The 57671-nt window shown below is 30.3% G+C and carries 42 protein-coding genes, 4 tRNA genes and 1 rRNA gene (2 of these 47 cut by a window edge); 29 read left to right on the top strand and 18 right to left on the bottom strand.

The genetic code is table 11. The features are described 5' to 3' along the window. The 6 genes from dnaE to PVA18_RS03650 all read left to right on the top strand — a co-directional run. Positions 1-1099: the 3' portion of a DNA polymerase III subunit alpha gene (gene dnaE / locus PVA18_RS03675; RefSeq protein WP_180384229.1), read on the top strand. 2264 nt of this gene lie to the left of the window's left edge; only the last 1099 of its 3363 coding nucleotides appear in the window; the start codon falls outside the window, past its left edge; it ends in the stop codon at positions 1097-1099. Between the two features lie 428 nt (positions 1100-1527). Continuing rightward, positions 1528-2814, top strand: a complete 1287-nt coding sequence (locus tag PVA18_RS03670; RefSeq protein ID WP_045805261.1) for a 3-phosphoshikimate 1-carboxyvinyltransferase — start codon at positions 1528-1530, stop codon at positions 2812-2814. A 226-nt stretch (positions 2815-3040) separates the two neighbouring features. Continuing rightward, positions 3041-4548 (top strand): 16S ribosomal RNA (locus PVA18_RS03665). Positions 4549-4718: 170 nt separating this feature from the next. Further along, positions 4719-5105: a succinate dehydrogenase, cytochrome b556 subunit gene (gene sdhC / locus PVA18_RS03660; RefSeq protein WP_082058922.1), complete on the top strand. Its 387-nt coding sequence runs from the start codon at positions 4719-4721 to the stop codon at positions 5103-5105. Between the two features lie 12 nt (positions 5106-5117). Beyond that, positions 5118-5474 (top strand): succinate dehydrogenase, hydrophobic membrane anchor protein, encoded by a 357-nt coding sequence (sdhD, locus tag PVA18_RS03655; RefSeq protein ID WP_045805073.1) that lies wholly within the window; start codon positions 5118-5120, stop codon positions 5472-5474. Between the two features lie 216 nt (positions 5475-5690). Next, on the top strand, positions 5691-6953 hold the full coding sequence (locus PVA18_RS03650) for a hypothetical protein (protein ID WP_045805072.1): 1263 nt from the start codon (positions 5691-5693) through the stop codon (positions 6951-6953). Between the two features lie 366 nt (positions 6954-7319). Here the strand turns inward: PVA18_RS03650 and thiD are convergent, their stop codons facing one another. Continuing rightward, entirely contained in the window at positions 7320-8129 is an 810-nt protein-coding gene (gene thiD, locus PVA18_RS03645; RefSeq protein WP_045805071.1) for a bifunctional hydroxymethylpyrimidine kinase/phosphomethylpyrimidine kinase, read from the bottom strand. Next, on the bottom strand, positions 8122-8778 hold the full coding sequence (locus PVA18_RS03640; protein WP_045805070.1) for a DnaA ATPase domain-containing protein: 657 nt from the start codon (positions 8776-8778) through the stop codon (positions 8122-8124). Before PVA18_RS03640 ends, thiD begins: the two co-directional genes overlap by 8 nt. Before the next feature lie 390 nt (positions 8779-9168). Here PVA18_RS03640 and rpsD point away from each other — a divergent pair, with 390 nt between their 5' ends. The 4 genes from rpsD to iscX all read left to right on the top strand — a co-directional run bounded on the left by rpsD (position 9169) and on the right by iscX (position 12752). Further along, positions 9169-9777, top strand: coding sequence for a 30S ribosomal protein S4 (gene rpsD, locus PVA18_RS03635; RefSeq protein ID WP_045805069.1), 609 nt, complete (start codon positions 9169-9171; stop codon positions 9775-9777). A gap of 15 nt (positions 9778-9792) precedes the next feature. Continuing rightward, positions 9793-9879, top strand: a tRNA-Leu gene (locus PVA18_RS03630). Between the two features lie 981 nt (positions 9880-10860). Then, on the top strand, positions 10861-11904 hold the full coding sequence (locus tag PVA18_RS03625; protein WP_231568519.1) for an AI-2E family transporter: 1044 nt from the start codon (positions 10861-10863) through the stop codon (positions 11902-11904). A 647-nt stretch (positions 11905-12551) separates the two neighbouring features. Beyond that, positions 12552-12752 (top strand): Fe-S cluster assembly protein IscX, encoded by a 201-nt coding sequence (iscX, locus tag PVA18_RS03620; RefSeq protein ID WP_045805067.1) that lies wholly within the window; start codon positions 12552-12554, stop codon positions 12750-12752. A gap of 37 nt (positions 12753-12789) precedes the next feature. Here iscX and PVA18_RS03615 read toward each other — a convergent pair whose 3' ends face one another. From PVA18_RS03615 to PVA18_RS03605, 3 genes are read right to left on the bottom strand one after another with little or no spacing between them, the layout of a single operon-like run. Continuing rightward, positions 12790-13935: a hypothetical protein gene (locus tag PVA18_RS03615; protein WP_045805066.1), complete on the bottom strand. Its 1146-nt coding sequence runs from the start codon at positions 13933-13935 to the stop codon at positions 12790-12792. A gap of 41 nt (positions 13936-13976) precedes the next feature. Beyond that, positions 13977-14765: a GNAT family N-acetyltransferase gene (locus tag PVA18_RS03610; protein ID WP_045805065.1), complete on the bottom strand. Its 789-nt coding sequence runs from the start codon at positions 14763-14765 to the stop codon at positions 13977-13979. A gap of 1 nt (position 14766) precedes the next feature. After that, positions 14767-15273 carry a phosphatidylglycerophosphatase A family protein gene (locus PVA18_RS03605; protein ID WP_045805064.1) on the bottom strand — a complete coding sequence of 169 codons (507 nt, stop codon included), beginning with the start codon at positions 15271-15273 and terminating at the stop codon, positions 14767-14769. A gap of 520 nt (positions 15274-15793) precedes the next feature. Between PVA18_RS03605 and PVA18_RS03600 the strand changes: the two genes are divergently transcribed. From PVA18_RS03600 to thiE, 11 genes are all read left to right on the top strand, one after another. Further along, a tRNA-Lys gene (locus PVA18_RS03600) sits at positions 15794-15866 on the top strand. 189 nt (positions 15867-16055) lie between these two features. Next, positions 16056-16137 (top strand) — tRNA-Leu (locus tag PVA18_RS03595). Between the two features lie 28 nt (positions 16138-16165). After that, positions 16166-17485 (top strand): trigger factor, encoded by a 1320-nt coding sequence (tig, locus tag PVA18_RS03590; protein WP_045805063.1) that lies wholly within the window; start codon positions 16166-16168, stop codon positions 17483-17485. Positions 17486-17555: 70 nt separating this feature from the next. After that, positions 17556-18155: an ATP-dependent Clp endopeptidase proteolytic subunit ClpP gene (clpP, locus tag PVA18_RS03585; RefSeq protein ID WP_045805062.1), complete on the top strand. Its 600-nt coding sequence runs from the start codon at positions 17556-17558 to the stop codon at positions 18153-18155. A gap of 16 nt (positions 18156-18171) precedes the next feature. Then, the gene (gene clpX / locus PVA18_RS03580; RefSeq protein ID WP_045805061.1) at positions 18172-19392 is read left to right on the top strand and encodes an ATP-dependent Clp protease ATP-binding subunit ClpX; all 1221 of its coding nucleotides are present in this window, start codon (positions 18172-18174) and stop codon (positions 19390-19392) included. 9 nt (positions 19393-19401) lie between these two features. Next, complete coding sequence (gene lon / locus PVA18_RS03575) at positions 19402-21810, top strand: endopeptidase La (RefSeq protein ID WP_045805060.1); 2409 nt, start codon at positions 19402-19404, stop codon at positions 21808-21810. Positions 21811-22221: 411 nt separating this feature from the next. Further along, positions 22222-22295, top strand: a tRNA-Ile gene (locus PVA18_RS03570). A 249-nt stretch (positions 22296-22544) separates the two neighbouring features. After that, positions 22545-23456, top strand: coding sequence for a methionyl-tRNA formyltransferase (gene fmt / locus PVA18_RS03565; protein WP_045805059.1), 912 nt, complete (start codon positions 22545-22547; stop codon positions 23454-23456). A gap of 243 nt (positions 23457-23699) precedes the next feature. Next, on the top strand, positions 23700-24518 hold the full coding sequence (locus PVA18_RS03560; RefSeq protein ID WP_045805259.1) for a rhodanese-related sulfurtransferase: 819 nt from the start codon (positions 23700-23702) through the stop codon (positions 24516-24518). 475 nt (positions 24519-24993) lie between these two features. Continuing rightward, on the top strand, positions 24994-25815 hold the full coding sequence (locus PVA18_RS03555; RefSeq protein ID WP_045805058.1) for a pyruvate, water dikinase regulatory protein: 822 nt from the start codon (positions 24994-24996) through the stop codon (positions 25813-25815). Between the two features lie 381 nt (positions 25816-26196). Beyond that, the gene (gene thiE, locus PVA18_RS03550; protein ID WP_045805057.1) at positions 26197-27252 is read left to right on the top strand and encodes a thiamine phosphate synthase; all 1056 of its coding nucleotides are present in this window, start codon (positions 26197-26199) and stop codon (positions 27250-27252) included. Between the two features lie 796 nt (positions 27253-28048). Here the strand turns inward: thiE and PVA18_RS03545 are convergent. Next, complete coding sequence (locus tag PVA18_RS03545) at positions 28049-29341, bottom strand: HlyC/CorC family transporter (protein WP_045805056.1); 1293 nt, start codon at positions 29339-29341, stop codon at positions 28049-28051. A gap of 151 nt (positions 29342-29492) precedes the next feature. Here PVA18_RS03545 and PVA18_RS03540 point away from each other — a divergent pair, with 151 nt between their 5' ends. Both PVA18_RS03540 and PVA18_RS03535 read left to right on the top strand, forming a co-directional pair. Continuing rightward, a complete protein-coding gene (locus PVA18_RS03540; protein WP_045805055.1) occupies positions 29493-29777 on the top strand; it encodes a YggT family protein in 285 nt (94 codons plus the stop codon). Positions 29778-29790: 13 nt separating this feature from the next. Then, complete coding sequence (locus PVA18_RS03535; protein ID WP_257639927.1) at positions 29791-32208, top strand: FtsK/SpoIIIE family DNA translocase; 2418 nt, start codon at positions 29791-29793, stop codon at positions 32206-32208. Positions 32209-32926: 718 nt separating this feature from the next. Here PVA18_RS03535 and PVA18_RS03530 read toward each other — a convergent pair. Together PVA18_RS03530 and PVA18_RS03525 are read right to left on the bottom strand one after the other, a co-directional pair. Beyond that, on the bottom strand, positions 32927-33907 hold the full coding sequence (locus PVA18_RS03530) for a hypothetical protein (RefSeq protein ID WP_052692817.1): 981 nt from the start codon (positions 33905-33907) through the stop codon (positions 32927-32929). Positions 33908-34199: 292 nt separating this feature from the next. Continuing rightward, positions 34200-35369 carry an aspartate aminotransferase family protein gene (locus tag PVA18_RS03525; RefSeq protein ID WP_045805053.1) on the bottom strand — a complete coding sequence of 390 codons (1170 nt, stop codon included), beginning with the start codon at positions 35367-35369 and terminating at the stop codon, positions 34200-34202. Between the two features lie 146 nt (positions 35370-35515). Here PVA18_RS03525 and PVA18_RS03520 point away from each other — a divergent pair, with 146 nt between their 5' ends. Continuing rightward, positions 35516-36928 (top strand): sensor histidine kinase, encoded by a 1413-nt coding sequence (locus PVA18_RS03520; RefSeq protein ID WP_045805052.1) that lies wholly within the window; start codon positions 35516-35518, stop codon positions 36926-36928. Positions 36929-37229: 301 nt separating this feature from the next. Further along, positions 37230-39314 (top strand): DNA mismatch repair endonuclease MutL, encoded by a 2085-nt coding sequence (mutL, locus tag PVA18_RS03515; protein WP_045805051.1) that lies wholly within the window; start codon positions 37230-37232, stop codon positions 39312-39314. Positions 39315-40074: 760 nt separating this feature from the next. On the opposite strand, the gene dprA is transcribed toward mutL, so the two are convergent. The 5 genes from dprA to PVA18_RS03490 form a co-directional block, all read right to left on the bottom strand. Beyond that, entirely contained in the window at positions 40075-41199 is a 1125-nt protein-coding gene (dprA, locus tag PVA18_RS03510; RefSeq protein ID WP_045805050.1) for a DNA-processing protein DprA, read from the bottom strand. A gap of 331 nt (positions 41200-41530) precedes the next feature. Then, a complete protein-coding gene (fabF, locus tag PVA18_RS03505) occupies positions 41531-42799 on the bottom strand; it encodes a beta-ketoacyl-ACP synthase II (protein ID WP_045805049.1) in 1269 nt (422 codons plus the stop codon). 14 nt (positions 42800-42813) lie between these two features. Then, positions 42814-43089: an acyl carrier protein gene (locus PVA18_RS03500; protein ID WP_024071848.1), complete on the bottom strand. Its 276-nt coding sequence runs from the start codon at positions 43087-43089 to the stop codon at positions 42814-42816. Between the two features lie 570 nt (positions 43090-43659). Beyond that, positions 43660-45405 (bottom strand): hypothetical protein, encoded by a 1746-nt coding sequence (locus PVA18_RS03495; protein WP_045805048.1) that lies wholly within the window; start codon positions 45403-45405, stop codon positions 43660-43662. Positions 45406-46363: 958 nt separating this feature from the next. Continuing rightward, complete coding sequence (locus PVA18_RS03490) at positions 46364-47260, bottom strand: hypothetical protein (RefSeq protein WP_434431846.1); 897 nt, start codon at positions 47258-47260, stop codon at positions 46364-46366. 366 nt (positions 47261-47626) lie between these two features. Here PVA18_RS03490 and PVA18_RS03485 point away from each other — a divergent pair, with 366 nt between their 5' ends. Beyond that, positions 47627-50242, top strand: a complete 2616-nt coding sequence (locus tag PVA18_RS03485) for an ankyrin repeat domain-containing protein (protein WP_045804443.1) — start codon at positions 47627-47629, stop codon at positions 50240-50242. On the opposite strand, the gene rpmG is transcribed toward PVA18_RS03485, so the two are convergent. Beyond that, entirely contained in the window at positions 50220-50390 is a 171-nt protein-coding gene (gene rpmG / locus PVA18_RS03480; protein ID WP_082058901.1) for a 50S ribosomal protein L33, read from the bottom strand. The genes PVA18_RS03485 and rpmG overlap by 23 nt on opposite strands. 198 nt (positions 50391-50588) lie before the next feature. Here rpmG and PVA18_RS03475 point away from each other — a divergent pair, with 198 nt between their 5' ends. The 3 genes from PVA18_RS03475 to PVA18_RS03465 are packed head-to-tail and all read left to right on the top strand — an operon-like array spanning position 50589 to position 52276. Then, positions 50589-51296, top strand: a complete 708-nt coding sequence (locus tag PVA18_RS03475) for a phosphatidylglycerophosphatase (RefSeq protein ID WP_045804444.1) — start codon at positions 50589-50591, stop codon at positions 51294-51296. A gap of 4 nt (positions 51297-51300) precedes the next feature. Continuing rightward, positions 51301-51780 carry a disulfide bond formation protein B gene (locus PVA18_RS03470; RefSeq protein WP_180384228.1) on the top strand — a complete coding sequence of 160 codons (480 nt, stop codon included), beginning with the start codon at positions 51301-51303 and terminating at the stop codon, positions 51778-51780. Then, complete coding sequence (locus tag PVA18_RS03465; RefSeq protein WP_045804446.1) at positions 51764-52276, top strand: demethoxyubiquinone hydroxylase family protein; 513 nt, start codon at positions 51764-51766, stop codon at positions 52274-52276. Before PVA18_RS03470 ends, PVA18_RS03465 begins: the two co-directional genes overlap by 17 nt. Positions 52277-52702: 426 nt before the next feature. Here the strand turns inward: PVA18_RS03465 and mnmA are convergent, their stop codons facing one another. The 4 genes from mnmA to PVA18_RS03445 all read right to left on the bottom strand — a co-directional run. Then, complete coding sequence (mnmA, locus tag PVA18_RS03460; protein WP_045804447.1) at positions 52703-53806, bottom strand: tRNA 2-thiouridine(34) synthase MnmA; 1104 nt, start codon at positions 53804-53806, stop codon at positions 52703-52705. Between the two features lie 424 nt (positions 53807-54230). Next, complete coding sequence (locus PVA18_RS03455; protein ID WP_045804448.1) at positions 54231-55244, bottom strand: pilus assembly protein PilT; 1014 nt, start codon at positions 55242-55244, stop codon at positions 54231-54233. Positions 55245-55634: 390 nt separating this feature from the next. Continuing rightward, positions 55635-56993: a hypothetical protein gene (locus tag PVA18_RS03450; RefSeq protein ID WP_045804449.1), complete on the bottom strand. Its 1359-nt coding sequence runs from the start codon at positions 56991-56993 to the stop codon at positions 55635-55637. Between the two features lie 675 nt (positions 56994-57668). Next, positions 57669-57671 carry the 3' portion of a hypothetical protein gene (locus PVA18_RS03445; protein ID WP_086375103.1) on the bottom strand. Its footprint extends 2151 nt past the window's final position, so the window shows 3 of its 2154 coding nt (coding positions 2152-2154); its start codon lies beyond the right edge, outside the window — the gene reads right to left on this strand; it ends in the stop codon at positions 57669-57671.

Raw genomic sequence — 57671 nt, 5'->3', positions numbered from 1 at the left:
TAATTATACACTAGAATTTTTTACTGCTTCTATGAATTTGGATATAGCAGATAAAGATAAGTTAGAAATGTTGTGTCATCAAGCAAAGTTGCATGGTATTGAAATATTGCCTCCGGATATTAACTTTTCTAAGGTATTCTTTACTATTGAAGGGACATCATCTATTAGATATGCTCTTGGAGCTCTTAAAAATGTAGGACAGCATTCAGCAAAGGAAATAGTAGATGATGTTGCTTATAAAGACATATGGGATTTTATTGATAGAGTAAGTACCAAGTGTGTACATAAGAGAATATTGGAGAGTATTATTAAGGCAGGAGTTCTAGATAGTATTCATAGCAATAGAAAACAGCTTTTTGAATCAGTTTTTCTATTTTTGGATATTATTGAGTATAATAAATACAATTCTAATTTTAATCAGTTTAGTTTATTTAATGATAGGAATCATTATAAGTTATCAGAAACTGATGATTGGACTAAGGAAGAAAAATTACATAATGAATTTTCGTCTATAGGCTTTTATCTGAACCATCATCCTATGGAGAATTATAGATATCTTTTAAAAAAATTAAATATAGGGTTTATTAATTATGATGATATATCTTTGTATAATAATAAAATTGCAGGCATAATTTCTAATGTTAAAGTTCGTTCTACGAATAGAGATAAATTTGCAGTTGTAACTCTTTCTGATCCTCATAATATTCATGAAATAGTTTTTTATAATGGTAGTATAATAGAAGACAACAAAGATTTATTTACTAGTGGTGCATCTGTAATTATTGAAATGGATAATGCTTTTTATAGTACTTCAGTAAGATTACTTGGTAAGAATATTTATAGTTTTGAAAGCAAAATTTCTTCTATTATAAGAAGTATGGTTATATATGCTAATGCTGAGGATAGTATTATAATAAAAGAGCTATCCAGTTTATTAAAAGATAGGGGGCCCACTGTTGTATTAATTGATCTAGTACTTGTAAGTAATCATGTTACAATTCGGTTACCAAATAGCTTTTTAATTACTCCTTTAGTCTTTGTAGAAATTTTTAAGTTAAATTGGGTAAGAGATATTGAGATTAATAGTGTTTTAATTTAATGTTATCTCATGTTTTATGGTAGTTATATATTAAGGAAATTGTTATTTTTTATTCTTAAGTGTGTTTATGGTTTTGCAAAAAAGCTACATTTTTAAAAGTAGTGTATTTTAATTAACTAATAGAAGAGAAAGATATATTAGTTGATAATTGTGATGTTTAGAAATGTGTTATATTATCCAAATATATAGCTGGTGGTGCTTCTTGTTGATGATTGGATAAGTTGTAAGTATAGGTGTATTTATATGTACCTTAGATTTTTAATAATGTTTAGATACTTTTACATGTAATGAATATCTGGTCATGTTAAAATATATCTAATACTATTGTAATCCTTTTTTGATAATGTGGTTTATAGAAATAGGGATTGATAAATTTGATGATAATTATGTTCTGCTAGCCTTGTGTTACTATAGTGGGAGTAGTAGTTATGGTGATTGTATCCGAAAGAACATATCGTATATGTGGTCATGTAAATATAGTAAAGGATAGTTTACTTTCGCATGTAGCATTAATTTTAGCGTCTCAGGTAGTAGGGGTGACTAAAATTTATGATATTGCCTTTAATACTGATATAATACTAACTATCAAATCTTTGAATTTGCTTGGTGTTAAAGTTAGATATAATAAAAATAATAGGATTTGCAGTATAGAAGGGATGGGTGTAGGAGCTTTCCTTTGTCCAAAAGATGTGTTGTATTTTAATGATCCATCTATTTATATGATGATGGGGTGTTTATCTAATTGTCCTTTTACGTCTTTTTTATCTGGATATACTAATTCAAATATTGATAATGTAATGAAGCCATTATTGTTAATGGGGGCTAGATTTATTTCAAATGACAATAAATTACCAGCTGCTTTAGTAGGCTGTATAGACATGTTACCTATAAAATATGAGACTAGAGAGGATGAGGTAAAAACAGCAATAATGTTTGCTGCATTAAATACGTACGGTACTACAACTATAGTTAGTACTCCTAGTCAAGGTCAAGCTAGTATTATGCATATGCTACGATATTTTAACGTTGAAGTGGAATGTTCTACAGATAAAGGTTTGATAAATACAGTTAATATATCTGGTCAACGTGAATTATATTCCAAGAATGTATGTATTCCTAATGATTTTTTCTGTATGTTGTCTTTTATAATTGTAGCTTTAATTTTAAAGGGATCAGAAATCACTATATTGAATGTTTTATTGAACAATAGAATGAAAAATCTTCATCAAATTTTGGTAAAAATGGGTGCAAATCTTTTTTTTATCAATAAGAGAAGGAATGCAGTTGGAGAAGAGATTGTGGATCTTGCGGTTAAAGATAGTGTCTTGCAAGGAGTCGAGTGTCTATCGAATGAAAATTTTGATATCGATGAATACTTATTTATGGTGATACTGGCTGCATATTCTGATGGTATGACGGTTTTGAATGGTGTGTTTATGGATAAAAGATTGAGAGCTGTTATTGATGAACTAATAAAATGTGGAGTAAGGGTAACAGTAGAGGTAAATTGCATAATTATTTATGGATGTTCTAGCAATGTTCTCGATTGGGATTCAGTAGATGCATGCTACGATTTTAAAATGACAATATTATTTTTGGTTATAGGCATGATTTCTAATAGTTTTCTTGAGATAAAAAATGTTAGAAAAACAGGTGATTTACTCGCAATAATTGGATTATTTAATAAACATGGAGCTAAAATCAGAATTGCTTAATTTGTTATTTTAAAATTAATGTTAAAAAATATGTTGACATTAAGCATATATTAATGGATAATTCAACCCATGGCTAAGTGCCATAAATGATGAAGTTGTTTGAATAGTTTAAAGTTTATAGAATAGAAGTAAAGGCGGCGATGCATAGTAGCTATATTTATTTATCATGCATTGACGCATTTATGTTTGTTTGCATGAGTCCAAGCCATAGTATATATGGTTTGTCAAACTTGAGAGTTTGATCCTGGCTCAGAACGAACGCTGGCGGCAAGCCTAACACATGCAAGTCGAACGGATAACTGCCTATAGCTTTTTTGTTATAGGCAGTTATTAGTGGCAGACGGGTGAGTAATGCATAGGAATCTACCTAGTAGTATGGAATAGCCATTAGAAATGATGGGTAATACTGTATAATCCCTGCGGGGGAAAGATTTATCGCTATTAGATGAGCCTATGTTAGATTAGTTAGTTGGTAAGGTAATGGCTTACCAAGACTATGATCTATAGCTGGTCTGAGAGGACGATCAGCCACACTGGAACTGAGATACGGTCCAGACTCCTACGGGAGGCAGCAGTGGGGAATATTGGACAATGGGCGAAAGCCTGATCCAGCTATGCCGCGTGAGTGAAGAAGGCCTTCGGGTTGTAAAGCTCTTTCAATAGGGAAGATAATGACGGTACCTATAGAAGAAGTCCCGGCAAACTCTGTGCCAGCAGCCGCGGTAATACGGAGGGGGCAAGCGTTGTTCGGAATTATTGGGCGTAAAGGGCACGTAGGTGGACTAGTAAGTTAAAAGTGAAATACCAGAGCTTAACTTTGGAGCGGCTTTTAATACTGCTAGACTAGAGGTCGAAAGAGGATAGCGGAATTCCTAGTGTAGAGGTGAAATTCGTAGATATTAGGAGGAACACCAGTGGCGAAAGCGGCTGTCTGGTTCGATACTGACACTGAGGTGCGAAAGCGTGGGGAGCAAACAGGATTAGATACCCTGGTAGTCCACGCTGTAAACGATGAGTGCTAAATGTGAGGATTTTATCTTTGTATTGTAGCTAACGCGTTAAGCACTCCGCCTGGGGACTACGGTCGCAAGACTAAAACTCAAAGGAATTGACGGGGACCCGCACAAGCGGTGGAGCATGTGGTTTAATTCGATGCAACGCGAAAAACCTTACCACTTTTTGACATGAAGGTCGTATCCCCCCTAACAGGGGGAGTCAGTTCGGCTGGACCTTACACAGGTGCTGCATGGCTGTCGTCAGCTCGTGTCGTGAGATGTTGGGTTAAGTCCCGCAACGAGCGCAACCCTCGTCCTTAGTTACCAACAGGTAATGCTGGGCACTCTAAGGAAACTGCCAGTGATAAACTGGAGGAAGGTGGGGATGATGTCAAGTCAGCACGGCCCTTATAAGGTGGGCTACACACGTGCTACAATGGCAACTACAATAGGTCGCGAGACCGCAAGGTTTAGCTAATCCATAAAAGTTGTCTCAGTTCGGATTGTTCTCTGCAACTCGAGAGCATGAAGTCGGAATCGCTAGTAATCGTGGATCATCATGCCACGGTGAATACGTTCTCGGGTCTTGTACACACTGCCCGTCACGCCATGGGAATTGGCTTAACTCGAAGCTGGTGTGCTAACCGAAAGGAAGCAGCCATTTAAGGTTGGGTTAGTGACTAGGGTGAAGTCGTAACAAGGTAGCTGTAGGTGAACCTGCGGCTGGATTACCTCCTTTTAGGCTTTCTTATCCGATGTTATTTTTTAGTAATGTTTTGATAAGGTGCTACGCCGTCTTTATTTCTATTTTGTCTGATTGTTTTATCTGAATGATTAAAAGTTATAATTGATTTTTATAGTTAGGCATAGATTTCTTTAAAATTTGTTTTATTTTTGTAAAATTTGATAATGTCAAAAATTAGGCCTTTATCACCGCATTTACAGATATACAAGGTTGTATATAAGCTTTCTATTATGCATCGGTTTACTGGCATAATATTACTTTTAGGTTTATTAATTCTTGCTTGGGGGCTCATTGCTTCGTTCTTGTGTCCTCAGATGGTTTGTGGAGTTTATAATTTTCTTTGTAGTTCTTATATTTCATTATATTGCTTTAAGTTATTAGCTTTTATTTGGTTGAACGTGTTGTGTTACCACTATTTAAATGGTATAAGGCATATTTTATGGGATTTAGGACTAGGTTTAACTAAATCTGCAGTAAAAATTACAGGAGTAGTAGTTGTTTGTTTATGCCTATTCTCATCTTTTATACTTTATAGTTTTTTCCTAAGTTAATGGTATAAAGTTATGGTTAGTCATTCAGTGTATCATTGGTTGTTTCAAAGAATTACAGCTTGTATTTTACTTCCTTTATCCTTATGGTTTTTATTTAAGTTTCTTGGTGTTGTTTCTTTAACACTTAAGTCTTTTCCAGAGTGTCGTTTATCTATTTCAGATGTAAGTAGTACTGATCTTATTGTTTTGTTGTGCTTTTTTATATTTGCATTTTATCATGCAGTCTTGGGCATGCAGGTTATATTAGAAGATTATATACACTCTGTTGTGTTAAGGGCATTTGTATTTCTTGTTATTAAGGGGATTGTAGTTTTAACTACATTGTTTTTAGTATTTATAATTTTATATAACGTGTTTTTAAAATACTAATGCTTTTTTATTTTCTATGCCTTTGATGAATAAGAAAATTTCTAGTTAATAGTTTTTTATATAAGCTAAGGTGTTTTTCAGTTGATAAGTATGTTCTATATGTGGTGCTTGTAGTTCTGTTTTCTTTATTAAATATTTTTGATATTAATTTTTTTACTATTATATAATATGATGTATTTAAATATATAATTATTGTAGTAGTGTTGATTAAAGGATATGTTGAATAATTTTTCTCGTGCTCTTAGGAATGGTATTAGATTTATACCGTTTTCCCCTTCGAAGGTCTTTGGTGTTGTACGTCAAGCATATGGTTATTTTGGTGTTGTGCCACTTCTTAGATTGTTGCCTGATTTTGGGATTAATCAAAAAGTTATATGCAGAGCACAACTTCCAGTTTTACATAGAAATCAAACATGTAAATATGTGTCAAGTAAATGTCATAAGTTGGGTTTAGAGATTCATGGAGATTATCTAATATTTAAGGGAAAAAGATATCCAGTTGTTCCATTAACAGGTCCTGATAAAGGACCAGTTGTAAATGTGCAAGGACATAGGTTATATGCTATAAATACTGCTGGAATTAATCATTATAAGGATTTTGAATCTAAATCAGAAGAAAACAAAGTGTTGGTTGTAGCTCATGATGGTAGAAAATGTGTTGATCCTGTTGTGAAAGGTGGTAATAGAGATGTTTTCTTGAGTACAAAACAGCAGGTTTACCCTTTCTCTTTTTCTGTTAGATCTTATGAAACTGGACAGACAGACTTGTTTCTTTCTTTCCTTATGTTACCATTAAATGTAGCTGGATTAGCTGTTGGGTGTATAGGTAGGTTAAGTGCTTCAGTATTACTTGGTATGGCACGATGTGTTAATAGTTTGAGTGGATATCTTGCTAAAAAAGTAGATAAAAAAATAATACATGGAAGTTCTGGGGTTTTATCAGATACTAAAAAGCCGTATTTTCTCACATCATTAATATTTTTATTATCTATTGTTGGAAATAGTTTGACATGTTGTTCTGCTGTTCTTAAAAATGCTAGTAATTTGAGTGAAGCTGTAATAAGGTTGCCTAGCGCAATAACAAATGGTATACATAACGGTAATATGAGATGTTTACCAATGACGGCAGGGATAGCTGCTATTAATCAGTCAGCAAAATCATTATTTTCAGGCCTTAAAGATTCAGGTGTAGATTTGGTTAAAACATGTGTACTATGTAAAGCTAGATTGTGTGGAGATGAAGGAACTTTAAGACAGCATATAAGTGCGGAACATGGGCTTATTCCGGCTCAGAAAGAAAACAAAGAAGAATCATCACAGGAAGAAAAACAGAGTCAGAAGAGAAAGATTAGCCGTCAAGATTTGAGCCAAATAGCTCAACTTGGTAGTGAATTAAGTAAGGAACTTTTATGTGGTACAAAGGAAGATATCAGTCGAGAAATAAGTAAGCACAAAAAAACATCTACTAAAGCTGTATAGTAGTCACATATTATACAATAATTAAGGAAAAGTTGAATTTGTGAACATTATTTGCTGTTACTGATTTACAAGAATAAATTTACTATATATATGATCATTAGAAAATATTTATAAGTGAGATATTGTCAGATAAAACATTTATTAAAATGAATAGTATATAATATTGACACTGTAATAAAATATTCTCACTTTTTGAACTTAGAATATGTTTGTTGCGTTATAGCTGCAAGAGTAAAACTGTTTTATAATTGTCAATAAAATGTGTAAAATTGTAGTATATAAATGGTGCTACTAAATTATTTAATAAAAGTTGAAAATTATAAATCGGTAGCATGAAATGGAATTTTCGAAGTTAAAGATTTTTTATTAAGGATCAGTGTTTATGATGTTGTAGTTATGAAATACAGGGTTGTTACCTTTTCCTATTTGTGGCACTGTCTTTATAGTATTGAGGATATATTGAATGCCTAGATTTACACTCTCTTGTATTGAAATTTTTTGTGACATGAAACTTGCGATGGCTGAGGATAAGGTACAGCCTGTGCCGTGCAACTCATCATTAAATGTTCTTTTATGTTGGAAGTTCAAAATTTGATCTTTTTCTGTAAGTAAAATATTATTTATAATTTCTTGATTCATATGTCCGCCTTTAATCAAAACATATTTTGTCCCTAATGATTTTATTATTTGACTTGCTTTTATCATATCATTTTGATCTTTTATATCGATTTGAGCTAATGCTTCTGCTTCTGGTATATTTGGTGTAATTATTGTTGCTCTTGGAATTATATGTTCTATAAAATCAGAAATTGCATTATTGTCCATTAGTCTGAAATTTGATGCTGATACCATTACTGGATCTACAACAATGGGGATATCTGGTAAAGATAGTGCTACTGCCTTTATTGCTTCATAAGATGGTAACATGCCAATTTTTATGGTATCTATATTGATGTCAGATAAAACGGCTTCTATTTGTTGCTGAATAATGTGTTGTGGTATGTTATATACGCTGTAAACTTGGGTTGTGTTTTGTGCTGTTACTGATGTAATACAGCTTGCAGCATAACACCCTAGTGCAGATATAGTTTTTATATCTGCTTGAATACCAGCACCGCCTCCTGAATCAGAACCAGCTATGGTTAATACTTTACCTTTGTATTGATACTCAATCATTTTTCTCTATTATGGACTTTACAAATGGTATAGTAACACCATTATTATAATGAGGTAAGTCCCTAACTATGCATTTTACTATATTACTTAAATTTTGAAAGGAACGCTCTGTGTTATTGAGAATATAATTTATAACTTTTAACTCTATGTGTATTTGTTTATCGGTAAATAATTTTATAAGCATAATTTTTAATAATTCTTCATCTGGATTGGCTAGTTTTGCGCTCATAGTGTGTAATATACGAGATTTTAGATCTTTTATATGATAATTGAGTAGTTTTGGAGCTATGGAGCAAGTCATGAGTAATAACTTTTTGTTTTCTTTTATATAATTATAATAATGTAATATCGATAGTTCGTTATCTATGTTATCTATATCTTCAATGATAAAAGCATTACTATTTGATATTATGTTTCCTATGTCGTTTTTGGTGTTGATTAAATATTGATCAATAAACATAGCATTCTTAAGTTTTTGCCATATATGAGCAAGATGGGTTTTGCCTGATCCTGATTTTCCATATAGAATAAAGGAATTCCATTCTTGATTCATCAGCATATTGTATGTTGTTTTATTTTGCTCTAACAGTATGTAGTCGTGATAGTGATATGAATAACTATCTTCGAGATTAAATAATGTTAGCTGCATTGATTAATTACCGTGATTGTGAGTTTGTTTTAACATTATAATAGTAATATTGTTGCTACTGCCATGCTAGTAAATTTACATATTATATAAAGGAATTTGTAAAGGTAATCTAATAATCTGGATTGGTAATCTAGACTATAAAGGATTTCTTAGTATGTTATTGTATAAATATGTAGGTAATACAGTCTACTAAACTCATATGATTTGCAATACTCTGTATAAATGTATAATCATAAATTCGTAAAAATACGTTGACATATATTGATAAAATTATGATACTAAAACCTATGCGGTTTTGTATTTGCAAAGCTGGGATATTTGTATCATGTTATATTAAAGAGTGTTTTTAGTACTCGTGTGTTGTTTTAAGTTGTTTATAAATAAGGATATATGGTAATACAGAGAAAATATAGAGCAAGTCGTAGATTAGGTGTAAGTCTTTGGGGTAGGTCTAAAGATCCATTTAATACAAGAAATTATCCACCTGGTCAGCATGGTAATATGGGCTATAAGAAGCCATCTGATTTTGGTAAGCAGTTTGCAGCGCATAAGAAATTTAAGTTTTATTATGCTATAAGTAGTAAACAGATGCGTAATATTTTCTTAAAAGCTTATAAGAGGAGGGGTGATACTGGAGACAATTTTGTTGGATTGTTGGAATCTAGGTTATCGACTGTTTTATATAATTCTGGACTTGTTCCAACTGTTTTTTCTGCAAGGCAACTAATATCTCATAAGCATGTTTTAGTTAATGGTAAGGCAGTTAATATATCAAGCTATATTGTAAAAGTAGGTGATGTGGTTACATTGAAAGAAAAAGCAAAAAGTTTACCTGCAGTTATTTTTGCATTACAGGCTCAAGAGCAGAAGGTACCCGACTACTTAGAAGTTGATACTCAAGAAAAATCTATAAGATATTTAAGAGTTCCTAAGTATTGTGAGGTACCATACCCAGCAACTATGGAAGTTAATTTGGTTATAGAGTTCTATTCTAGGTAATATATAATGCAATGCGCCCACGTGGCGGAATCGGTAGACGCTGCGGACTTAAAATCCGTTGATCGTAAGATCGTGGGAGTTCAAGTCTCCCCATGGGCACCAAGGATTATGATTTTGTAATATTCTTTTGTATTTTAGGTTGGGGGTTGATTTATAATTACACGTTCTACCTGCTACTAGGTTTTGTTTTTTATAAGCCAAACAAAATTAAATTAGGTGTATTTATAGCGGTTTGTGCTGGTTTATTTGTGGGTATTCAGTATTCTGGTCAGATTAACATTGATAGAAAGATTTTTCTTGTAAGTCTTGCTAAGTTATATTTTGCTTTTTTTATAATTCAGGGAAGTTGTAAAAGAAAAATAGAACATAGGTATTTTTTGTGTGCATGATTACTATGTTAATATTGGTAATCGTATAAGTAGATTGTATTTATGTAATCTTGGGAGCACATATACACATAAGTCTATTCTTAATTCCAAGTAAGTACTTAATATCTTGTCAATTCAGTGGTTTTTGTAACAACTCTTTTAATTCTATGCTTATTACAGGAATATCCTTTTTATCCTGCTTTGTATAGCTTATTAATGTGGGAAGAGTATAATGTTTTATTAAATCTTTTGTTTTTTATAATAAACTTGGGGTTGTTGAGTTAAAATCTGTGGATTATAGGTATAGGTGAATTGACCTAAGAAATATTAGAAGAATTTATTTTTCTAAACATATATAACAAAGACTAAACTCTTATTTCTGTAATTTTTGAGATATGATATAGTTAGTAAGCTAATGCTAAGGTATACAAAAACATTTATTTTTCATGTAAATGTGTTACAAAAACGAGAATCTTTTATTTCTATAAACTTATTATTGATAAGTATGAGGTGTGGTTTATACAAATATGATAGAGTTTTCCATGAGAATCAAGGCAATGAATAAAAAAATCTTTATATAATAGTCTATGCAAAAAATGCTGAGATAGTATAATGTCTAAAAATGCATATGCATGAACTAATGAACTGTCAATTTTCTAAGTTAGTTAATAAATATATAACACATGGTATTATTATACTGGTGTGTGTATTGATAGTGTTTATTATCAAGCCTGTACTTGCTCCATGTTGTACTGCTGCAGTAATGGCTTATCTACTTAACCCATTAGTAGATAAGTTACAAAGATGTAAATTATCAAGGCGACTTTCTGTAAGTATAATTTTACTATCTTCGTTATGTATAATTGTAGCATTTTTGGTGAGTTTTATCCCTATTGCTTATTCGCAGTTGTTGTCACTTGTAAAGTTTCTTATAGAACAAATACCGTTAATTCATAAAGATAGTATAATTTCTCTTCTTCAAAAATATAATATAGTTGACTATGAAGAAATATCAAATGCAATAAAGTTGCCACGATCATCTTTTGAAAATTTATTGCATTACGAAAATATAAAACCTCTTATGGGTATTCTTGAAAGTTTGTTAAAAAACTTAGATGATATATTCTTCGGTGCGATAAATTCTAGTATAAGCATTAGTTATACAGTTTCTATAATATTAGTTACTCCTCTGTTGCTATTCTATATATTGTGTAATTGGCCATCAATTATTGAACATACAAATGCATTGGTTCCTATCAAATATCAAAGTGCTGCTAAGCTATATGCAGAAAAGATAGATCATGTGATTTCAGCTTATATTAGGGGTCAATTGAGTGTATGTTTTATTATGGCTGTGTACTATATTATGTGTTTCAGTTTGATAAAATTAAAGTATTTTTTAATCATAGGATTTATATCAGGCATCATGACTTTTATTCCATATGTAGGACCTATTTTTTGTGCAATATTGGGTTTGATTACAACAATGCTACAGTTTAATAGTTGGACGGTATGTGGAATAGTATTAGCGATGTTTGTTATTGGACAGTTGGTTGAATCAAATATCATTACTCCGCTATTAATAGGAAAACGAGTAGATATACATCCTATATGGATAATCATAGGTATGATAACATGTGGATCGCAAATTGGATTTACAGGCATATTATTGTCAATTCCTATAACAGTGATAGTTGGCGTATTCGTCAAAGCATTTATAACTCATTACATGAGTAGTAAATTTTATAATGATACTTAACTGAAAAACTGTATGCAATAAATATAGAGAAGTTGAAATATTGTAAATACTTAAAGTACTATTATTTTATAAAGATATGTGATTGATTATATAATATTAGGATTATTGATAGTAAAGTATATGAAGAGAGAAAATTTGAAACTTTCAAAATGTTAGTAAGGTTAATTTCTTGCCTTTTTCAGTTTTGGGTTTTTATACAATGGTTATTCAGTTTCATTTTTGAGTTTTTGTTTCAGTAAATAAATTGCGTATTGATTATGGTTGAAATACAAGATTGTTATCTTTGGGATTTATGATATTGTTTTGTAGCGGAGAACACATAAAATATTGCTTTGTCTTGGATGGTATTCAATTGGTATATTGAGCTAAGTTGTTTATTTTAGTAAGTAAGTTGAGTATTGTATAGTTTAAAAATAGAAGCATTGCCTTTTTGTATTTGTATATTGTCTTGTAGTATTGGGAAAATGTAGGATGTTATCTCTTTATACTGACATTTTTATTACGTGGAACTTGTGTTATGAGTGATAAAACTGTGTAATTTGTCAGATGAAATATTTTTGTGATAAGATTTAGGTTTTTTCTATTGGTAAAAGTATTGTATATATAAGTGAAGTGATGATTATAGTTTCAAGTAAAAAGGTGTTTATATGAAGTGGAATGATATTGATAGTATTGCTGTTTCTTTGGAGAACCATTATCCAGAACATGATATATTTAATACTAGATTCGTGGATTTGCGTTTAATGGTATTAGGATTGCCGGGTTTTGATGATGATAATAATGGATGTAACGAAAAAATTCTTGAATCTATACAGTTGGCTTGGAATGAAGAACGTGAAAGTAAATAAAAGATTTTTTTCATTAGTGTGCAATAGGATGAGGTAGTTATTTATTGTATATAAAAGTTAATTCTTGTTTAAAATTTGGAATTACTGTAATTTTCAGAGTAGTGTTATCTTTTAAAACCATTGTCCCATGATATGGTTCAGTAATCTGCTTGAATATCTCGTATTGTTGTTGATTTATTAAATCAAATTTCTCTTTGTCTAAAAGGTTACTATCCTCATATATTTTTTGTAAGATACTTGAGTAATTTGGATGAGTATCTAACCATGAGGAGTTTAATTGCCAAAATTTTGTAAAGATTCTATTGTAAAATATAATTGATCCATCTCGGTTGTATATTGCAACAGCATTGGGAAGGTTATTTAGTAAATTTCTCTGTAAAGTAGTATAATTTTTTAACTCCTGAGCAAAATAATTAAGTCGTGTTATATCTTCTCCATATCCAATAAATTCAGTTGAGTTGTTAATTGGAATTTCTACCATATTGTATAACTTTCTTTCATTGTTAATTATAGCATATTGTATTTTTTGACTTGTTTTATTATTCTTTTGACTAGTAGGTTGTATGTTACGGTCTATATCTATGTTGAGATTATGTTGTATGAGTTCTGAGTAAAATAGGTTCTGAGTCTTAATTTTGGAGTCTTTCCCTCTTTTCCATAATGGATATGGTAAATTGTTTAGTATATCAGTGTAGTTTAATAAATTCTCTTTTAATTTTGTGTTTTCATATTGTAGACTTGTTATTGATAATTTGTAATTTGTTATATTTTGAACCCAGAGTAATACTCCTATTATTTGTCCGTTATTGTCAGTTATACTTTGTCCATAGCAAGAACAATAAATTTCTGTGTCTTGTCCTTTTAAATCTATAGTGAAGGATTTGTTAACTTTTTTGGTTTCGGTAAATTTTTTTTGTAATTCTTTTGATTCTTCAAAAAAGTCTGCGAACTCATCAAAAGAATAAAATACGGTGTTGAGTAAGATTTGTAAATTGGGAGAGAATTTTTCTATGCGTCGCTTTTCATCCCAAAGGTAGAATCCATCTCCTAAAGTCGATAGTAGACTGTTAATAAGGTTATTGTTGTGTTTTAAGGCACAAATATTAACGTTGGCACGATAATAAGCATTAATTAATAAACTTAAAACAAATATCAACAAAAAAATGGTAATATAAGTAAACATAATAATATATCTTCTTGACTTGTTATAATTCTAGTAAATTCCTACACAAAAGATGTGTATAAAGACAAATTACCAAGCATTTTGAACCCTAATCTTCTATATAGATTTACAGAAGGCTTCATGCATTGGGCTACGGCATAAGAACAATTGTATTGATTCTTTGCTATTTTTATTCTTTCTAGTACCATTTGACTTGCTATCCCTTTATTACGATATTCTGGGAGTACACCATCACTATAAAATCCAACTACTTTATCTTGTACATACATTCCACATATACCAACTTTAACGTTATCACACTTTGTTAAAAAAAATTTTAATCTTGAATTATTAATATCATGGTGATTAGCTAAACCTCTTAAGAAAGTTGCAACTTCATTTTTGTGGCTAAAAAATACCCTTAAAGCAATATTATCTAGTTCCAATAATTTTTCTTGACTATTTACAATATCTAACGTGATATCTGGTCCTTTTATAGATGGCATAATGTAATCTTTGATATTTGCAAGAGCTTTTTTAGGAAGACTTACACTTATTAACCCTAGTTTTTCAAGCGCTAGTTTTAATTTTTTCATATGTGAATCTACTGGCCATGTTGCATCGATGTTCCTTTTTTTTAAAAATTTTAAAACTTCTATTATGGCTTGTTCATTACATTCGTTTGTTGTACTATCGTGAAAAGCAAAATTCAGTAGAGAGCTGCGGCTATCGTTGATAGTAAGTGTGATATTCTGAAAATAGTAAATTTCTAAATTAGATGTTTGCATTGTATGTATCATGTAATTTTTTAAGTTACTTGTTACTAAGGAAGAAATGTGTTTATTTTCCACTCTAAGTACCCATTTTAGCAATAATAAATATAGTACATATAGAAGACATAATACCTGCAAGCACATCGTCTAGTATTATGCCGGAGGTACCAGGTATTTGTTCAATAATATTTATTGGCCATATTTTTGTTATGTCAAACATTCTAAAAAATATGAAACTTATAGTAAATATTTTAATGTAAAATAGTGTATATAAAACATTGAATGTTTGAGGTACATATTGATAATATCTGAAAAAAATTATAGGAATAGTAAATGCTATTAATTGTCCTATGACTTCATCTATTACAATCTCTTTGGGATCGACTACGTGAGGATGATCGAGTAAGTATTTTGGAATTGCAAGGGATCCTATAACAGTTATTAACATAGTAATCAGTATACCAAATAAACTACTGAATATAACGGCAGGTAAAAATAATACTGCAGCAAAGCTAGCAACAGTTCCTGGAGCTTTAGCTATATTCCCGCACCCAAACCATGTAGCCACCATTGTATATAATTGCATACTACCTCTACATGAAAAAAAGAATAAATTAACCCTACAATAAAATACTTAAAAGCTATACATGTTAAGCAATTACCCTAACTTCCTATACAAGAATATTGATATCTATATCTACTGGTGTCTTAACCAATGATCGTTGACATGATACTTGTGACAAGGAGAATTATTACCTACCGAATTAATACATGGACTCTTAATTCTACGTTCTCTTTTTGAAAAAGTACCACAGCTAGATATAGTACACATTAGTATAATAATAAGAAGAATTTTTAATAGTCTCATGTGATGTAACCTTGCAGCATGAAAAATCCATAACTATGCTAATCTAGCATTTACTTATTGTATAGTTGATAGTGTTAATAGTCAAGATTGCCGTATTGAAAAAATATTAAATTAATTGAATTAAAAATGGATATTTTGTGTTAATACATTATTAATAAATAAAAAGAGATTGAATATTTCAATTTGACAAAGGACTAATCAAAGTTTAGTCTAGTTATCTTTAAGGCAGTGATTATAAGGTCCCGTAGCTCAGTTGGTAGAGCAATTGACTCTTAATCAGTGGGTCGTGTGTTCGAGTCACACCGGGATCACTTCTTGAAGGTTGTTAATATTTATAATATATAGTTAAGTGATCGTTATAAATAGGGCTAGTATAATAAAAGTACTTATATATTATTAGGTCTACATTTTACTTGATTATAAAATCTTGAGAATTATCTTGTAAGTGTCTATAATCTGGTGCTTGATTATTTTTGATATTGTATAGACGGTTTATTTAGGCGGATATGGCGGAATTGGTAGACGTGCTAGGTTTAGGTCCTAGTAAGGAAACTTGTGGGGGTTCGAGTCCCTCTATCCGCACTTTAGGTATCAGTAAGGGTGTTGTGATATGCTGAATAATTATGTAGTTAGAGAAGTTTTAAATGATAAGTTGAAGTGGGAATATGAGTTTGTTGTTGATAAGAAGTATTTTTTAGATCAGGTAGAGTCTAGATTGTTAGAGATTGCTATGAATGTAAAGATGCCTGGATTTAGGGTAGGAAAGGCTTTGGTTGATTTAGTAAAGACAGAATATTTAAATGAAGCTGTAAGTGATGTAGTTCGGAAGACTATTGAAAGTACATCTTCTGATTTTGTAAAAAGTAATAAATTTGGGGAAATAATATCATCAAATATTGATGTTGTTTCTTATCCTAGCTATTACTCTGACAATGGAAAAGAAGAAGATTTAATCTATAAACTGAGTTTTGAAGTTATGCCTGAAGCTCCGTTAATGAATATAGATAATATAGTTTTAAGTGATATAGAAGTTGATATTCAAGAACATGATGTCAATGAATTCATAGAAAATTTAAAAAAGCAAAGACCTAATTTTGTTATAGCAAATGATCCAGAATATATGGTTCAAATAGGGGATAAATTAATTGTTGATTATCAAAATAAAGTTAAAGGTAAAATCCTGAGAGGTGGAACTGCTAAGGATTTTGTGTTAGTAACAGGTAAGGGTATAGCTTTAAAAGAGTTTGAAGATCAACTAGTAGGCATGAAGGTTGGAGAATCTAAAACCTTTGCTCTAACATTTCCTGATAATTATGGTGTAGTACATCTTGCTGGAAAAATTACAGATATGTCAGTTACTGTTAAAAGCATATATGTTGTAAAAGATATGCAAGACAATGAAACTGTAGCAAAAGACTATGGTTTTAAGGATGTAGGTGAAATGGAAGATTTTGCTAAGAAAAGAGTCAAGCAGCAATTTGATCAAATGATTCTTACTATAGTGAAAAAAGAGTTATTTGATTATATGGATAACACCTATACCATGGATGTACCAGAATGTGTTGTCACTCAAGAAATTGCAAAAATAAAAAAGGAAATACATGATTCTGGGGAAGATATACAAATTGATGTGGAAAAAGAGGCAATTAAGCGAGTGAAGCTTGGTATGTTGCTTATAAAGATGTCTCGTCATAATAATATTACTATTAAAAATGAAGATATTTTCAACTTTATACAGACCAATTATGCTGATTATGGAGTAGATATTAATAGTGTATTAAAAATCCTTCAGTCTAATAAAAATTTTGCTAATTATATTAGTGGGAAAGTACTTGAAGATAAGGTTATTGACTATATAATAAGGCTGGTTAAAAAGGACAAGAAGGTTATGACAACTAAAGACATAAGCCTTATGTTTGAGAATATATAGTTGTAAAATTATATTAAATATATTAATTTAGACAGCGTTTATTAATGGTTATAAAGAAGAGGAGATGGCTATGACTTTAGTACCCATGGTGGTTGAACAAACTAGTCGAGGTGAGCGTGCATATGATATATATTCACGGTTATTAAAAGAAAGGATAATCTTTATAACTGGGCCGATAGAAGACCAGATGGCAAGTTTAATAGTTGCGCAACTTATATTTTTAGAATCTGAAAACCCAGAAAAGGAGATATGTATGTATATTAATTCTCCAGGTGGTGTTGTTACAGCTGGATTGTCAATATATGATACTATGCAGTATATAAAACCCAAGGTTTCTACATTATGCTTAGGGCAAGCTGCTTCTATGGGGTCTTTATTGCTAGCTGCTGGAGAACCAGGTATGCGTTATGCACTTCCTAATTCAAGAATTATGATACATCAGCCTTCAGGTGGTTTTCAAGGGCAGGCAACTGATATAGAAATACATGCTAAGGAGATCTTGGATATTAAAGGTAGGCTTAATGATATTTATGTAAAGCATACAGGAAGAGATTTGTCAGAAGTTGTTGCGAATATGGAACGTGATAATTTTATGCGAGCTGAAAAAGCTAAAGATTTTGGTATTGTTGATAAAGTTATTGAAAAACGTCTTGATATTGAAGTGGAATAATTAGGATTGGGGAGATATGGCAGATAATGAAAAAAATTCTTGTAGCTGTTCTTTCTGTGGAAAGATTCATAGTGAGGTACGCAAGTTAATTGCTGGGCCATCAGTTTTTATTTGTAATGAGTGTATTGATTTATGTAGTGGTATACTACAGGAAGAGAGTAGATCTTATAAAAAAATGGATACTCTTGATTTAAGACCGAAAGAAATAAAGAAGGTTCTCGATGAATATGTTATAGGGCAAGAGCACTCAAAAAAAGTTTTATCAGTTGCTGTATATAATCACTATAAACGTTTGTCAAATTCAAGTGTTATTAGCGAAGTTGAGATTTCTAAGTCAAATGTTTTGTTAATTGGTCCTACTGGATCTGGAAAAACATTATTAGCTCGTACTTTAGCTAGGGTTTTACAGGTTCCTTTTGCAATGGCTGATGCTACTACTTTAACAGAAGCAGGGTATGTTGGGGAAGATGTAGAAAATATATTATTAAAGTTGTTGCAAGCAGCTAATTTTAACGTTGATGCAGCACAACGTGGTATAATTTATATTGATGAAGTAGATAAAATATCTAGGAAATCTGAAAATACTTCTATTACTCGTGATGTATCTGGTGAAGGTGTACAGCAAGCTTTATTAAAGGTCATTGAAGGTACAGTTTCCTCTGTACCACCTCAAGGTGGTAGGAAGCATCCGCATCAAGAATTTATACAAATAAATACTGATAATATTTTATTTATATTTGGTGGTGCGTTTGATGGTTTAGATAAAATTATAGAATCCCGTCATAGGGGTAGTAGTATGGGATTTGAAGCAAATGTACAAAAAGTGTCAAAGAATAAAGATATTTTTTGTTATACTGAGCCAGAGGATTTAGTGAGATTTGGGTTAATTCCGGAGTTTGTTGGTAGGATCCCTGTTATTACATCTTTAGGTGAGCTGGATGAGGCAACTTTATGCCGTATTTTAGTTGAGCCAAAGAATTCCCTGGTAAAACAATATAAAAAACTTTTTGAAATGGATAATATTAACCTTCAGTTTGATGATAGTGCGTTGTCAGTAATTGCAAAAAAGGCTGCTATAAGAAAAACTGGAGCTAGAGGATTAAGAGCTATTTTAGAAGCATTGTTACTTGATTTAATGTTTGAAAGTCCTGGAAATTCTAATGTTAATCAAGTAGTAATTAGTAAGGAGATGGTTGAAGAGTTAATGGTAAGCTCGCACTTGTTTTTAAAACATTAAAGGTATTATATGAAAAATAAAACTTTACTACCAGTACTCACATTACGTGATACTATAGTATTTCCTCAATTAGTAATACCGTTATTTGTTGGAAGGGAAAGGTCTGTTAATGCTTTAGAATATGCTGCTCAACACAATGATTGCAAGATTTTATTATTGACCCAAATTGATGGTTCTGTCGATAATCCCACTGCCGATGATCTATATAAAGTAGGGACAATAGCAGAAGTTGTACAGTTGTTACGACTTCCTGATGGTGCTGTTAAAATTCTAATTAAAGGAGAAAGTAGAGCGAAGGTACTGGAGATTGTTGAAGATAATATGTTTTTTAAAGCACAGGTATCTGTTGTATGTGAGGATGTAGGCTCAGTAATTGACGATAAGCTTGAGGCATTAAAAAGATCAGTATTAAGTGAGTTTGATAGTTGGAATAAATTGAGCAAAAAAATACAAACAGAAGCTGCAGCATCAATTTATGATATGAAAGAGTTAAGTCATTTAGCTGATATTATAGCATCACATCTGAGTATAAAGATTTCAGATAAGCAGATAGTTCTTGAAACGTTCAACGTTACTAAAAGATTAGAGAAGATATATGATTTCTTGAAATTAGAAATTAGTGTGTTAAATGTTCAGAAAAAAATTCGCAATCGTGTTAAGTCACAATTTGAGACAACTCAGAGAGTTTATTATTTAAATGAGCAACTAAAGGCTATACAGAAGGAACTAGAAGAAAGTGATAGTTCTAGTGTTGATGTAGATTCTGCTAGTGAATTTGAAAAAAAAATAAGCTCTACACCACTTTCTAGTGAAGCTAAAGAACGTCTTATGGCTGATTTAAAGAGATATAAAAAGATGAATTTTATGTCTCCAGAGGCTAATATAATATCTAGCTATCTTCATTGGGTTCTTGATTTACCATGGGGTAAATATTCGAATTCAAAAATTAATATGAGTAATTCTATAAAAATATTAGATAATAATCATTATGGAATGGATAAAATAAAAGAAAGAATATTAGAATTTTTAGCTGTTTTAAAACGTCTTAAAAAACCTAAAGGTCCTATATTATGTTTAGTTGGACCTCCTGGTGTAGGTAAGACTTCGCTTGCTAGGTCAATTGCTGAGGCAACAGGTAGGAGTTTTATACATATGTCTTTAGGTGGAATACATGATGAATCAGAAATAAGAGGGCATCGTAGAACTTATGTAGGGGCTATGCCAGGTAAAATTATTAAAGAAATAAAGAAATCAAAAACATGTAATCCTTTGTTTCTTCTGGATGAAATAGATAAAATAGGTTCTGATTTTCGAGGAGATCCTACTGCTGCATTACTTGAGGTATTAGATCCTGAGCATAATAAACATTTTGTTGATCACTATATAGAGGTAGAATTTGACCTTTCAAATGTTATGTTTATTGCGACAGCAAATACTTTGAATTTAAGTAAGCCATTAATTGATCGTATGGAGATAATCAATATATCTGGATATACAGAAAATGAAAAATTAGAAATCGCTAAAGCGCATTTGATACCGAAGTTGTATAAGGATCATGGATTACAAGAGAAAGAATGGAACATTTCTGATGATGCAATATATCATCTTATAAGACTATATACTAGGGAAAGTGGAGTACGAAGCCTTAAGAGAGAGATTGCTAATCTTATGAGGAAGGCAGTAAAAGAAATATTAATTAACAAGGAAGTAAGAAGTATCTCTGTAGATATGGATAATATTGAAAAATATGCAGGTGTACGGAAATTTACTTTTGGTATGATAGAAAAAGAAAATCTGGTAGGTATGGTGACAGGATTAGCTTATACTGATTCAGGCGGGGATATACTGACAATAGAGTCGGTGTTAATGTCTGGTAAAGGTGAAGTTAAGTATACTGGTAAGCTGGGTGAAATAATGCAAGAGTCTGTCAAAGCTGCATATAGCTATGTGCGTTCTAGATGCTTAAGTTTCGGTATAAATCCTAAGAAATTTTTAGAAAATGATATACATGTTCATGTTCCTGAAGGTGCAGTACCTAAAGATGGGCCATCAGCAGGTATAGCTATGTGTACTTCAATTGTATCATTAATGACTAATATTTCAGTGAAGAATACTGTTGCTATGACTGGTGAGGTAACTTTGCGAGGAAGAGTGCTTCCTATTGGTGGTTTGCGTGAAAAACTATTAGCTGCGTTGAGAAGTGGGATAAAAACAGTTATATTACCGTCTAGAAATGAAAAGGATATTGTAGAAATTCCAGATAATATTAAGGAAGGGTTAGAATTAATTTTTGTTTCCAATGTTGATGAAGTAATTAGTGCAGCATTGACTTGCCAGATTGTTGATATTATAAAGCAAGATCATATTGTAACACAAGATATGGTGGAGATTGATGATGTAGATGCAGTACAGCATTAGCATGTATATAATGCTATAAAAGCTTTTAAAAGTTAGTTAGTTTGGTTATTATTTATAGTGTAGTAACACATAGTTTTTTATGATTTAGGCTATATTTTGAATCTGTTGGTTGGTTTAGTGGGTGGTTTCTTTGGTACATTAGTGGTTTTTTTATAAGTTAATATTAGCAATATAGAGTGGTTTTTAATAAAATAAGTTATGTCTTTGGATTACTTGTACAGGTATAAGGGCTATGGTAAAAGTTGAGTTTATGATAGAAAATATAGATGTTGATTAAGCATGATGTGATATATGTTAAGATTATTTAATAGTATTTCAATAATGTTTTAAGTATTATAGCATTAATTTTTTGTTGTAAATTGCTGTTGTATATGATACATAAAAACATCATTTATGTTTCTTAGTAACTATGGGGCTGTAGCTCAGTTGGTTGGAGCGGATCGCTCATAACGATATGGCCGTAGGTTCAAGTCCTACCAGCCCTACTTTGGTAAGTTATTTTGTTCGATTGTTTTGTACTGTTATGTTTAGAACTAAAGTTTAGTGCAATTTAGTCTGTTTTTTTGTAAGTTGTATCCTTGGTTTTATCTTGAACAAATATGATCTAAATTTTGTATCTATATTGTATTGTGGCATAGTGTTTCTTGTAAATAATTAAAGAGCTCACTGGTTAGTATTGCCTTATTTATATATTTGATATAAATAATGCTGTATATAATTGAATAGATTTTGCTATGAAAATAATATTTATGGGTTCTCCTGAGTTTTCTATATCAGCATTATCGTGTCTTATTGAAGAGAAAAATCACGAGATTATTGCTGTATATACGAGAGTTCCTAAACTTGCTGGAAGAAGAGGTAAAATACTGACTAAAACACCTATTCATGTTATTGCTGAGCAAAATAATATAGAGGTTAATACTCCAAAATCTTTAAAGCATGATTATGAGCAGGAAAAAATTTTAGCGTTAAATCCAGATGTTATTGTAGTAGTTGCATATGGGTTAATTATTCCACAGGGTGTATTATCAATACCTAAATACGGATGTATAAATATACATCCGTCATTATTGCCAAGGTGGCGTGGTGCAGCACCTATACATTATGCAATTCTATCAGGTGATGAAAAAACTGGAGTTACCATTATGCAAATGAATGAGCTATTCGATGAAGGAGATATTTTATTACAAAGAGATATTCCTATAGATGAACAAGATAATATTGAAACTTTAAGCAAAAAACTATCTAACCTAGGGAGTTCAATGTTAGTTGAAGTACTAGACAATATTGATAATTTAGTTCCTATTAAGCAGAATGACAATGATGCGACGTATACTAATAAGATAACAGATTTCCATATAGATTGTAATGAAACAGCCCAGGTTATATGTAGGCAAATTAGAGCTTTGTACCCTAAAGCATTTTTGTTTTTTAATGGCAAAAGACTCAGAATATTGAAGGCTAATTATTATTCTGGTGACGATGTTCAGGATTTGAAACCTGGAACAGTTATTGATTCTTATATGAATATTAAATGTAAAAACAGTGTTTTGGTTCCACTTGTAGTACAACTTGAAGGAAGGAATCCGTGTAATATTAATGATTTTATACACGGTCATAGTGTTTTAAATAGTTCTATTACTTAATCTATATAAATTTAATTTAAGCACATGTATTAATAGAATGTTACATATTCATACGATGTATTAGTCGTAATTTCTATATGTATTTATTCTTCCAAAGAATTTTACCTATTGATAATTTCTGTTGCTAAGATATGAGAGTACTATGTAGTGTTATAGTAATGTGTATGCCAGTTAAGCTTAATTGACAGTGCTGCCTTTATGAAATATATTAGAGATATTGAGGGGGTTCAAGAGAAGCATAATATGGGGTACGTAGTTTCAACTTTTTATCGTTTTGTACATTTATCTAATTATTATGATATTCAACCTGTATTAAGGGAGTTTTGTATACAACATGGTATAAAAGGTACTATAATTTTAGCTGAACAGGGAATTAATGCTACAATAGCAGCAGATGAGCAAAGTTCTTTAGATCAGTTCTTCTCTTTTCTGAATCTGGATGATAGATTAAAAAATATACAATATCATAAAAGTTTTGCTATACATAATCCTTTTTCTAAAATGAAAGTTAAATTAAGAAAGGAATTGGTATGTTTTGGTATTGAAGATCTTGGTAATTCTGTATGTGGGGAGTATGTGGTTTCACAAGATTGGGATGATTTAATTTCTAGACCTAATGTTTATACTATAGACACTAGAAATACCTATGAAATCAATTTTGGAAAGTTTAAGAATGCAATAAATCCTCAAACTAAATGTTTCCGTGATTTTCCGGAATGGGCTGTTTCTTGGGCATCTGATAAGGTAGAGCAAGATCCTGTTATAGCAATGTATTGTACAGGTGGTATTAGATGTGAGAAATCTACAGCTTTTATGAAAGATTTAGGTTTTAGTAGAGTGTATCATTTAAAGGGAGGAATATTGGAATATTTTAAAAATACTCAAAATAAGAATAATCTTTGGGAAGGTGATTGTTTTACTTTTGATGATAGAATTGTAGTTGATGATAAATTAATTCCTGCCAGTGTAAAATGTGTATCATGTAATGTTTATGTTGCTCCAGAAGAGATGAAGTCGGTAACTCGAGGGCATGTATTGTGTTTTAATTGTAAGGGAGTGTAAAAATATAAGGTTGCTACCTGGTATGTATTGCTATAGTTATAATGTTACTTTTAATACTGTATTCTGAATTTTGTTATTCATAAAAGGTAGTGATTAGTATATATCTATACGGTAGAATAATAAAAAATATAGAGTAATAAAGTCATAGGTTTTTAGGTAAAGAATAATAGATTGATATTTATTCTACTTAGGTACCCACTAAAATTTATTTATAATTTTCTTATAAATTAATAATAACTTATATAGTTATTGTTAATATCAATATTGGTGTTAAGTTTATGTTTTGTAATCACTGCATGTGACTTCTTCAATAGTGAGGTAATATCGATTGTTAAAATATGTGATAAAAAATATGACTCGGAGCTTTAATAAAAAAATTGCTTGTCTTATTCTTGTTGTATACGTGCACTTAAATGAAACAGATTTTTTTGGAAACTATTATTAGCATTTATATTATATCAGTAATCTATTTTATATGAGTACTCCTATTATTTTAAATCTGCATTTAATTTCTGATTCTACATGTGAAACTGTTGCTTTAGTGGCTAGGTCTGCATTAGAACATTTTAAATCTATAGAAGTTAGTGAATTTGTTTGGTCATTTATTAATGATTATGAGCAGATAGATAAAATAATGTCGTTGATTGAAAAGGATAAATATAATTTTATCATGTATACAATGTTTGATGATGAATTAAGAAAATATTTGAAGCAAAAAGCTGGTGTACATGAGATACCATGTATTCCTGTATTATCACATGTTATTAGAGAAATTTCTTGTTATTTACATGTTAAGAAAGATCCATATGTTAATACTAATATTGGATTAGATGATGAATATTTTACGCGTATAGATGCAATTAATTATACTATTGCACATGATGATGGACAGAATCTTTGGGATATAGATCAAGCTGATATAATTATTTTAGGTGTTTCTAGAACTTCAAAATCTCCAACCAGTATATACTTGGCTTATCGTGGATATAGGGTAGTGAATATACCTTTAGTGCATTCTATTGACTTATCTGTAGACCTGTCGAACATGAAGAATAAACTTATTGTAGGATTAACTATTGATATTAATAGATTAATAGAAATAAGAAGGGCCAGATTAGTTTCTATGAAGAATCAAAATAATTATCAGTATGTTGATTATGAGCATGTACTGATGGAAGTTCAAGAAACAAAAAGGATATGTGTTCAAAATGGTTGGCCTATTATAGATGTTACGCAAAAATCTGTTGAGGAAATAGCAGCAACGATTATTCAGTATTTTAATAAAATGCAGCATTAATAGTACTAGGTGTGCTGTGCATGTGAAGTGTATGTATTAAATAAAATGCTTAACTACTTTTTCTAATTTGTGAAATGTAGATTTTCTTTTTTGATAAGAACAGATTGTATGTTAGGTAATTTTATTGATGAAATTGTGATGTGAAATACATATCAATTTTAGTAAATCAATCAAGAGATAGCAAATCTTGTTATCGATGTATCTGTAGAATATAGGTGTCTTGTACATAATTTATCTCAATAAGGTTTGTCTGTCTTGTATAATAAGTGTATTTTTAATTTCGTATGTTATGTGACTGTATGTTGTGTATTTTTAAGGTTTTGGGATTTCTATGTGATTTATCATTGTATACCTGTATAGATTTGATGTTATAGCTTTTTTATGTTTGAAAATGATTTGAATGAAGTATGTATTGTAGATAAAAGGGATTTAGTACAATATTGTTGTACTACTCGGTTAGAAGATCCTGAAGATATTGTTCGAAGTGTAGATTTCTTATACTCTATAAAAAAGAAGAGCATATATGTTATTGATGTTATAGATCAAAAATACGATAAGTGCTGGGACTATTATTTTAATGGAGTAGAGGGCTTATGGTTCTTATATAACAGAATATCATCTAATACCAAAGAAGATTTCTTGTCTGGATACAAAGCATCTACATTAGTAAGCAAGTGTTTAAATCCTTATGATTTTCAAAAAGATGCTTTAGTCATAGCTAGAGCTTTTGCTAATAGATCTGTTAAGAACGTTAGTTTTTTAGATGAAGAATGTTTTCCCACTATTATGCTCAATAAAGATGATTACTTTGATAAAAATTTTCATCCTATACTTGATCCTATAGGTTTTTATCAAATAGTACCAGATTTATTTTGGTTAAAATATGTAATTGATTTAGGAGTTAAAGTGGTACAATTAAGAATTAAGGATGAGCTAATAGAAAAAGTAGAAGAAAAAATAAAAGAAGGTATTCATATTGCGAATCAAAATGATGTTAAACTATTTATAAATGATTATTGGCAGTTTGCAATAAAGTATAAGGCTTATGGAGTACATTTAGGGCAGGATGATTTAAAAGGTGCAAATTTTAATGAAATATTTAATGCAGGTTTGAGATTAGGTGTTAGTACTCATTGTTATCATGAATTAGCAATAGCTAAATGTTTTCGTCCTTCATATATTGCTTTTGGTCCTATTTTCCCAACTACATTAAAAAATATGGATTTTATGCCACAGGGCGTGAATTTGCTTAACTATTGGGTTAGAAATTTACGATCTAAAATTGTGGCTATTGGTGGAATTAATTTGCTAAATGTGGATTCAGTAATTAGAACTGGTGTTAATGGAATAGCTGTTATATCGGCAGTTTTAAATAGTAAACATCCTGATAATGTTACATATGAATTTATAGAAAAATGTAAGTCTATATGTTATTGAATATTCACATATATTTGTTATGTGTAAAATTGTGATATAGATTGTGTATTCTATAGATCTATAGAATTTTAAAGCTGTAAAGCAATATTAGGATCTTAATGTTATTAAGTAATAAAAAATTTATTGGTGAAATAAATATCTTATTGTAGTGATTCAAAAATTCTTACCTAATAATTATACGCTTGAAAATAGTGTAAACTTATTATGAAGTATATGCATAATGAATAACGTGTTTATCTTCACATGTTTTAGAAACGATGACATTATATATATTACATAGTTTAGGTATCTTTTAAGGTGTTTTGATATTTAAATTGCAGGTGACACTTAAATTTACCTTTTACTATATGAGATCAATAGATTTATTATTTAATAATAATTTGTGCTTATATGAAATCTGCTTGAGAATACTATATTTACTATAATATATGTGTTTTTTATTGTTTTTCTATCTTGTATTGTTAGTATTTTTTTAATTTTGGACGGTATATTTTTCATTATTATATTGGATAAAACAGTTGTAAATGTTAAATCTGTACTTAATAAAACTTTTTTTAGGTATTTTTACTACTTTTTATTATAACATTTGTTCTTTTATCAATTCTTGTTTATTATGATGATGGACTATCTTTTATCAGCATCATGTAAAAAATTTTTGGATGAAATTGCTGAATTTCATGCGTCTTTAATAACAGATATTCCTGTTCTAGCTGGATAGATGTTAGATCATTTATTTAGATCTTAAAAAGATGTTTTATACCTCATTTTATAGTGGAAGCATAAACGGTTGCATTTATTATTCTACCTTATGTTTTATAATGGATATATCTTGTGGAGATGTGTCAACTTGAATGCTAGAAATAGTATGACCACTTTTCTTTAGTATTTTGAATGATAATCCGTATAGTAAAAATTCCTCTCCTTCCTCAGGTATACGTTCGACCTCATATACAATTGCTCCTGCTAACGTTGATGCTTCTTCATCAGGTAGATTCCAACGTAATTGTCTATTGATGTCTCTAATGGAAGTAAATCCGTTAATATGATATATATTTTCAGAAATTTGTTTTATAGGAGCTTCTGTAGTAATATCATGTTCATCTGTTATGTCTCCAACTATTTCTTCAATAACGTCTTCTAATGTTACTATTCCTTGTAATGCCCCATACTCATCTATAACTAAGGCAAGATGTTTTCTATTTTTTAAGAAGTTATGAAGCTGCACACTCAATAAAGTTGTGTCTGGAACAAACCATGGTTTTGTCATTACTCTATAAAGGTCTTCTTGAGTAATGTTTTTACCTTTTTCTCGTATTAGTGTTATTACATCTTTGACATGTACTACTCCTATAATTTGATCTTCTTGGTTTTTCCATAATGGTATTCTACTGTGAGAACTTGCTAGTATCTTTTTTATTAGATCATTTATATTTATATCTATGTTAAAAGCTAGTAAATTTTTCCTGTGAGTCATTACTTGTGAAATTTCTGTTTCTGCCAAGTCTAATATGCTACTTAACATGTCTAAGTCTTGTTTAAGCATAGTTCCTTTACTGTCATGTAATGATATTAAGTTTCTCATAGCTTCTGCTGCTGAAATAATTTCTTTATCTTTATGCATATCTAGAATTTTTAAGATAAAGTCTATCATGTATTGTATCGATAATGTTATTGGAGATAAAATTAACACACAAAATGATAATGGACACGATATGAGTAAAGCAGTCTTTTCTGGATTGAGTATAGCATAGCTTTTTGGTAATGCTTCAGAAAATATTAATATAAAAAATGTCATAATAACAGTTGAAAGCAATATTCCTTGCGCTCCTAAAATTTCAATAAAAATTGCTGTTGCAATAGAGGAAGCTGTTATGTTTATGATAGTGTTACCTATTAACACAGTATTAATCACAAGCTTTTTCTTTTGACTTAATGTGTTAATGATTTGAGCTCTCTTATTACCTTGTAACATTAATTTGTGGATAAGCGAGCTACTAATTGAAGTTATGCTTGTTTCTGCAGCAGAAAAAAATGCAGATAAAATTAGTAGTATAAGTATACTAAGTACTGAAGTTACTAATAAACCCATTGAGGATCAAAAATTAAAGTAAACTTTACATGATAAATAATACTCTTGAGTTTTTCAAGTTGAATTTTTCTCTTTTGATTGACTATAATTTTAGTGTATTGTAAACTCAATGTTTAATATATAATTATTAATTTTAGAGAACTATTACTTTATGCATCCTTTAGTATATTTACTTGATACATTGTTGAGTATTTATAATTTCTCTTTAATACTCTGGATAATATTAAGCTGGTTGATAGTGTTCAATATTGTAAATAGGTATAATGAGATTGTTAATAGTGTCTTTTTGTTATTATCTAAGTTAATATCTCCTGCTTTGGGTTTTGTTAGAAGGATTTTTCCTTTTACTATTTCCTATAATTTTGATCTTTCACCTCTTATGTTATTAGTATTTATTAATTTTGTAAGGTATGCTTTGCGTTACTATTTTGGGTAAGATAGTTGAGGGTATGAAATCTGTACTTAATAGAGCTTTTTTATTTATTAGAATATTGTCACTATCCTTTATTGTAGCATTTGTATCTTTATCAATCCTTACTTATCATGCTGATGATTTATCTTTCAATGTGGCAACTGACTCTCCTGTAAAAAATTTGTGTGGGATTATTGGATCTCATGTGGCTGATATTTTAGTACAGATATTTGGCATATCTAGTCTTGTGATAATTCCTTTAATGATCTTTTGTATTGTTAATATGTTGTATGGTATTAATAGGAACATTTATTTGTACCTTATTAGTAGCCTTGTTATTGTGTCTGGGATAAGTGGACTGATATCTAATGTTTCTCTGAAGATCATTCATAAATGTGATTATTGTGGTGTTTTAGGTACTTATTTTCATGATTTTCCAATTATTGTGCTACTTGCTATAATACTAGTAGGTATTGTTGGGATTATTAGTTGGAAAAAAGTTGTATATCTTTATGGTATCTTTTTAAGAATGTTTAGTAAGTTGACTCATAAGCATAGCAATACTAGTGATATTACTGAAAGAGAAGAAGTTCATCAAGATGTAGCGCAAGCTCAAGAGTTTTACAATGTTAAAAATTTACTAGATGAGGAAGGGTTAACAAAAGAGTTGGTAGAAGAAGTAGTAGAAGACGGATTAGCAGACGAGTTGGATTTTTTAGATAGAGAAGGATTAGAGTATCAAATTGAAGAAAATAATGATGATAGATACGATGATAATGATAATGAATATGATGATGAAGAAGATAATGAATATGATGAAGAAGATGATGAATATGATGAAGAAGATGATGAATATGATGATGATGAGTATGGTGATAATGAAAAAGATGATGATGAATGCAGTAGTGAAAGAGAAGAAGTGGTTTATAATAAACCTCAGATAAATCTTCAAGTAATTCAAGAAAAAAAAAAGAATAAGGAGTTTATATTACCTAGTGTTAATTATTTATCTAAATCTAATCCAACAGATGGAAGAGAATTTCGTCCAGATAATAATGTTGTTAGTCTACTTGACAAGGTGTTGAAGGATTTTTCTATATATGGGAAGATAGTTAATATTAGATATGGTCCGGTAGTAACGTTGTATGAATTTGAGCCATCTGCTGGGACTAAGTCATCGAGAGTTATAGGGTTATCTGATGATATTGCCCGTTCTATGAGTGCTTTGTCTACACGTATATCAGTTATTCCTGGAAGGAATGTTATGGGTATAGAATTACCTAATCACTATAGGGAAATAGTGATGTTACGTGATTTGTTAGAAAGTCAACAATATAAGGATTCTAAACTTAAGTTACCTATAGCTTTAGGAAAAGGAATAGATGGGGAAGTAGTCATAGCTGATTTAGTGAAAATGCCGCATATTCTTATTGCTGGTACTACAGGTTCTGGAAAATCTGTGGCAATTAATACTATGATTTTATCTCTGGTTTATAGCTTAACTCCGGATCAATGCAAAATGATTATGATTGATCCTAAAGTATTAGAGTTATCAGTATATAATTCTATACCACACTTATTAACTCCAGTCGTGACTGAATCTAAAAAAGCTATTGCTGCTTTAAAGTGGGTAGTAAGTGAAATGGAGAATCGCTATCGGTTAATGTCTGATATTGGAGTGCGTAACATTGTTGGTTATAATGATAAAATTAAGGAAGCAATTAGTGAAAATAGAGTTCTTGAAAAAGTATTGCAGACAGGATTTGATAAAGAAACAGGGGAAGCAATTTTTGAGAAGATTGTAATAGAACCTCGTGTTTTTCCCTATATTGTAGTAATAGTAGATGAAATGGCAGATCTAATGCTTGTGGCTGGAAAAGAAATTGAGTCTTCGATACAAAGATTATCTCAAATGGCGAGAGCTGCTGGAATTCATATAATTATGGCAACTCAGCGTCCTTCTGTTGATGTAATAACAGGGGTAATAAAGGCAAATTTTCCAACACGGATTAGCTTTGCTGTAACATCAAAAATAGATAGTAGGACTATTCTTGGTGAACAGGGGGCAGAGCAGTTACTTGGTATGGGTGATATGCTGTATATGGTATCTGGTGGTAGGATAATACGTGTTCATGGAGCTTTTGTTAGTGATGATGAAGTACAGAGTATAGTTGAATATTTAAAATCTCAAGGTATTCCGGAGTATATAGAAGGGATTACACAGGTCCAACAAGATTATGATTACTGTATAGATGATAATATTTCTGAGCGGGATGATGAATTATATCAACAAGCAGTTTCGATAGTGATGAGAGATAGAAGAACTTCTATTAGTTATATACAAAGACAGTTGAGAATAGGATATAATAGAGCTGCAAATTTAGTAGAACGCATGGAAAGAGATGGTGTTATTGGAATTGCAAATACTGGAAAACGTGAAATATTACTTGAGTAATATAGGGAATGCTATTATCAATATTTTTTAATATGTTTGTCGAAATTGTATTCTAGTATATTTTATAGTATATCTAACTTTTAATACTGCTATTCTGTTTCTAGATTAAAATATGGTACTAGAATTGTGAGTAGTAGGATACTAAGATTCTCTTTCTGATTTTTTTTGGATTTATTAATATTGCTGTAAAACGTTAAGCTTAGTACTGTTTCTGCAGTATAGCAGCTTTTGATATAATTCTTTCTCCAGAAAACTTACTAATATACAACCGATAATATGGTACTAGAGTTTTTTCTAGTATGAATCCATTAAATTGATTCTGTTCTTTCTATAGATTCAAAGATTATCTAATTGGTTACTAAGATGGGAAGAGTCAAGTAAAAAAACTGGAATTCTTCTTCTGTATTAGTACTTTTTAGCTCGTTATGACTGTATAATTGCTACTATATAGTTTTCCGGTGCTGCTTTTGTTTTTCAAAGTTTTCAAAATAGCACAGCACCGTTTGTTATGGATTCCCAGGATGATAAGCTAATAATAGTGTATAGCCTGGTTTAGTTGCTATAATATTAGATGGCTTCTAAGTTTATAGTAGTTATTGTCCCGACGAAGAATCGTGCTGCGAACACCTTATGCTGTTGGAAAAGCAAAGATATTATATAAATTTTGGATCTTCAAATCTTTTATTAAAACAGCTTAGTTATAACTACAATGCAGCAGCTAATAATATATTTTCATTGTAGAAGTGTGAGGATCACTCTCAACATGATCTACGAAGCTACTAACACCAACAGAGTGAGCCTGACTTTTTTCAGCTTTGCTATCGATATACTTTTCTATAAAGAACGCCGCAATAAACGCAAGTACTGTTATCAGTTCTAAACAGAGTACAGCAGTATTTTGAAAACTATAAATATCCTGCATTTTTCCACCAAGTGATAGTGCTTCTAGAACATGACATATACAATGAACTATCTCAAAAGCTAAAATAACAGCACATAGGATTGTGAAACTACGAGCTCGTCTCTTTTGTTTCTCGGAGTTACCTGTTTCGCGTGATATATTTGCATCTACTAACCTTAAAATACAAGACAGGATACCTAAAAAAGGTGCAGTGACTGATAAGAATAAACTTAGTTGTTCAAGTGCTGGGTTACTACCTATAGAAAGCATTGTTAATGATACGACGGAGACTATGACCCACATCAATTGTGAAATAATAGTAAAAGAATTCTCAGAAATTTGAATATTAGCCTGTTTTTTTATTAACTTACCACGTTCTGTGGAGTCATTTATGCTTTCCTCATCTGATTCCTCATCTGATGTTTCTGGTGAATTTTGAGTGAGTTTTTTGTTATTTACTGATTCTTTTATTGCCATTACTGAACTGACAATCATGACCAATGCAGCTATTGTATAGATAATATAAAAAGCAGCGGCTACCATATGTTTAATGCGCTCAGAGACAAAAACATGAGTTGATATCAAATTGAACATCGAAGATGCTGCGTCTATTACTAGTGCAATAAAAGAGATCATTACAAATAATCGCCCATAATACATCCCTGCGCTAGTCTTACGTGATTTTAAAGGTGTGTATTTACTTGAAACCCTTGCCACTCCCCCAGGATGACATGTACTTGAAGCACGTACCAATGGCTCAAAATTACATGACCATTCCATATTTTCCATTGCTACCATTAGCTTTATACCATATTAATTTAAAAATATCTAAGATGACCACAAACGTATGTGAACACACAATACAAGCATATGTTAAAGCGTACCATATAAATTATGAAACATCAAGTTGGTTTTTATTGATAATACTTACTTTATAGTCAATTTTTTAATGTACTAATAATTTTGATACTGAGTTATTTTTAATTGTAACATAACCATTTATTTATAAGCTAGTAACGTACAGCTCACTAACTCATGTATTATAAGTTGCCAGCATTTATTAAAAATTTGAAACACCATGTAAGTTTTATTAACAGTGTTTATCTTGCAAATAACTTTCTAATATAGCAATACCTTCATCAATTTCTTGTTGAGTAATTGTTAAAGGAGGCATTATTCTTAAAGTATTACCGCTCGCAGCGCTAGTTAATAATCCGTAACTTATTAACCCACTCATTAATGCTCTACTGTCAGTGTTAACTTTTATCCCTATCATAAGTCCCCTACCTTTTATTTGTTCAATTACTGGAAACTTATTAGCTAAGTCCTCTAGTCTTTTATATAGGTAATGACTATTTTTAGTTACATTGTCTAAAAAACCATCTTTTAAAATTTCTTGAACTACAGCCAGGCCAATAGTAGTTGCTAGCGGATTCCCTCCAAAAGTAGAACCATGCATGCCAAGACCCATAAACTGAGCAGCGTTATTAGTTGCTAGAGTCGCTGATATAGGGAAACCTCCACCTAATCCTTTTGCAAGACAACATATATCAGGAGTTACTCCGACATATTCATAAGCAAAAAACTTTCCTGTTCTTCCACTTCCACATTGTATACAATCGAAAATTAATAATATATCATTTTGATCACAGATTGTACGTAAGTCTTTTAAAAGAGAATCGTCAAGTACATTTATTCCACCTTCTCCTTGTATAGGCTCTACTAATATTGCACATGTGTTTTTGTTAATTGCATTTTTTATGGATGTGATATCAGGATTTACATTATCAAACCATTCAACATATGGTTTAAGTAAAGGAGAGAATTTACTTGGATCATTTGCTGAACATGCAGCATATGTTCTTCCGTGGAAAGAGCCTTTTATTGTGATGAATCGATGACGTTGAGTATTACCTTTCCCACATTGATATGACTTTGCTATTTTTAAGCAGCACTCTACGGATTCTGCACCTGAATTCCCGAAAAATACTTTGTCAGCAAAGCTGATATCTACTAATTTTTGTGCTAACTTTATAGCTTCAGGTATTGTATATATATTTGATAAGTGCCAAAGCTTTTCACCTTGTGTTTTTAATGCATTTACCAATGTTGGATGAGCATGTCCTAAGGAACTGACCGCAATCCCTGCATAAAAATCTACGTACTTCTTTTCATTGTAATCATATAAGTAAACTCCTTTCCCATGTGAAAAAGTTGTGCTAGATGGTGCATACACTGGTAAAATTACTGAATTAGTCATTTAAATTTCCTTTAAGATTTTAAAGCTAGATAGCAATGCAAGCTACGTGCGTTATGATAGCATGATATTGTTATAGGTCAACTAAGAAAAAGTTTATAAATAGTACCATATACATATTATCATGATATGGGTGCTTGGATGTATATATGAAATATTTTCGAATTTTGTTGTTAGTGTTTTTGGTTATTACTTTGTTTTTTGCAGTTGGTTATACACATATATACCTGAGGGATGATTATCTGTATGAAATGTCAAAAGAAATCAATCTGAATATTAAAGCAATACTTGTTAATTCTGTTATCAATAAATATGTTCAATTGTTAGCAAAAGCTCCAAGTCATGTAGCGACCAATACGTACTATATGAATTTACTAATAAAATTACGTGCTGAATTTCTCAAAGCTTTAGGTGGAGTAAAAGATTTTCACGTTATTTTATATAATGTAGATGGGAATGTTATATTTTCTAATAGAAGTAGTGAAGATATTGCAGATCAAGATCTACTGTTGTGTTCTGAGGATATGAATTTATTATTGAAAGGGGAATATGTAGATCATAAGATTAGTCATGGTGCAACTATTGCTTCTATATTTCCTATATTCTCATTGTATGATAAAGATAGTAGTCCTTTGATGTTTTTGAAGATAATTAAAAATTCAGAGAATTTATCTAGTGTTATTGTAAACTTTTATACTGTATTTTTAGTAGTAGTTGTACTAATCATTATTATATTTGTTGTTGTCACTTGGTGCATATATTATAGAAATACAAAGATGCTAAGTAGGCATTATGATGCTAATTTAAAATTAAAAGAAGCGAAAGAAGTAGCAGAACAAGAAAATATAAGTAAATCACAGTTTCTTGCAAATATTAGTCATGAGTTGCGTACTCCATTGAACTCTATTATTGGATTTTCGGAGATGATGAAAGCTGAATCTATGGGTGCTATAGAGAATATTCATTATAAGGAATATATAAATGATATTCACAATGCTGGTGTCCATTTATTGAGCTTAATTAATGATATTTTAGATTTTTCTAAAGCTGAAGCTGATAAATTAGTAGTAGAATTTGTAAAATTTGATCTAGGAAAAATTGTTTCTTCCTGCTTTAATATGATGCTTCCAAGAGCTGAGCAGGCAAAAGTAAAACTTGAAAAAGTATTACCACCTAATAAGGCTGTAATGATTGCAGATCCTAAAAGAATGAAGCAAGTGATAATTAATTTGTTGTCTAATTCAATAAAATTTACTCCTGAAAATGGATGTGTAAAATTAGTAGTAGAATATGATCTTGAAGAGGAAGTAGTTATTATTGAAATTATTGATAATGGTATAGGTATAGCACAGCAAGATTTGTATAAAGTTATGTCTATTTTTGGACAAGTGGATAGTAGACATGCTCGTAAATATGAAGGTACAGGATTGGGGTTACCATTAAGTAAGAAGTTAGTTGAATTGATGAATGGAGTGTTCAAAATAAAAAGTGAGCCTAATTTAGGTACTATAGTAACATTAACGTTCCCATATACTGATGTGCTTGAAGAAAAAGGTTTTTAGTGGTTTGTAGTTCTATTGATGAAGTAGAGAATATCATATATGCTGTTTTTATTAACAGATAGTGCATTGCTTTAAAGTAGTGTTAAGTATATGGGGTGGTTTATATGTACTATTTTTAATTGTAGTAAGTTATGTAGGTTGATAAGATTAAGTCTTTACGTATTTCTAAGGAATTGTTGTATTATAATAATAATAAATTGCTGGATGATTTATATTTAGATATTTAGTGGTTGTATTACTAAAAAATACTTGTTGTTCCTGTACGTTTGTAACATATTGTTTCAGTTATTAGTGTTAGCATATGTCAATTATACTATTAGATCCTAGAACAATTAATAGAATTGCTGCAGGAGAAGTTATAGAATGTCCAGCCAGTGTAGTTAAAGAATTAGTTGAGAATTCAATAGATGCTAAAGCTACTGTTATTAGTATTACAATAGAACGTGGAGGACGTAACTTAATAATTGTTAGTGATGATGGGATTGGAATTAAAAAAGAAAATATGGAAATTGCATTTGCTCGTCATGCGACATCTAAACTTCCTGATGGTGATTTATCTAAAGTCAGATCTTTAGGGTTTAGAGGGGAAGGGTTAACTTCTATTGCGGCTGTTAGTAAAGTAAAAATGGTTTCAAAACATCAGGATTCTGATACTGCATGGTTAATGGTATTTGAAGGTGGAGAGAAAACACAAGAGTTAACGCCAGATGCACTTTCTTGTGGTACTTATATTGAAGTAAGAGATTTATTTTTTGCTACACCTAATAGATTAAAGTTTCTTAAAACAGAAAAAGCAGAAATTCAATCTATTATTGATATGATTAATAAGCTGGCTATGGTAAATCATGGTATAATGTTTTCATTATTTGTTGATAACAAGCAGATATTTAAGTATTTAAAGCAACAATCAAATATTGATAGATTATCTGAGATAAAAGCTTTGGGAGTGGAGTTTTATAAAAATTCTTTACCAGTAGTAAGTGTAGAAGAGAAGGGGATTCAATTGTCGGGGTATATTGGATCTCCTACATTAAGTCGCAGTAAGTCAAGTCTTATATATACTTTTGTTAATGGTCGCCCTATTTATGATAATTTACTGATAGGTGCAGTGAGATATGCTTATAGTGATTTTATAGAAAAGGATAAATATCCAGTTGTTGTATTGCATCTTGATATTCCATGTGATCAAGTTGATGCTAATGTTCATCCAAATAAATCTGAAGTAAGATTTCAGGATAAAAAATTAGTATATAGAACTGTAGTTAATGCAATTAAAGAAGCATTATCTGTCAACATAAATATGAAGTTAAAGTCTATTGGTAAACTTGAAAATGATCATTTTATTCAGAACAATGTTGCTAATATGAGAAACTCACAAAACATTGGTAATAATGTTTCTTCTGAATTTTTTAAGCTTCTTCAAAATAAGAAACAATTGTTTAATAATAGTATACAAAAACATAGTTCTACAAACATAGATGCGGATGGTCAATCTTTATCGGATAATAGTAGTTATTTTTGTAAAGATTCAAGAACAATAGCAGATAAGCTTGAAGAGGAGAGAATTGGTGACAATTTTGAAAACCCTAATGACAAGAAAAAACCTGGAGTAGAAACTAGTAATTTGGGTATATTAAAAGAGAATAAAGATCTTGTTAGTGTAGCTAACGATCTTCTACAAGAGTCCTCTGATATAAATAGTAATAAGTTTAGTGTTATAAGTAATTCTGTTGATTTAGAATTAATTGATACATTGAACCCGAAAAATCATCAAAAAATACCAAACAATTCATTAATTGATACTTACCCATTAGGTTATGCTTTGTGCCAAATACACAATAGGTATATTATCTCTCAAACTCAGGATTCTATTGTTATTGTTGATCAACACGCAGCTCATGAGAGATTAACTTATGAATATATGAAGCAAGTTATGGAAAAAGAGGGGATAAAACGTCAAATACTATTGATGCCTGAAATTGTTGAAATGAATAGCCATCTTGATTTGGAACTACTTGTTGAATATAAGGAAAAATTATTAAAACTTGGATTACTAATTGAACCACTTGGTAATATGTCAGTCATAGTACGGGAAGTCCCAGCAATTTTTGGAAGTTTTGATATTAAATCGCTTGTTGTGAATATAATTGATAGTGTTATGGAAATAGGTGATACTTTATTCTTAGATGATAAGATTAAGAATATATGTGGTACAATAGCATGTTATAGTTCTATTAGGAGTGGTAGAAGATTAAAGGTTGAAGAAATGAATGCTATTTTAAGAAATATGGAAAATACTTCACATTCTGGACAATGTAATCATGGTAGGCCAACTTATGTAGAATTGAGTTTAGTTGAAGTAGATAAGCTTTTTGCAAGGAGATAGACGGTTTTGTGAAAGAGTGTACGTGTGAGTTTGCACAATTTAATGTTGCCTAGTGACATCTAGTTTTTTTATTGTCATGGTTATGGATAAAATAATTGGTATAGCAGTTTATAAGGTTTATGAGGTTAGTAACTAGAATCAGCTTATCTTAGCAAGATATTTAAAATATTGTACTATGTGTGATAAATATAGAATTTTGTATTAATTATCTACTTTTACCAAGTTGGATTGTAGAGTAATTGTATAAGAAAATTAGTATAAGTATATATGAGATAAATTCAATTTTATGAAGGTATGAATTATGTTCATTCACAATAGATAGGATGTATATGTTTTTATCAGGTGATTTTCAAAGTAGTCTTGAATTTGTATATTTAGAAAAGGTTGGTATACATTTTTATGGGTATTTCTCTATGGCTATATAAAAGTAACTTGCTTATATGAGGTGCTGAGAAAAATAATTTTATTAAAGTATTGATTTTATAGATCTTAAAGCTTGCTTCTATGTTGAGACAATTTTATTGTGAGAATCTTGCTATTTTTTAGTTTGTGTGGTTAAGTAATAGCTTCTTATATGAGGTGCTGGAACAAAATAATTTTATATAAAGTATTGATATTTATAGATCTTAAAGTTTGCTATATGCTAGAATAATTTTGTTATGTAGAACTTTCTATTATTACATGATCTGTATAATATTTAACAGTGACTTACTTGTGTAAGATGCTGAAAATGTTGATTTTTTGAAATCTTGAAATTCTCTTAATGTACTAGAGCAACTTTATTGTTAGGAAATCTTTCTATTTTTTTTGATGCTTCTAGCTCAACTAATGCTGTTAGAATACTACTTATATTCAAATTGGTAAACTCAATAATTTCTTCAATTTCAGTTGGGCTATGGGTAATATACTGCAAAATCACGTCTTTTGCATTATTGATTTCATGGAAATTATTGCTACTTTTTGTTATATTATCGAATAGTGGGTACTGGGCATGGGGTTTGTAACTGTTAAATTGTAGACTTTCTATTATATCACTTGTAGATTCTACTAATTTTGCTCCATTTTTTATTAGGCTATTGCTTCCTCTGCATCTATGATCGAGTGGTGATCCAGGGACTGCGAATACTTCTCTGTTTTGTTCTAAGGCAAAATTTGCTGTAATAAGTGATCCTGATTGTATGGAAGCTTCAACAACTACTACTCCAAGTGATAATCCAGAAATTATGCGATTACGTTGTGGAAATAATTGAGCTCTTGGTAATGTAGAAAAAGGAAATTCTGTAATTATTAATCCTCCTTTGTCTATTATGGTATTATATAAATGTGTGTTTTCTTGTGGGTACACTATATTGATCCCACTTGCCATTACAGCAATTGTTGGTAGTTGATGCGAAATTATATCATGTGCGGATTTATCTATTCCTCTTGCTAGTCCGGATACTATGACGAAGCCAGAATTAGCTAATTCATATGATAGCTTATAAGCAAAGGTTTTTCCATTAATTGAAGGATTCCTACTTCCTACGATTCCTATTATTTTTTCTTTTAATAAGAGTGAATTTCCTAATACTGTTAGAACTGGGGGGTAATCTTGGATGTTGCGTAGGATTTCTGGGTAGTCTTCGTCAAATGCTGTAATTATTTTACCACCGATCTTGCTAGTATTTTCGATCTCTAATTCTGCTACTTCAGTAGAACATATATTGTCAATTTTATTATTGATTCTAGATTTTTTTATTAAATTTGGTAGGACTTCTAGTGTGTGTTGACAAGTTTTATATAGCTTAATTAGGGCATAGAATGTTGATGGCCCTATATTTTGTGTCCTTATTAATCTAAGACATGATATAAGTTCTTGATTCGATAATTCTTTCTTGGTTTGCATAGTGAGTTTTATATTTATATTTAATAATATAAATTAAAATATTAATTAATAATAATCAAATAATTAGTAATACGCGAAAGTAATATTATAATTGGTATTGTTTGTTTATACATATTTTTAGATATGTAGATTTGATGCTTATTAAATAAACTCATATAATGAGCATATGTCATGCTAGCATTTTAACTAGCTGATACAAAACAAAATAATCAAGCTTGTACATGTTAATAAGAAGCAACTTAATGCATCAATAACATGCTTAGATTAATAAGAAAAAAATATAAAAACACAAGGTCATATATTGAGATGTTATAACATACCCAAAATGATTTTATACTTTACCAAACACCAAAGATACATTTACTCCGCCAAATCCAAAAGAGTTAGACAAACAATAATTAACCTTGTGTTCCTGTGTATTAAGTGGCACGAGATTTAATTGTGGATCTTCGGAAGACTCATATAGATTTAATGTAGGTGGAACAATTCCTGTATTCATAGCAAGTATACAAAATATAGCTTCAACACTTCCTGCTGCTCCAAGTAAATGCCCTATAGAAGATTTAGTTGACGATATTGGAATTTTATATATGCTTTCTTTGAATACATTTTTTATTGCTTGAATCTCTGCACTATCTCCTATAGGAGTGGAAGTCCCATGTGCATTTATGTAATTTATAGATTCTGGGCTTAATTGTGCACTAGATAATGCTAACTCCATAGCTTTTGCTCCACCTTTCCCTTCTGGATGAGGTGCTGATATGTGATATGCATCTGAAGTCATTCCATACCCTAACAATTCTCCGTATATTTTTGCTCCACGTTTTTTTGCATGTTCATAATCTTCTAGCACAACTATCCCTGAACCTTCTCCCATGATAAACCCATCCCTTTGTTTATCCCAAGGACGTGATGCTAATTCTGGGGTATCATTGAACTTTATTGAGAGTGCTTTCATAGCTGCAAATCCTGCAATCCCTATACGACAGACTGCACTTTCCGTGCCACCTGCTATCATTACGTCTGCCTCGCCAGATTGAATAATTCTTGCTGCATTGCCTATGGCATGTGCTCCTGTTGAACATGCAGTTACTACTGCATCACTTAATCCGTAAAATCCATACTTAATAGATATGTGACCAGATACTAAATTAATTAAGCTTGCAGGAATAAAAAAAGGACTGACTCTTTTTGGGCCACGATCTTGCAAACATATAACAGTTTTCTCTATAAATGGAAGTCCACCTATTCCTGATCCTACTATTATTCCTACTCTACTATGGTCAAGGTCTTTATAATCTAGTAGGTTAGAGTCATTAACTGCTTGAATAGCAGATGCTATACCGAAATGAATAAAAGTATCCATTTTTTTTAAATCTTTCCCTGATATATAATCTTCGGCATCAAAAACGTATTCTTCGGATTCAGACTTCATTGTTACTTGGCCAGCTACTTTACAGTCAAGGTCAGATGTGTCAAATCTATTTATTTTCCTTATACCTGAGATTCCTTTAGATAAAAGATTCCATACTGTTTTCACATCACTACCCAAGGGAGTGACTAAACCTAACCCGGTAATAACAACTCTCTTTTTTGTCATAGAAGGTACTCCTATTAGTTATTACTCGATAACTTATTACGTATATATTCTTCTATTTTATCTATAGTTTCAAGTTCTTGTGCTTCTTCATCGGAAATTTCTATGGAGAAATGGTCTTCTAGGCACATTACTAAGTCTACAAAATCAAGACTATCAAGATTTAAATCTTTTGCTAAATTAGTGCTACCAGAAAGGGTAGCCTTCTGTTCATCTTTAAGCTTTAAACAATCAATCACGATTTTAGTCACAGTATCTTTCACAGATTCTAACTTTTCGTCACTACTTTCCATAATTTATCCATTAAAAATTGAAATCATACATATTATTAAATATAAGTTTGCAAAAACGAATGTCGTAAATGTTACACTAACACGCGCAATATTAAATTTACAATAATAACAATTTAAAAGCTCAATAGGGTGAAATTTTTGTAGTGATTTTATCAATTGAAACAAAAACCATACCTACTGCTATCTAATATATAACATACAAGTATAAGAATCAACTTATTTAATCTCTAATTATTGTCACATCAATTTGATATTTTTAAGTATTTACCCTAAATGTATGTGTAGTTATAAAATACTTATATGAAGAAAAAGATATTTTTAATTTCTTTTATAATATTTAAATAACCATAAAAACATACTTGTTTTGTAGGATACTAAGATATTGTTTTTATATATACAATTGTAATCAATATGAACTAAAATTCTACTTAAATAGTTAGATTTATTATGTACCTGGTTATGGATAACGTATGCCATTATTGACCAATGGTATTTTAATTAAATATAATGTTCACTTGTGACATTGTACTCCTGTGATCTCTGTTGTTGTCACATTGTTAAGTATTCTATTCAGCATTTTGGTTGGGTATTATTAAATGAATCATAATTAGTGGGGTTTGTACTATCTTGATAATATAATATATGATTTGGAGTTTGTGCAGTTAAGTTATAATCATCAGTGTTAAGTTTTCTTTTTTTATGGGGTAATGGTATTCTTGTTTGAACACCACTTATAAATGGCTCATCATTTCCTGGTTGAGTATTATTAAATGAATCATAATTAGTGGGGTTTGTACTATCTTGATAATATAATATATGATTTGGAGTTTGTGCAGTTAAGTTATAATCATCAGTGTTAAGTTTTCTTTTTTTATGGGGTAATGGTATTCTTGTTTGAACACCACTTATAAATGGCTTATCATTTCCTGGTTGAGTATTATTAAATGAATCATAATTAGTGGTGCTTGTACTATCTTGATGATATAATATATGATTTGGAGTTTGTGCAGTTAAGTTATAATCATCAGTGTTAAGTTTTCTTTTTTTATAGGGTAATGGTATTCTTGGTTGAACATCACTTACAAATGGCTCATCATTGATTTTGAAAATGTCTTTATTACCTAAGTTTTGACTATTATGTTTATTATATGTGTAGTCAGCGGTATGTGTTATTGATTGAGAGGTAGATTGATTATATGTGTGATTGATATTCTGCGTTAGTAATTTAGCATAAGAAGCAGCAGTGTTATTTTTTTCCTTGATGCTAATATTTATATTATATATGTTATTTCCTTTCAGTGGTTGAGTGCTTTTATTAAATGGATATAAAATTCTTTCATCTCTATTGTATAAAAATTGATAAATCAAATTAGTGTTGTTTGGTGGTTGGTAGGTTGAACTTCTACTTGAAAATATCTTTATGTTGTGTTCTGTGTTGCTTATATTTTGTACTTTGATATTTGTTAGTAAGAACGTGGTTAGGTAGTAGTGCCCGTTACTGTTGTGAGCAACGTATGTAGCTTTATTATTCTCTATTGTTGTATTAACTAGCACTAGATGTTCTAGCGTCTTGTAATTAGGGTGAAGATATTTGGACAGCTGTATTACGTTGTGTACCAAGATCTGTTGCTTTATCTTAATTTGTAAAAATTTAAGATTTGGAAAGTGACTTATAATAGAAATTGGGTAATTTTCTAAGAATAAGTATTCTATCTGGTCAGCAGTAAACGTGCAATCATTGAATTTGCCATATAGCTTACTATTCACTAAAAGTGCACTGGGAACTCTGCCTTTGAGAATTAATATTCTTAGGTTATATAGTTGATTCAAATACTCTGTAAAAACTTGATTATGTTTTTTCCATATGGGTTCTGCATAAAGTTCTAGAAATACTAAATTTTGTAAATGCATATGTGTATAACGATTGCTTTCATTAATACGGTGTATACTGTGATTATGGATGTTATAAGATTGAGAACACTTGGTTTCTATTATTCCTATAACCAAGAGTTCAAAGACTTCTTGGATGTGCAAACTCTCATAAAATTTGTTTTTAATACGGTTTAGTAATGAAAAGTTTATTAAGCATTCTGTATTGATAATTTGTATTTGAGGGTATTGTTTAGTAGCATCTTTATAGTTTTGATAGAGTTGTTGAGGTGTTATGTGATTGATGTTTTTAGACACAAAATTGCAGAGTGACTCATTTTTGCTTCCTTGATGTTGATAAAAACTAAGATGTGGCATTTCTGATATCTTCAGTATTTTTTTTAATATATGTTCCAGGTTGGTGTATCTAATAATTTCATATGGCATAGTAATTCTTTAAGATTTTTAATATTATTCTAATAAAATTTCATAATTTTTAATAAAAGTCAATATTTTAAAAATATAGTAATAAATATTAATTTTTTGATAAAGACGAAATGTAGTGTTTTATTTTATTAGTATAATTTAAAACTTTTAAAGTATGCTGGATGTTTTATTTATTAATTTATAATGTTGTGACAAGTATGTTATTACGTGAGTATTGTAGTTGTGTATAGTTTTGATATATATTTTCATAATTTCTTGATAGTGGTTAATGTCTTGCTATGTTTTTTATGTGGTGTTATCTATTTTTAGATTATCAGAGTTTGTTGTTTTAATATAAATAGGCATTAACTTTCATTTTTGTATAAGCTCAGTTGGGTATATGTGCTTGTTATGCATCGTTTCTTTTAAATCTGGCTATAGCAACATGCTGTTGGAAAAAATAGCTACTTTTAATTTGTATAGTGGAATTGCTAATGAATTTTATTTATTAGAATATTATTTTAAGTTAATAATCAAAATGCGTTAAACCTCTTACATTGTGATAAAATTATTAGTTTGATTCTATGATGTGGTGTTAATTTGACTATGTACTATGTAAAATGGAGTGATAGATACTTTTATACACTGATCTGGTAGTTATTATTAGACACATCTTACACTATACCAAAACTAGAACATGATATTAATGAAGAATCTGTTAACTTACCGACACAATCTACCTCTCAATCAATGATACATACCGCTGAACTAACACAGGTAATCAACATAGTACTCAAAACTCAGGGCTGTAAGTGGTCAAACCGAGAATGCTAAAAAGCTTGCTGTAGCAATTTTATAGCATTATATGAATGCATTGGATGTTTATGATAAAGATTTTATGAGTGTCAATATACTAACTACATATACATCTATTATACATGTGTATTAGTTAGCATATTGATAAATATTATCTCTTGTGCTATCTTGTGAAGGTACGTTGATGTGTATTTACGGGTGAAATGTGAGTAGTGTATAGTTGGTTGTTATTGTTTTGAGCTTGTTCATCCATGACATTGTGGATGTCTTGCATTTCTCTAGCTTCTTCATTTAAATCGTTTTGAGCTTGTTCATCCATGGCATTATGGATCTCTTGCATTTCTCTAGCTTCATTTAAATCGTTTTGAGCTTGTTCATCCATGACATTGTGGATGTCTTGCATTTCTCTAGCTTCATTTAAATCGTTTTGAGCTTGTTCATCCATGACATTGTGGATGTCTTGCATTTCTCTAGCTTCATTTAAATCGTTTTGAGCTTGTTCATCCATGGCATTATGGATGTCTTGCATTTCTCTAGCTTCATTTAAATCGTTTTGAGCTTGTTCATCCATGACATTGTGGATGTCTTGCATTTCTCTAGCTTCATTTAAATCGTTTTGAGCTTGTTCATCCATGACATTGTGGATGTCTTGCATTTCTCTAGCTTCATTTAAATCGTTTTGAGCTTGTTCATCCATGGCATTATGGATGTCTTGCATTTCTCTAGCTTCATTTAAATCGTTTTGAGCTTGTTCATCCATGACATTGTGGATGTCTTGCATTTCTCTAGCTTCATTTAAATCGTTTTGAGCTTGTTCATCCATGACATTGTGGATGTCTTGCATTTCTCTAGCTTCATTTAAATCGTTTTGAGCTTGTTCATTCATGACATTGTGGATGTCTTGCATTTCTCTAGCTTCATTTAAATCGTTTTGAGCTTGTTCATCCATGACATTGTGGATGTCTTGCATTTCTCTAGCTTCATTTAAATCGTTTTGAGCTTGTTCATCCATGGCATTGTTTGTATTATCTGTGACATTAATGTTTCTATTTTGTTGCACATAGTTGCTATTTTGATTGTTACCTATCATAATATTTTTTTGCTTGTGGAATTGTAGAGTATTAATTATTGATAATTAAAATTAATAATATCAATTTTTATATGAAAATTTTAAGTTATTTATTAATAAAAGTCAATATTTTTAACTAGTTTTATTAATTAATTGTTTCTTAAAAGTTACATCTTTTTAAGATTTTGTGACTAATAAGATGATCTTTACATTTTCTATAATGCAGAGATCACTGTTAAGTGTTAATTCACAATATTATTTGAAGTTGATGGTTTTTGCTTTAGCACAATTATTAATATATATTTCATGATATTAATTTATACAGAATATCTCTAAATAAATATAGAGATAGTTAATATGTTTAATGGTAATATACAACACTGTAAGGACAATGGTGCAGCATCAGGTGAGGTACAGCAATATTCTGAGAATATTGTTGTATTATCCAAAGAAGAACTGGAACAGTTCAATCAGTTAAAAACTCAAGGTATCTCTCCTAGCCGAATTGTTGCTCTAAACAAATTATTAGCAGATGCATTAGTAGATAATAATTTTTCAGTTTTTTTCCAAGGACTTTCGTCGCTTTTAAAATGTGGAAAAAAGGAAAGGATTAGGCGGAATTGTCAATTTATTATATATCAAAACAGTACAGGATATTATGTTATTGTAGACAGTGTTCAATCAGTTCGTGCTCTAGAAGGGCGAGTTGTAGGAGGTCGTATTTACGTCTGTGATCTTGGTAGTTTAGGTTTGATATTTCCTGGTAATTCATCTGAAAGGGATGAGTTTCTTAGATCAATCTTTAGTAGTACTTTTAATCAAGAAAAAAGTGTAATAAGTCAAGTTGCTTGCGTATCTTCTCATAGCAATAATGTAGCTTATAATGTAATAGACTTTCGTAAAGGATCATTACAGTATGCATTAGAACATGGAGATTTAGCAGCAGTTAGCATAATATCTAGTTCTTTAAGTCAATTTAAAGAATGTAATGGGGAATTAAAAAAAGTAGCTAAAGGTGCATTAATCCAAATAATAGAGCAACAAGAAACAGTTTCTAATACTTTGTTAGAATGTGCTAATTCTCTACTAGAGTTCAAAACTGATAATCTTAATTTGAAATCTGAAGAAGATCGATTGCTACAATTAGAATTAGAGAGGTTTGTTTCTTGTATACGCAGTAATCACAGTTTATTGCATAGAATATGTAAAGCATCGTATGAAAACATAGTAAAAGTAATAATTCATATAGAGTTAGGGGAGTTAGACAAGAAAGTAGATCCTAATGAGTCTCATCTATTAAAGGCCTATCATGAACGTATTCTGGGTATGGGTTATGGCCCTGATCGTGATAGCATTATGTCTGTATTGGTACAGTCGGATAGTGTAAATCTATTGAAGAGTTTATTTGATAAATATAAAGTAGATGTTAATGCTGTTAACTCGTATGGTTATACAGCACTGCATTTTGCAGCTGTATACAATGCAAAGAAGTGCGCGAGATTTTTGTTAAGTAAATCAAATGTTGTTCTAAATTCTGCGAAATCTGGATTAACACCATTGCATTTGGCTGCAGGAAGTAATTCATTTGCTGTGTTAAAATTGCTGATTAAACACAATGCAAATGCTGTAAATGTTCGAGATCATATGGGCAGGAATATAATGCATCATGCAGCTCTTGGCAATCATATAGATAATTTGCTATTATGTATAAATATTGGTATGAATGTTAACAGTCAAGCAACTGTATATAATGATACTGGTGGAATTGATGAATTGAACAATAATGCTAGAAGTTGTACACCACTACATCTTGCGATTGAAGAAGGCAAATTAGAAGTAGCGAGTTGTTTATTGTCATGTCAGGATATAAATTTATCAGTTAAGAATACCGAAGGTTATACTCCAATTACTACTGTAGATCATAATGGTAATAGCTTACTACATCAGGCTGTTATGGCAGGTAGTGTAGAGTTATTATTAAAGGCGTTACAGTTAGGTTGGCAAGAAGTTATTTTAGAAAGAAACCGTGCAGGAAAAACAGCTTTTGATCTTACTATTGAAAGAAATAACATTGCATGTGCTGCAATATTATTCCCTTACTTATGCGAGCAGGTAAAATATGAACCTAACCTCTTAAAGGACATTTTGTTACTGACAGATGAGAATGGTAATTCTTTTTTGCATCAAGCTGTGGCAGCATGTAGATCTACTTTGGTAAAAAAGATACTATCTTTTTATGATGTTAATGTAATGAGTGTCAATACAGATGGAGACACACCATTAGATATTGCTATCAGAGTTGGTAGTGTAGAGATGGTAAGTCTTCTAGTTGCAGATAATAGACAGAGTTTATTTTCTAGAAAAGGTGATAGCTATGTGATGGAATTGATGAAGAAAAATTTACTGACTGCAGAAATTTATCAAACGATTAAAAGGAGAACTTTAAAGAAAGAAAGGTATTGCCATTCTAAATTAGCTATATCATTAATATTAACTTTTGCAGTAATTACATGTGCTGTTGTACTGTGTATAATGAAGTTTCAAGATGATTTACGTAGTATATTTGGGACAATTGTTAGAGCAGGATATGGAAATACATTTATTATGGGTACTGCTGCTTTGGTGCTGTCTATAATTTGGATAGGTTGTGGTATAGCTGGTGGATTATGTATTAAATTGAAAGCACGTGAGAAGTTCCTACGTATGGAAATTAGTAATACACGCCTTTCTAACACTTTGGATGACTTAGACTCTGTTAACAGTGAAAGCAGTAGCAATAAATATATAAGAGCGTACATGAACGAAAGATCAACACCATCAGAATCATCAGATGAATATGATAGCGAAGCGCGAATATTATCATCCAGCCTGAGATCAGAAAAATATAAGGCTATAAAATCAAAAAGGTTAAGTAATGTTTCATTGTTGGATGTAAGCAAGGAAATGAAGATTACCTCAGCTTCTCTTCGGTGAACAACACATGTTTTTTTGCTACAGGATCATATTTCCGGAAAGAGAGCTTATTAATTAACTTCTTGGGATTGCGCTTCTTTACGTAAAAAAAACCAGTCTTTGCACTGCTTGCTAACTTTACAAGTAGAGTAGAACCTTTTTTAGCCATAAACAATAAATACACTTAAGTAATAACTAACTAGAGCATAGTAGTAAATTACTAACAAGTCAAGTGGCTATTTACTATTAATAAGATGATTTATATGTTGTTAAGTGACATTAATTACATTTTATATTTTCTTTTCATCAGTTAAAGAGTAAGATTTGTTTTTAATTAATTTATAATGTTCACAATTAGTGTTGGTCTATGTTAGTTTCTTGGCTTCAAATTTTAATGAGAATTATAGGTAAGGTCTTACCTACTAGATTAATAAGCACTTTTTTAGGTACTGGGTATTTACCAGCATGGCAAAATCATTGGGCTGCAGTGTTGTCTTTAATATTAAGTTATATATTATTTTACTTAATATATGGGATGTCCTATGTGTCATATGGTCTATTAGTAACAGGAGCTGTAATAGCATCATTTTTTTTAAAGGTGTCGTTAGTGCTTTTGATCATAGCTGTGATATCGATCTTTGTATTTCAATCTAATAATTCTACTGATGATAGAAGTGATATAATAGTAGTACAGATAGCATTAGGACAACTTTTGGTAGTTGGGTTATCTATGCCTCCAATACTTGCGGTATATAACTACTTAGCAATATTTTATGGCAAAATATGTAAAAGTATTTTTATGTGTCCTGCTTGGGTTAATGATTTGATACATTTTTTAATGTTCTTTTTAGTCCCTTTTGTATTTTTTAATATTATCGACATAATAAAACCTTGGCCTATTTCTAGGTTACAAATATCATATAACAATTGTTTTTCAATAATCGCTGAAGGATTGGTATTAGTTGTTTATACATTGATAGTGATGTATCTTGTGGCATTTATATGTTTTAACTTAACTGTTTATGATGCAGTAGCCCTTAATAATTACATTTTGACTTTGATGAAATTTAGGTAAAATAATGAATGTGAAGAAGAATTATGGTGTAATTTTACTTTTTATAGCAAGTATTATTGCATTGGGTATAGCGTATATAGCTCAATATTTGTTTGGTATGTCTCCCTGTAAGTTATGTATATATGAGCGTATACCGTATTTTATTACTATTGGATTGTTTATTATATATTTATTTAAACCATTCAAAGTTATTTCTTTTTTGGTGTACTTATGTTATATGTGTAATATATGCGTTTCAGGTTATCATGTTGCTCTTGAACATAGTTTGGTAGCAGATATTATAGGATGTACAGATAGTATAAAATCTTTGAATTTTGATGATCTGAAAAATGCTTTACTAAATGTAATTACAGTAGTATCTTGTGATCGCCCTAGTATTGTATTTATGGGATTGTCTCTGGCAGAGTGCAATCTTATATATTGTGTGCTATGTTTAATATTAGGTGTTTATTTATTTGTGAAGCAGTATGTTACAAAAAGATAATCTATTAGAGCAGGCTATTCGAGTAAATCATGCTGGTGAATATGGGGCAGTATGTATATATTCTGGTCAGGAATTTGTTTTTCGTAAAATGTCTGTTGCTCAGAAAATTGTTGAAATGAAGAAACAAGAACAGAAACATTTTAGTTATTTTGATTCTTTAATAAAAGATAAAAGAATACGTCCTACAGTGTTTTTACCAGTATGGCATGTTATGGGAGTAATGTTAGGTATCACTACGGCTTTAATAGGTGAAGATGCAGCTATGGCTTGTACTGTTGCTGTAGAAGATGTAATAAGTGATCATTATCGAGATCAAATAACAATGTTAGATGATGGTGAGTTAAAAGATAAGATTATTCAGTTTCGTAATGAAGAGATAGAACATCATGATACTGCTATGTTTCATAATTTTGGTAATGCTAGTAACTATAGGGTCTTATCTTTTTTTATAAAAAAGGCATGTAAAGCTGCTATTTGTATTTCTAAGATTATATAGCGTTTCATTATGTTAATTTACTTGAAGTTAGTAGCAAAAGTGTAGTATGAGTAGATAATTAATATAATTATGCTAGCTGTAGTTATTTGTTGTATTGTTTAATTTTAAATGTAAAAAGATGTAAGAATCTATTGAGTGCTTAATAATAGAAGTGTCTTGGAATAGCAATAGAATTAGATTACTATGATATATGTCTGTAAGCATTTTATGTGGATTAGTATGATTTGTTATACTAGTGCGTGTACACTTTAATATTAAAAGTAATAATATTGTGATATAAGCTGTAGATACTTTTGTAAGTAAACACCGGATGTATGTATTATTAATAATAGCATTTTAATGAGCTTCTTAATAAAATTTATAAGTTTGTAAGAATTCATTTAAATGGATATTAAAAGATGTTTTGAAAATTAAATGGTGGTAAATTTAATATATCCAACCTCCTCCTAACATTCTATTTCCATCATAAATAACGCATGCTTGTCCAGGAGTTACCGTACAATATGTGTCGTGTAATATTATAGTTGCTGTATTGTTATCGTTTGGGTAGATTATAGCTGTGCTACCTGAGTGAGATGATCTTAATTTTACTTTAACGTTTAATCCGTTACATGGAATTTTGTCTTTAGCTAACCAATTTATCTTTTCTATGTGTAGCTTGTTTTGTAGTAGTGCAGATTTAGGACCTACTATGACTTCATTAGTATTTGGGTTTAATTTTATGACGTATAATGGCTCTTTAGAAGATAATCCAATACCTCTTCTTTGTCCAACAGTAAAATTTACTATGCCATTATGTTGGCCTAGTATGTTCCCATTAATATCTACAATATTACCTTTTTTTATAGTTTGTGGTCTTAGTTGTGCAATTGTGGTTTTGTATGTGTCTGTAACAAAACATATATTTTGGCTGTCTGGTTTGTTAGCTATTGATAAGTTAAAATATTCTGCTAATTTTCTTATGTTATCCTTATGAAAATTTCCTAGTGGAAATCTAAGGAATTTTAACTGTTCTATTGTAGTTGCAAATAGAAAATAACTTTGATCTTTTTTTGTATCTTTACTTGAGTATACGTATATATCATCATCTTGTTCTACTTTCCTAATATAGTGGCCGGTAACTAGAATATCTGCTCCGAGTGATTTTGTGGCGTTAAGTAAATCTCTAAATTTGATAACTTGGTTACACTTTATGCATGGTATAGGAGTTTTTCCTTGCGTATATATATCTATGAAATCTTCTATGACTTCTTCTTTAAACACTTTTTCGTAGTTAAGAGTATAATGGGGGAACCCCATACTTAATGCCACTTGTTTTGCATCTTGCGTGTCTCGACTACCACAGCATGTACCTTTCCCAATATTATCGTTGTATAATTGTAGAGTGATTCCAATAACTTTATATCCTAATTTGTGGAGTAGTGCTGCTGCCACTGAACTGTCAACCCCACCAGACATAGCAACAACTGCAATTGTTGATGAAGGTGGTTTGTTTTTAACCAGTGGATCTATTTTGAAATCATTAAGCATTGTTCATGAAATATCTTTTTGGCATTATAACATGTAATTTTGATACATGAAATATGTAATTCATTGTTAATAAGATAGATGTTGTTTCAGGTGCCCATCATGTCTATTGTGTATTTGATATTGCTTGTGAGTTTGTGTCCTACTTTGTTAGATGGATATTATTCGGAGTGGTATTATTTTATATTGTAATACTAGTATACTATTAAAAGTTTTCAATTGACATGAGGTTGATAAAGTAGTTGTTGTAATTTGAGAATAAGACAACTTTGTTAGAGTAAGATGTTTATTTTGATAAATGTTAACTCCTATTATATGTATTATCTTGTATTGTAATTAATGTATCGTTAAAGATTTACGTTGGTATGGTTCTATTATATCAAAGTTATTAGTATGACTTTGGATTTGTGAAAGTTTCATGTAATGATTAAAAAAGATCATTATACTCAGACTCGGTATATAATTGGTTGGTATTTGATAAGTTTTTTAATATGTTCTGTACATCATGGTAATGTATTTGGTTTTTTTCTATCAGCTGGTTGATTTTTTTTATAATGCCTGAATTTTTAATTTCTGGTAAATTATCTTCTATAATAAATTTTTGTATCGTAGTGTCACACTCTATAATTTCATGTAGATATAAGTTGTCAGAAGATGTGTTATTTATAAAAACTTGTGTTATTATAGCTATTAAATGTGTTGATAGTATTTTCAAAATAGATTCTCTGTGTGGAAATAACACTATAATTCCTTCTAAAGCACATAAACATGAAATTGCGTCAGTGAATGCTATAGCTAATAATCCCATATTGATACACATAATGGCTGTGCGTACTAAATTGACATTATTAAAATTACTAAAAAATACAATATCGGCTGCTTGATTTTTAATAAACGTAGGTTCAGCTTCTGATAAATTATATATACTAATTAATGCTTTATTGGATTTTGGAATTAGTACTTGATCATTGCTGAAAATTAGTACATGTTTTTTTTGATTATTATTAATCTGATTCAACATAAATGATAGAATGTTGCTATTACATATGTTTCCGGTAAGTAATAGTAATCCTTTTGAATATAGACTAATTATTTTATGTAATTCTTTTTCAAATTCTGGGGCTGCTGTGAATTCATTTTTTATAATATCAACTATGATTTTGACAGACTGAGTAGTATGTGAAATATGTATATGTAGCTGATAAGATTTATTAAAGTTAAGTGTTGTATTAAAAAATCCTTGTGCCAAGTATATATTGTACTCTTCTGCTTTTAATATTGATTTTATAATTTCTTCTATTTCTTGTCTATATAAGCTTTTTATTTGAAGGAATTTTATGTTGTTGTATCTTCTGATAGCTGGTGGATTGTTTGAGGTTAAGTATAAGTAATCGGAAGAATATCCTATAGAGGATTGTATTAATTGCTTAAAAAGTAACATATATTATTATTCTAACATCATTATCAAAGTTGTAGTATATGAATTTATCATAAATCTATTTATATGTTACTATAATAATGCTAATTTTATCTTTATAAGGGGTTTAAGTATGTATGTACTAGTGACTATCCTACATTATTACTTAAAGCAACGTTTTTGATAATGTTTTATTAAAAAATTATGAAGTATTAATTATTTAGTTTTATTAATATTAAGATATTTTCTTAAACAAAGTACTACAGTTAATAAAAATAATACATAACTTATTGTAACTCACTATGATGAATATATGTGTAGTTGTACAGAGTGTGTATTGCTTAATGAAGCAGCAGTATTAACTCTGTACAACTTTCAATAATCATATTATAACTAAAGTTATAATAATAGTTATTATTGATGTATTGTTTGTTGGCGATCTTGAATTAACGCATTACTAAGAATACTACATACAGTATTAAAATGTTGTTTGTCTATTAATGAGGGGACCTGTAATGCGTCTGAGAAAGAATATACAACAGCGGTAGTATTAGCTGCTTCTATCTTTGATTTACTACTTAAATACATACAAGGACTGCTAGATTCTTGATTGTTATAGGTATCATCTGGAATACAATCCCTCATTGTATCAGGTATGATTAATTGTAGCTTTATATCTTTATAGCATATGTTTGAAGATTCATTGAGTGGTGTTATTGTGAATTTTAATAGATAGCCTGCTTCTGCAGCTGTATTTTGATCTGTTTTCTTGTGTATTATAAAATCTCCAGCAATACTATAGTGTAATTCTATTGGGTCTTTTGACATAGAAAGTGAACAATCAATTTTATTGTTGCCATGGCTGATAACATTGGACTTTTTGTATTTCTTCTTAAAAAGTCTCCTAATAAGTTTTATGGGTGTAGCATGATATCCTTCTGTATGACAATAGGTGACTAGTTCATTTATCATTGTTGCACCAGGAGTTATATTATATGTTTTGATAAACATATTTTCTAGGATTGCAGCCATAATTACTCTATTATGGAATGTAGTGCGGCATGTTGTCTCATCTATACAGAGTGCTGACTTTATATGTTCAATGTGGTTTCTTACTAAATTTGCGATACCATCATCACCAGGGGTGTCTGGTATTGTTAGGCTTGGATCTTTTACTATTTTTAATAATTTAGCATGATTCTTGATGAGTGATTTTGCAGTAGTAATATCATAAGTATTGTTCAAATATAGTTGAGGATTTTTATTAGTTAGTTTGATAGCATCAGTATTATCTGATGTGTTTTTATAAACATTACCAAACATGTATTTAGCTAGCTGTACATGTGACAGTGTAATACCTGTGCGAAGTGCAAGATTGTTTGTTATTAATAATTCCTTCTTGGCTACTGGCTTTTCTTTTCTAGGGATAGGTAGTACTATAACAGGTGTATTAGGTATTGGGGTTTCTTTAGTCAGTGTATCTTTAGGGACTTCTGTTTGATCTTTATTAGCTGCTAGATTTTCTTTAGTGATATGTGACTTATCTTTATTAGTATTAGTAGGTGCATGTCTACCATTATCGCTAGGGTTAGGTGCCACAAACTCAAACTCTTTGGGTGTTGTTTCTTCTTTAGATAGTGTAGTACCTGCATGGGTAAGAGATGCTGTTGGTTGTTTTTGTAGAGCTTCAAATAAAACAGCTGCTAGCAATATAATAAGGATTGATAATAATAACACTAAAACAGCGATTTTTAGCTTAGGAGTATACATCATAGTTGGCGTACCTAAATTCTTAATATCATATTAAATATTGTATAAATAATAATATTTATTACTAATAATATTAGTAATATTAAGGATTTTTTACAAGAAATTTATAATATTTCTTTATAGAATTAATTATTATTTAAATATCATTAATATTGGCTAAAATTACTGTAATTTTATTAACTGTAAGCTAATGATAATATTACGTGAATTGACATCTTAGTATTTTTCCCTAGTATAAAATGCTGGAGATCTACTTATGAATCTGAGTAGGAATTTTTTTATTATGATGATGTGAAATATTGTAATGGCTGGCTTGTGTGTAATGTTTTGTTGAATTATTATATTGGAGCTTATGTTTAAGAGAATCTGTTCTAAAATTAAGGTGTAATTAGTGGTACTAATATAATATCACTGCTATGCTGGTTTTATTGCCCGCAATCTTAGATTTTAATAGTATCTTATTTAAAAGTTATGACGTATTAATTGTTTGGTTTTATATAATATGTAAGATATCTTAACTTATCAAAAAAATACTACACTAATAAGAGTAAAGAAGTAACAAAGTAACCTATTATAGCTAATATAGGTATATGTGCAATATACAGGATCTTATGTCACCTAATAGAAGCAGCAATATGTTACTTTTGTACAACTTTGGACAACAATATATTAAGTTTGTTA

Source organism: Ehrlichia muris subsp. eauclairensis (genome assembly GCF_051097115.1).
Lineage (GTDB): Bacteria > Pseudomonadota > Alphaproteobacteria > Rickettsiales > Anaplasmataceae > Ehrlichia > Ehrlichia muris.
Note: the sequence above shows the minus strand (reverse complement) of the source record. Positions and strands in the feature narration are given on the sequence as shown.

What these genes read in the sequence shown, in the direction of transcription:
- mutL (WP_045805051.1), top strand. Translation starts at nt 37,230, where the DNA reads ATGTCAATTATACTATTAGATCCTAGAACAATTAATAGAATTGCTGCA.
- iscX (WP_045805067.1), top strand. Translation starts at nt 12,552, where the DNA reads ATGAAGTGGAATGATATTGATAGTATTGCTGTTTCTTTGGAGAACCAT.
- fabF (WP_045805049.1), bottom strand. Translation starts at nt 42,799, where the DNA reads ATGACAAAAAAGAGAGTTGTTATTACCGGGTTAGGTTTAGTCACTCCC.
- lon (WP_045805060.1), top strand. Translation starts at nt 19,402, where the DNA reads ATGAAAAATAAAACTTTACTACCAGTACTCACATTACGTGATACTATA.
- PVA18_RS03545 (WP_045805056.1), bottom strand. Translation starts at nt 29,341, where the DNA reads ATGGGTTTATTAGTAACTTCAGTACTTAGTATACTTATACTACTAATT.
- rpsD (WP_045805069.1), top strand. Translation starts at nt 9,169, where the DNA reads ATGGTAATACAGAGAAAATATAGAGCAAGTCGTAGATTAGGTGTAAGT.
- PVA18_RS03670 (WP_045805261.1), top strand. Translation starts at nt 1,528, where the DNA reads ATGGTGATTGTATCCGAAAGAACATATCGTATATGTGGTCATGTAAAT.
- clpX (WP_045805061.1), top strand. Translation starts at nt 18,172, where the DNA reads ATGGCAGATAATGAAAAAAATTCTTGTAGCTGTTCTTTCTGTGGAAAG.
- PVA18_RS03455 (WP_045804448.1), bottom strand. Translation starts at nt 55,244, where the DNA reads ATGTTACTTTTTAAGCAATTAATACAATCCTCTATAGGATATTCTTCC.
- PVA18_RS03560 (WP_045805259.1), top strand. Translation starts at nt 23,700, where the DNA reads ATGGGGTACGTAGTTTCAACTTTTTATCGTTTTGTACATTTATCTAAT.
- PVA18_RS03450 (WP_045804449.1), bottom strand. Translation starts at nt 56,993, where the DNA reads ATGATGTATACTCCTAAGCTAAAAATCGCTGTTTTAGTGTTATTATTA.
- rpmG (WP_082058901.1), bottom strand. Translation starts at nt 50,390, where the DNA reads ATGGCTAAAAAAGGTTCTACTCTACTTGTAAAGTTAGCAAGCAGTGCA.
- thiD (WP_045805071.1), bottom strand. Translation starts at nt 8,129, where the DNA reads ATGATTGAGTATCAATACAAAGGTAAAGTATTAACCATAGCTGGTTCT.
- PVA18_RS03650 (WP_045805072.1), top strand. Translation starts at nt 5,691, where the DNA reads ATGTTGAATAATTTTTCTCGTGCTCTTAGGAATGGTATTAGATTTATA.
- PVA18_RS03605 (WP_045805064.1), bottom strand. Translation starts at nt 15,273, where the DNA reads ATGCAATTATATACAATGGTGGCTACATGGTTTGGGTGCGGGAATATA.
- PVA18_RS03500 (WP_024071848.1), bottom strand. Translation starts at nt 43,089, where the DNA reads ATGGAAAGTAGTGACGAAAAGTTAGAATCTGTGAAAGATACTGTGACT.
- PVA18_RS03475 (WP_045804444.1), top strand. Translation starts at nt 50,589, where the DNA reads ATGTTAGTTTCTTGGCTTCAAATTTTAATGAGAATTATAGGTAAGGTC.
- PVA18_RS03535 (WP_257639927.1), top strand. Translation starts at nt 29,791, where the DNA reads ATGAAATCTGTACTTAATAGAGCTTTTTTATTTATTAGAATATTGTCA.
- PVA18_RS03525 (WP_045805053.1), bottom strand. Translation starts at nt 35,369, where the DNA reads ATGACTAATTCAGTAATTTTACCAGTGTATGCACCATCTAGCACAACT.
- PVA18_RS03640 (WP_045805070.1), bottom strand. Translation starts at nt 8,778, where the DNA reads ATGCAGCTAACATTATTTAATCTCGAAGATAGTTATTCATATCACTAT.
- PVA18_RS03485 (WP_045804443.1), top strand. Translation starts at nt 47,627, where the DNA reads ATGTTTAATGGTAATATACAACACTGTAAGGACAATGGTGCAGCATCA.
- dprA (WP_045805050.1), bottom strand. Translation starts at nt 41,199, where the DNA reads ATGCAAACCAAGAAAGAATTATCGAATCAAGAACTTATATCATGTCTT.
- thiE (WP_045805057.1), top strand. Translation starts at nt 26,197, where the DNA reads ATGTTTGAAAATGATTTGAATGAAGTATGTATTGTAGATAAAAGGGAT.
- PVA18_RS03465 (WP_045804446.1), top strand. Translation starts at nt 51,764, where the DNA reads ATGTTACAAAAAGATAATCTATTAGAGCAGGCTATTCGAGTAAATCAT.
- fmt (WP_045805059.1), top strand. Translation starts at nt 22,545, where the DNA reads ATGAAAATAATATTTATGGGTTCTCCTGAGTTTTCTATATCAGCATTA.
- sdhD (WP_045805073.1), top strand. Translation starts at nt 5,118, where the DNA reads ATGGTTAGTCATTCAGTGTATCATTGGTTGTTTCAAAGAATTACAGCT.
- PVA18_RS03555 (WP_045805058.1), top strand. Translation starts at nt 24,994, where the DNA reads ATGAGTACTCCTATTATTTTAAATCTGCATTTAATTTCTGATTCTACA.
- PVA18_RS03530 (WP_052692817.1), bottom strand. Translation starts at nt 33,907, where the DNA reads ATGGTAGCAATGGAAAATATGGAATGGTCATGTAATTTTGAGCCATTG.
- PVA18_RS03615 (WP_045805066.1), bottom strand. Translation starts at nt 13,935, where the DNA reads ATGTTTACTTATATTACCATTTTTTTGTTGATATTTGTTTTAAGTTTA.
- PVA18_RS03540 (WP_045805055.1), top strand. Translation starts at nt 29,493, where the DNA reads ATGCATCCTTTAGTATATTTACTTGATACATTGTTGAGTATTTATAAT.
- sdhC (WP_082058922.1), top strand. Translation starts at nt 4,719, where the DNA reads ATGTCAAAAATTAGGCCTTTATCACCGCATTTACAGATATACAAGGTT.
- PVA18_RS03520 (WP_045805052.1), top strand. Translation starts at nt 35,516, where the DNA reads ATGAAATATTTTCGAATTTTGTTGTTAGTGTTTTTGGTTATTACTTTG.
- tig (WP_045805063.1), top strand. Translation starts at nt 16,166, where the DNA reads ATGCTGAATAATTATGTAGTTAGAGAAGTTTTAAATGATAAGTTGAAG.
- PVA18_RS03495 (WP_045805048.1), bottom strand. Translation starts at nt 45,405, where the DNA reads ATGCCATATGAAATTATTAGATACACCAACCTGGAACATATATTAAAA.
- PVA18_RS03470 (WP_180384228.1), top strand. Translation starts at nt 51,301, where the DNA reads ATGAATGTGAAGAAGAATTATGGTGTAATTTTACTTTTTATAGCAAGT.
- clpP (WP_045805062.1), top strand. Translation starts at nt 17,556, where the DNA reads ATGACTTTAGTACCCATGGTGGTTGAACAAACTAGTCGAGGTGAGCGT.
- mnmA (WP_045804447.1), bottom strand. Translation starts at nt 53,806, where the DNA reads ATGCTTAATGATTTCAAAATAGATCCACTGGTTAAAAACAAACCACCT.